At 73.2% G+C, this 57513-nt stretch carries 50 protein-coding genes and 1 pseudogene (2 of these 51 running past the window's edge); 22 read left to right on the top strand and 29 right to left on the bottom strand.

Annotated elements, in window-relative coordinates; translation table 11 throughout:
- From AB0J71_RS31090 to AB0J71_RS31080, 3 genes are all read left to right on the top strand, one after another.
- On the top strand, positions 1-1309 hold the 3' portion of the coding sequence (locus AB0J71_RS31090) for a penicillin-binding transpeptidase domain-containing protein (protein WP_364417296.1). It extends 266 nt beyond the left edge of the window; the window shows 1309 of its 1575 coding nt (coding positions 267-1575); the start codon falls outside the window, past its left edge; it ends in the stop codon at positions 1307-1309.
- A gap of 86 nt (positions 1310-1395) precedes the next feature.
- Positions 1396-2040 (top strand): GntR family transcriptional regulator, encoded by a 645-nt coding sequence (locus AB0J71_RS31085; RefSeq protein ID WP_352328166.1) that lies wholly within the window; start codon positions 1396-1398, stop codon positions 2038-2040.
- Entirely contained in the window at positions 2037-2504 is a 468-nt protein-coding gene (locus AB0J71_RS31080) for an OsmC family protein (protein ID WP_352328165.1), read from the top strand. Before AB0J71_RS31085 ends, AB0J71_RS31080 begins: the two co-directional genes overlap by 4 nt.
- Positions 2505-2528: 24 nt before the next feature.
- Here the strand turns inward: AB0J71_RS31080 and AB0J71_RS31075 are convergent, their stop codons facing one another.
- Positions 2529-2807: a DUF3040 domain-containing protein gene (locus tag AB0J71_RS31075; protein ID WP_352328164.1), complete on the bottom strand. Its 279-nt coding sequence runs from the start codon at positions 2805-2807 to the stop codon at positions 2529-2531.
- Positions 2808-2941: 134 nt separating this feature from the next.
- Here AB0J71_RS31075 and AB0J71_RS31070 point away from each other — a divergent pair, with 134 nt between their 5' ends.
- The 7 genes and pseudogenes from AB0J71_RS31070 (at position 2942) to AB0J71_RS31040 (ending at position 15915) form a co-directional block, all read left to right on the top strand.
- Positions 2942-3985, top strand: coding sequence for an Rv2578c family radical SAM protein (locus AB0J71_RS31070; RefSeq protein WP_352328163.1), 1044 nt, complete (start codon positions 2942-2944; stop codon positions 3983-3985).
- A 167-nt stretch (positions 3986-4152) separates the two neighbouring features.
- Positions 4153-5382: pseudogene (locus AB0J71_RS31065) on the top strand (GTP-binding protein); the annotation flags it as partial.
- A gap of 69 nt (positions 5383-5451) precedes the next feature.
- Entirely contained in the window at positions 5452-6813 is a 1362-nt protein-coding gene (locus tag AB0J71_RS31060; RefSeq protein WP_364417323.1) for a hypothetical protein, read from the top strand.
- Positions 6814-7085: 272 nt separating this feature from the next.
- A complete protein-coding gene (locus tag AB0J71_RS31055; protein WP_352328285.1) occupies positions 7086-10220 on the top strand; it encodes a PDZ domain-containing protein in 3135 nt (1044 codons plus the stop codon).
- 134 nt (positions 10221-10354) lie between these two features.
- On the top strand, positions 10355-11737 hold the full coding sequence (locus AB0J71_RS31050; RefSeq protein ID WP_364417294.1) for a glycosyltransferase family 4 protein: 1383 nt from the start codon (positions 10355-10357) through the stop codon (positions 11735-11737).
- Positions 11738-11945: 208 nt separating this feature from the next.
- Positions 11946-12659: an HNH endonuclease family protein gene (locus AB0J71_RS31045; RefSeq protein WP_352328283.1), complete on the top strand. Its 714-nt coding sequence runs from the start codon at positions 11946-11948 to the stop codon at positions 12657-12659.
- Positions 12660-12738: 79 nt separating this feature from the next.
- The gene (locus tag AB0J71_RS31040) at positions 12739-15915 is read left to right on the top strand and encodes a S8 family serine peptidase (protein ID WP_364417292.1); all 3177 of its coding nucleotides are present in this window, start codon (positions 12739-12741) and stop codon (positions 15913-15915) included.
- Positions 15916-16000: 85 nt separating this feature from the next.
- Here AB0J71_RS31040 and AB0J71_RS31035 read toward each other — a convergent pair whose 3' ends face one another.
- The 3 genes from AB0J71_RS31035 to AB0J71_RS31025 form a co-directional block, all read right to left on the bottom strand.
- Positions 16001-16864, bottom strand: coding sequence for a CU044_5270 family protein (locus tag AB0J71_RS31035; RefSeq protein ID WP_352329024.1), 864 nt, complete (start codon positions 16862-16864; stop codon positions 16001-16003).
- Positions 16861-17421: an RNA polymerase sigma factor gene (locus AB0J71_RS31030; RefSeq protein WP_364417290.1), complete on the bottom strand. Its 561-nt coding sequence runs from the start codon at positions 17419-17421 to the stop codon at positions 16861-16863. Before AB0J71_RS31030 ends, AB0J71_RS31035 begins: the two co-directional genes overlap by 4 nt.
- Before the next feature lie 119 nt (positions 17422-17540).
- Complete coding sequence (locus tag AB0J71_RS31025; protein ID WP_364417288.1) at positions 17541-18371, bottom strand: GDSL-type esterase/lipase family protein; 831 nt, start codon at positions 18369-18371, stop codon at positions 17541-17543.
- Positions 18372-18589: 218 nt separating this feature from the next.
- On the opposite strand from AB0J71_RS31025, the gene AB0J71_RS31020 reads away from it, so the two are divergent.
- The gene (locus AB0J71_RS31020; protein WP_352329030.1) at positions 18590-19825 is read left to right on the top strand and encodes an isochorismate synthase; all 1236 of its coding nucleotides are present in this window, start codon (positions 18590-18592) and stop codon (positions 19823-19825) included.
- Positions 19826-19831: 6 nt separating this feature from the next.
- On the opposite strand, the gene AB0J71_RS31015 is transcribed toward AB0J71_RS31020, so the two are convergent.
- Positions 19832-20452 (bottom strand): YigZ family protein, encoded by a 621-nt coding sequence (locus AB0J71_RS31015; RefSeq protein ID WP_352329031.1) that lies wholly within the window; start codon positions 20450-20452, stop codon positions 19832-19834.
- Between the two features lie 135 nt (positions 20453-20587).
- On the opposite strand from AB0J71_RS31015, the gene AB0J71_RS31010 reads away from it, so the two are divergent.
- From AB0J71_RS31010 to AB0J71_RS31000, 3 genes are all read left to right on the top strand, one after another.
- Positions 20588-22615 (top strand): hydantoinase/oxoprolinase family protein, encoded by a 2028-nt coding sequence (locus AB0J71_RS31010; protein ID WP_364417286.1) that lies wholly within the window; start codon positions 20588-20590, stop codon positions 22613-22615.
- Positions 22612-24252: a hydantoinase B/oxoprolinase family protein gene (locus tag AB0J71_RS31005; RefSeq protein ID WP_364417284.1), complete on the top strand. Its 1641-nt coding sequence runs from the start codon at positions 22612-22614 to the stop codon at positions 24250-24252. The genes AB0J71_RS31010 and AB0J71_RS31005 overlap by 4 nt, the downstream gene beginning before the upstream one ends.
- Before the next feature lie 124 nt (positions 24253-24376).
- Positions 24377-25597, top strand: a complete 1221-nt coding sequence (locus AB0J71_RS31000; protein WP_364417282.1) for a right-handed parallel beta-helix repeat-containing protein — start codon at positions 24377-24379, stop codon at positions 25595-25597.
- 21 nt (positions 25598-25618) lie between these two features.
- Here AB0J71_RS31000 and AB0J71_RS30995 read toward each other — a convergent pair whose 3' ends face one another.
- The 9 genes from AB0J71_RS30995 to AB0J71_RS30955 all read right to left on the bottom strand — a co-directional run bounded on the left by AB0J71_RS30995 (position 25619) and on the right by AB0J71_RS30955 (position 35017).
- Positions 25619-27124, bottom strand: coding sequence for a helix-turn-helix domain-containing protein (locus AB0J71_RS30995; RefSeq protein WP_364417280.1), 1506 nt, complete (start codon positions 27122-27124; stop codon positions 25619-25621).
- Positions 27121-28176, bottom strand: coding sequence for a DUF917 domain-containing protein (locus AB0J71_RS30990; RefSeq protein WP_352329779.1), 1056 nt, complete (start codon positions 28174-28176; stop codon positions 27121-27123). Before AB0J71_RS30990 ends, AB0J71_RS30995 begins: the two co-directional genes overlap by 4 nt.
- Positions 28173-29108 carry a hypothetical protein gene (locus AB0J71_RS30985; RefSeq protein WP_364392849.1) on the bottom strand — a complete coding sequence of 312 codons (936 nt, stop codon included), beginning with the start codon at positions 29106-29108 and terminating at the stop codon, positions 28173-28175. The genes AB0J71_RS30990 and AB0J71_RS30985 overlap by 4 nt, the downstream gene beginning before the upstream one ends.
- Positions 29105-30424, bottom strand: a complete 1320-nt coding sequence (locus AB0J71_RS30980; RefSeq protein WP_364392852.1) for an MFS transporter — start codon at positions 30422-30424, stop codon at positions 29105-29107. Before AB0J71_RS30980 ends, AB0J71_RS30985 begins: the two co-directional genes overlap by 4 nt.
- Before the next feature lie 212 nt (positions 30425-30636).
- Complete coding sequence (locus tag AB0J71_RS30975; RefSeq protein WP_352324761.1) at positions 30637-31053, bottom strand: nuclear transport factor 2 family protein; 417 nt, start codon at positions 31051-31053, stop codon at positions 30637-30639.
- Between the two features lie 88 nt (positions 31054-31141).
- Positions 31142-32101 carry an alpha/beta hydrolase gene (locus AB0J71_RS30970; protein ID WP_352324760.1) on the bottom strand — a complete coding sequence of 320 codons (960 nt, stop codon included), beginning with the start codon at positions 32099-32101 and terminating at the stop codon, positions 31142-31144.
- A gap of 108 nt (positions 32102-32209) precedes the next feature.
- Positions 32210-32965: an ATP-binding cassette domain-containing protein gene (locus AB0J71_RS30965; RefSeq protein ID WP_352324759.1), complete on the bottom strand. Its 756-nt coding sequence runs from the start codon at positions 32963-32965 to the stop codon at positions 32210-32212.
- The gene (locus AB0J71_RS30960; protein ID WP_352324758.1) at positions 32962-34002 is read right to left on the bottom strand and encodes an ABC transporter permease; all 1041 of its coding nucleotides are present in this window, start codon (positions 34000-34002) and stop codon (positions 32962-32964) included. Before AB0J71_RS30960 ends, AB0J71_RS30965 begins: the two co-directional genes overlap by 4 nt.
- A 34-nt stretch (positions 34003-34036) precedes the next feature.
- A complete protein-coding gene (locus AB0J71_RS30955) occupies positions 34037-35017 on the bottom strand; it encodes a sugar ABC transporter substrate-binding protein (RefSeq protein WP_364417278.1) in 981 nt (326 codons plus the stop codon).
- Between the two features lie 130 nt (positions 35018-35147).
- Here AB0J71_RS30955 and AB0J71_RS30950 point away from each other — a divergent pair, with 130 nt between their 5' ends.
- Positions 35148-35786, top strand: coding sequence for a TetR/AcrR family transcriptional regulator (locus AB0J71_RS30950; protein WP_352324756.1), 639 nt, complete (start codon positions 35148-35150; stop codon positions 35784-35786).
- Here the strand turns inward: AB0J71_RS30950 and AB0J71_RS30945 are convergent.
- Together AB0J71_RS30945 and AB0J71_RS30940 are read right to left on the bottom strand one after the other, a co-directional pair.
- Positions 35783-36625 (bottom strand): aldolase/citrate lyase family protein, encoded by an 843-nt coding sequence (locus AB0J71_RS30945; protein ID WP_352324755.1) that lies wholly within the window; start codon positions 36623-36625, stop codon positions 35783-35785. The genes AB0J71_RS30950 and AB0J71_RS30945 overlap by 4 nt on opposite strands.
- Entirely contained in the window at positions 36622-37809 is a 1188-nt protein-coding gene (locus tag AB0J71_RS30940; RefSeq protein WP_352324754.1) for a CoA transferase, read from the bottom strand. The genes AB0J71_RS30945 and AB0J71_RS30940 overlap by 4 nt, the downstream gene beginning before the upstream one ends.
- A gap of 60 nt (positions 37810-37869) precedes the next feature.
- Here AB0J71_RS30940 and AB0J71_RS30935 point away from each other — a divergent pair, with 60 nt between their 5' ends.
- From AB0J71_RS30935 to AB0J71_RS30920, 4 genes are all read left to right on the top strand, one after another.
- Complete coding sequence (locus AB0J71_RS30935; RefSeq protein ID WP_352324753.1) at positions 37870-38523, top strand: GntR family transcriptional regulator; 654 nt, start codon at positions 37870-37872, stop codon at positions 38521-38523.
- Between the two features lie 110 nt (positions 38524-38633).
- Entirely contained in the window at positions 38634-39359 is a 726-nt protein-coding gene (locus AB0J71_RS30930; RefSeq protein ID WP_352324752.1) for a hypothetical protein, read from the top strand.
- Entirely contained in the window at positions 39356-40057 is a 702-nt protein-coding gene (locus tag AB0J71_RS30925; RefSeq protein WP_364417276.1) for an HAD family hydrolase, read from the top strand. Before AB0J71_RS30930 ends, AB0J71_RS30925 begins: the two co-directional genes overlap by 4 nt.
- A gap of 28 nt (positions 40058-40085) precedes the next feature.
- Positions 40086-40826 (top strand): GntR family transcriptional regulator, encoded by a 741-nt coding sequence (locus AB0J71_RS30920; RefSeq protein WP_352324750.1) that lies wholly within the window; start codon positions 40086-40088, stop codon positions 40824-40826.
- Here the strand turns inward: AB0J71_RS30920 and AB0J71_RS30915 are convergent.
- From AB0J71_RS30915 to AB0J71_RS30905, 3 genes are all read right to left on the bottom strand, one after another.
- Positions 40770-41417 (bottom strand): DedA family protein, encoded by a 648-nt coding sequence (locus AB0J71_RS30915; protein WP_352324749.1) that lies wholly within the window; start codon positions 41415-41417, stop codon positions 40770-40772. The genes AB0J71_RS30920 and AB0J71_RS30915 overlap by 57 nt on opposite strands.
- 154 nt (positions 41418-41571) lie before the next feature.
- A complete protein-coding gene (locus AB0J71_RS30910) occupies positions 41572-42075 on the bottom strand; it encodes a MarR family transcriptional regulator (protein WP_352324748.1) in 504 nt (167 codons plus the stop codon).
- An 84-nt stretch (positions 42076-42159) separates the two neighbouring features.
- The gene (locus AB0J71_RS30905; protein ID WP_364417274.1) at positions 42160-43809 is read right to left on the bottom strand and encodes an FUSC family protein; all 1650 of its coding nucleotides are present in this window, start codon (positions 43807-43809) and stop codon (positions 42160-42162) included.
- A 261-nt stretch (positions 43810-44070) separates the two neighbouring features.
- Here AB0J71_RS30905 and AB0J71_RS30900 point away from each other — a divergent pair, with 261 nt between their 5' ends.
- A complete protein-coding gene (locus tag AB0J71_RS30900; RefSeq protein WP_352324746.1) occupies positions 44071-44469 on the top strand; it encodes a DUF3592 domain-containing protein in 399 nt (132 codons plus the stop codon).
- Between the two features lie 25 nt (positions 44470-44494).
- Here AB0J71_RS30900 and AB0J71_RS30895 read toward each other — a convergent pair whose 3' ends face one another.
- Complete coding sequence (locus AB0J71_RS30895) at positions 44495-46579, bottom strand: alpha-galactosidase (protein ID WP_352324745.1); 2085 nt, start codon at positions 46577-46579, stop codon at positions 44495-44497.
- A 279-nt stretch (positions 46580-46858) separates the two neighbouring features.
- Between AB0J71_RS30895 and AB0J71_RS30890 the strand changes: the two genes are divergently transcribed.
- Positions 46859-47191, top strand: coding sequence for an STAS domain-containing protein (locus AB0J71_RS30890; protein WP_352324744.1), 333 nt, complete (start codon positions 46859-46861; stop codon positions 47189-47191).
- 36 nt (positions 47192-47227) lie between these two features.
- Positions 47228-48643: an RNB domain-containing ribonuclease gene (locus AB0J71_RS30885; protein ID WP_364392954.1), complete on the top strand. Its 1416-nt coding sequence runs from the start codon at positions 47228-47230 to the stop codon at positions 48641-48643.
- Positions 48644-48786: 143 nt separating this feature from the next.
- On the opposite strand, the gene AB0J71_RS30880 is transcribed toward AB0J71_RS30885, so the two are convergent.
- The 9 genes from AB0J71_RS30880 to AB0J71_RS30840 all read right to left on the bottom strand — a co-directional run.
- Entirely contained in the window at positions 48787-48957 is a 171-nt protein-coding gene (locus AB0J71_RS30880) for a hypothetical protein (protein ID WP_352331507.1), read from the bottom strand.
- A 221-nt stretch (positions 48958-49178) separates the two neighbouring features.
- A complete protein-coding gene (locus tag AB0J71_RS30875) occupies positions 49179-49757 on the bottom strand; it encodes a helix-turn-helix domain-containing protein (protein WP_352331509.1) in 579 nt (192 codons plus the stop codon).
- A gap of 129 nt (positions 49758-49886) precedes the next feature.
- Complete coding sequence (locus AB0J71_RS30870; RefSeq protein ID WP_364417272.1) at positions 49887-51536, bottom strand: ABC transporter ATP-binding protein; 1650 nt, start codon at positions 51534-51536, stop codon at positions 49887-49889.
- A gap of 578 nt (positions 51537-52114) precedes the next feature.
- On the bottom strand, positions 52115-54841 hold the full coding sequence (locus AB0J71_RS30865; RefSeq protein WP_352328569.1) for a DEAD/DEAH box helicase: 2727 nt from the start codon (positions 54839-54841) through the stop codon (positions 52115-52117).
- A gap of 79 nt (positions 54842-54920) precedes the next feature.
- Positions 54921-55805, bottom strand: coding sequence for a YegS/Rv2252/BmrU family lipid kinase (locus AB0J71_RS30860; RefSeq protein WP_364417270.1), 885 nt, complete (start codon positions 55803-55805; stop codon positions 54921-54923).
- Positions 55806-55821: 16 nt separating this feature from the next.
- Positions 55822-56715: a twin-arginine translocase subunit TatC gene (gene tatC / locus AB0J71_RS30855; protein WP_352328573.1), complete on the bottom strand. Its 894-nt coding sequence runs from the start codon at positions 56713-56715 to the stop codon at positions 55822-55824.
- A gap of 35 nt (positions 56716-56750) precedes the next feature.
- The gene (gene tatA, locus AB0J71_RS30850; protein ID WP_352328575.1) at positions 56751-57101 is read right to left on the bottom strand and encodes a Sec-independent protein translocase subunit TatA; all 351 of its coding nucleotides are present in this window, start codon (positions 57099-57101) and stop codon (positions 56751-56753) included.
- Between the two features lie 13 nt (positions 57102-57114).
- Positions 57115-57333, bottom strand: coding sequence for a hypothetical protein (locus AB0J71_RS30845; protein WP_364417268.1), 219 nt, complete (start codon positions 57331-57333; stop codon positions 57115-57117).
- Positions 57330-57513, bottom strand: the final stretch of a protein-coding gene (locus AB0J71_RS30840; RefSeq protein WP_352328578.1) for a WYL domain-containing protein. 785 nt of this gene lie beyond the right edge of the window; 184 of the gene's 969 nt are visible here — the last part of the coding sequence; the start codon falls outside the window, past its right edge; it ends in the stop codon at positions 57330-57332. The genes AB0J71_RS30845 and AB0J71_RS30840 overlap by 4 nt, the downstream gene beginning before the upstream one ends.

Raw genomic sequence — 57513 nt, 5'->3', positions numbered from 1 at the left:
CGCGACCCTGGCGCTGAAGAACATCGGCTCCTGGTCCTACGACGGGCAGCTCGACCTGGTGGTGGCCGACCGCACGTGGAAGGTCGACTGGCGGCCTGCCACGCTGCACCCGCAGCTGACCGCGGGTGCGGCGTTCGCCCTCAAGACGAGCTGGCCGCAGCGCGCGAAGATCACCGACGCCGACGGCGGCCGCATCGACACCGGCACGTCCGGCGGCTCGGTGCAGCAGCTCGTCGGCTACCTCGACAAGGCCACCAAGAAGGACGTCGCCAAGCTCGGCACCTCCTACAAGGTGGGGCAGGCGATCGGGCGCGGCGGCCTGCAGGAGACGTTCCAGAAGCGGCTGGCCGGCACCCCCACCACGCAGATCCAGCTCGGCGGCAAGACCCTCGGCACCATCGAGGGCACCGACGGCAAGCCCGTCGAGACCTCGCTCGACCCGCGGGCGCAGGCGGCGGCCGTGACCGCGGTCAAAGACGTCACCAAGCCCACCTCCATGGTCGCCATCCGGGCCTCCACGGGCGAGATCCTGGCCGTGGTCAACAACCAGGGCGGCTTCAACCGGGCCCTCGACGGCCGCTACCCGCCCGGCTCCACGTTCAAGGCGGTCACCGCGATCGGCCTGCTGGCGGCCGGCCTGTCGCCCGCCGACAAGGTCACCTGCCCGATGTACGCCACCGTCGGCGGGCTGAAGATCCGCAACTCGGAGAAGGAGGAGTTCGGCTCGCTGTCCTTCCTCGACTCCTTCGCCCACTCCTGCAACACCACCTTCGCGCCGCTGGCCGAACAGCGGCTCGGCGCCGACAAGCTGCTCAAAACGGCAGAAGGCGTCGGCTTCAACCAGCCGCTCAACATCGGCGTGCCGGCCACGAAGGCCAGCTTCCCGCGGGCCCAGTCCGACGCCGAGCTGGCCGCCGAGTCCTTCGGCCAGGGCAGGATCACCGCGAGCCCGCTGTCGATGGCCTCGGTCGCCGCCGCCATCGCCGACGGCACGTGGCGGCCGCCCACGCTGGTGCCCTCGCTCAAGCAGCAGGCCGACGAGCAGCCGCTGCCCAAGGGGGTCAAGGAGCAGCTGCACAGCATGATGGCGGCCGTGGTCTCCAAGGGCACCGCCAGGGGCAGCGGCCTGCCCGCCGGCACCCACGGCAAGACCGGCACGGCCGAGTTCGGCACCGGCGACAAGCTCGACACCCACGCCTGGTTCATGGGGTTCAAGGGCGACGTGGCCTTCGCGGTGGTCGTGGAGGGGGGCGGCACGGGCGGCAAGGTCGCTGCCCCGGTCGCGGCCACCTTCCTCAAGGGCCTCTGACCTCTCCTCAAGGACAGCTCGTGCCTCCTCTCCCAAGGCCGGTCGTGCATTGCATGCAATGTATGCAAAGAGCTAGAGTCGTGTTCGTGCAGAGCGATGTGGCCTGGAGCCGGTTGCGGGAGCTGATCCTCGACGGCACCTACCCGCCAGGGGCGCGGCTGACCGAGACGGAGGTCGCGGCGGGCCTGGAGATGAGCCGCACCCCGGTGCGCGAGGCGCTGCGGGCGCTGACCGCCGACGGGCTGGTGCGCCCGGCCGGGCGGGGGGTGGTCGTCGTGGCCCTGGAGCCGTCCGCGCTGGAGGACGCCTACCAGGTGCGGGCGGCCCTGGAGGCGCTCACGGCCGAGCTGGCGGCCACCCGCCAGGGCGAGGGGCGCATCGCCCCCGCCGACCTGGCCTCGCTGCGGCAGGTCGCCGACGCCACGGCGGCCGCCACCGCGCAGGGCCGGCTCGGCGAGGCCGTCGGGCTCAACCGCCGCTTCCACCGGCGGATCGCCGAACTGGCGGCCAACGCCGTCGCGCTGCACACGCTGGAGCGCGTGTGGGACCAGATCCAGGTGTCCACGTTGCGCTCGCTGGCGCCGCCGTCACGTCCGGCGCACGTCTCCGGCCAGCACGAACAGCTTCTCGCCGCGATCAGCGAGGCCCGGCCGCAGGACGCCGCGGCCATCGCCCGCGCGCACGTCCTCGACACCCGCGCCGTCACTCACAGCAAGGACGAACCCGAATGACCCGCCACCACACGTACACCACCACCGTGACCTGGACCGGCAACCGGGGCACCGGCACCAGCGGCTACCGCGACTACGACCGCGACCACAACCTGTCCGCCGAGGGCCCGCCGGTCATCGCGGGCAGCTCCGACCCGGCCTTCCGCGGCGACCCCGCCCGCTGGAACCCCGAGCAGCTGCTGGTCGGCTCGCTCTCCCAGTGCCACATGTTGTGGTATCTGCACCTGTGCGCCGAGGCGGGCGTCGTGGTCACCTCGTACGCCGACCACGCGGCGGGCACCATGGCCGAGAGCAGGACCGGCGGCCACTTCACCGAGGTCGTGCTGCGCCCCGAGGTGACCGTGGCCGCGCCGGAGATGGCCGAGACCGCCGCCCGCCTGCACGAGGACGCCCACAAGGCGTGCTTCATCGCCGCCTCGGTCAACTTCCCGGTACGCCACGAGCCGACCGTCCGCACGGCCTGAGGCAGGCCGACGATCCGGGAGAGGTCAGCGCGAGGCGGCCAGCGCCACGGCGGTGGCGGCCTCGTGCTGGAGCACCATGATCAGCAGGGTGGCCACCAGCGTCGCGATGAGCACCCAGCTGATCACGATGATGACCGTCGACCGGCGTGGCCGCCTGTGGCCCGGCTGCCCCTTCGCCCGCGCCTCGCTGCGACGGGCCCGCTCGTTGAACGACTCGAGCCGGGCGACGAGCCGCGGATCGTCGTCGACGAGGTGCTGCTCGATCTGGGCCAGCATTCGCTCCTCGTCCTGCGACCAGGCCATAGACGCACCTCCGGAACGCAAGCACTGTGGCGTGTTCCTCCCCAACCATGAAGATCATTAGCCTTGACGTGACCCCCTAATTACCGCCTCTTTTCGGTTTGCGATCACGCTCGAACTTTTGTTCTAATCATGGGATGCGCTGGGACAACCTGCGCCTGACCGGGCCTGGTCAGGCCGATCCAGCCGTGCCGTTGTTCGCCCGCGGCGCGGTCACCCGTACGTTCGACACGCCCGAGTTCAGGGGGATGACCTTCTACGAGGTCCAGGCCCGGTCCGTCATCAACCGGGTGCCGGGGGCGAGCCGGGTGCCGTTCGAGTACACGATCAACCCCTACCGCGGGTGCGGGCATCGCTGCGTCTACTGCTTCGCCCGCAAGACGCACGAATACCTCGATCTCGACGCCGGGGCCGACTTCGACTCGCAGATCGTCGTCAAGGTCAACGCGGCCGAGCTGGCCCGCAAGGAGCTGGCCGCGGCCCGCTGGGGCGGCCACCACGTGGCCATGGGCACCAACGTCGACTGCTACCAGCGCGCAGAGGGCCGCTACCGGCTCATGCGGGGCATCCTGGCCGCGCTGCGCGACGCCGCGAACCCGTTCTCGGTGCTCACCAAGGGCACGCTGATCCTGCGCGACCTCGATCTGCTCACCGAGGCGGCCGAGGTCACCGACGTCAGCACGAGCATGTCGGTCGGCTTCGTCGACGAGACGGTGTGGCGCGGGGCCGAGCCCGGAACGCCCAACCCGCGGCGGCGGCTGGAGGCGTGCGCCACGCTCAACGACAACGGCGTGGCGTGCGGGGTGCTGATGGCGCCGATCCTGCCGTACCTGACCGACTCCCCCGCCCAGCTCGAACGCACCGTCAAGGAGATCGCCGAGGCCGGCGCGACCCACGTCGCCCCGATCGTCCTGCACCTGCGGCCGGGGGCGCGCGAGTGGTGGCTGAGCTGGCTCGGGCGCGAGCACCCGCGACTGGTGCCGCGCTATCTGGAGCTGTACGGCCGCGGCGCCTACGCCCCCGCCTCCTACCAGGACCGCGTCGTCGCCCAGGTCAAGGAGCTGGCCCGGCGCCACGGGGTCGGCAGAGCCACGCCCGCCATGGCCCGCCGCGTGCCGCCCCGCCGGACGCCCGGCGCCGTCCCGGCCGTCGCCGAGCCGGAGCAGCTTCGCCTGTTGTGACCCGTATGACTGGTATGAGCCGGTTTAAATCGGTGGCCCGCCGGCCCGCCCCGCTGGCAGGATGACCGGGCACCAGCCGGACGACGTTCAGGAGCACGAGATGCGGCGCCGCCCAGAGATCTTCCAGCGCCCCATTGGCACGAGAGTTCTCGAGGGCTCCACCACTCATGCACATCCTGAACATCGGCATCCTCGCGCACGTAGACGCGGGCAAGACCAGCCTCACTGAGCGGCTGCTGTTCGAGACCGGGGTCATCGCGCGCCTCGGCAGCGTCGACGACGGCAGCACGCAGACCGACAGCGGCGAGATCGAACGCCGCCGCGGCATCACCATCCGCTCGGCGGTGGCCTCGTTCACCATGGGCGACCTGCGGGTCAACCTGGTGGACACGCCGGGCCACGCCGACTTCGTGGCCGAGGTCGAACGCGCGCTCGGCGTGCTCGACGGCGCCGTCCTGGTGGTGTCGGCCGTGGAAGGCGTGCAGCCGCACACGCGCGTCCTGATGAAGACGCTGCGGCGGTTGCGGCTGCCCACGCTGATCTTCGTGAACAAGATCGACCGGATGGGGGCCCGGGAGGCGGGGGTGCTCGCCGAGGTCCGGCGGTGGTTGTCGCCGCGAGCGGTCGCGCTCAACACGGTGAGCGGCATCGGCGGCCCGTCCGCCACCACCCACCCCTTCACCTTCGCTCCACCTCCCTTCAGCACCACCCCGAGCGCCCCGCCCCCTCACCCCCTCGCCTCCCCTCCCCTCGCCTCCGGGCCCGCTTCCCGCGGCCCGGCTCCCTCCGAGCCCATCACCTCCGTTTCCCCGTCCTCCGGGGCCGCTCCCAGGGACCCGGCCCCCGCAACCCGACCCCTCCCCTTGACTTCCTCGACGTCCGGAGCGGGTTCCGGCGACCCGGCCGTCGCATCCCGCTCCCCCGTCGTCGCTCCCCCGGCCTCTGGGGGTGCTCCCCGCTCAGGGGTGGCGGGCGGCGGCTCGGAGGAGGTGGTGCGGGCCACTGGGCCCGTCGATGCCGATCCCGCCAGTACGGAGCCCGAGACGGCGCATGACGCGAGGCCCGACGTGAGGCCCCACGCGAGTCCCGAGGCAGGGCCTGAGGCGGGGCCCGAGGCGGGGGTCAGCGCGCGGGCCGACCTCAGAGCCGACGCAGTGGCCGGCGCGGGGGCCGACGTGGAGGCAGGAACCGACGCAGGGGACGGCTTGGAGGCGGCTGGGATGGTGGCGGCTGAGCTGTTGGCTGAGGGAGATGACGGGCTGTTGGAGTTGCTCGTCGATGACGTGGTTCCGGTGGCGGGGCGGGTGCGGGAGGCGCTTGCGGCGCAGTGCGCGGCGGGCGAGGCGCATCCGGTGTTGTTCGGGTCGGCGATCACCGGCGAGGGGGTGGCCGAGCTGCTCGGGGCGGTCCGGCTGCTGCCCGCGGTTCCCCAGCCGCCGGCCGGCGCGGGTAGAAGCGCCGGCCGCATGACGGCGGCGGCCGAAGGCGGACCCGTCGAGCTGGCGAAAGCCGGAGGCAGGCCCGTCGAACCGGTGACGCCCAGAGGCGGGCCTGTCGGACCGGCGGCGGCCGGAGGTGGGGCCGTTGGGCTGGCGGGGGCCGCGGAGCTGGACCGTCACGGGGTGCGCGGCATGACGGCCGAGCCCGCGACGACCACGCCAGCAACGGCGACACCCACGACGGCGGCGGCTACACAAACGACGGTGGCTGCAACGACGGCGGTGGGTGTGGTGTTTGTGGTGGAGCGGGGGCGGGGTGGGGAGAAGGTGGCGTATCTGCGGATGTGGAGCGGGGAACTCCGGGCGCGGGAGCGGGTGACGTTGCTGCGGCGGGAGCCGGGTGGGGGCGTCCATGCGTACGAGGGGCGGCCGAGTGGGGTGGTCGTCGTCGGGTCCGGGGCGCGGGTGGCGGTGGCGGGCGACATCGCCACGGTCCGGGGCGTGCCCGGGATCCGGGTCGGCGACCGGCTGGGCGAGCCGGGCCCGGCGGGGCAGGCCCACTTCACGCCGCCCAGCCTGGAGACCGTCGTACGCCCCCGGGTCCCCGGCCAGGAGCCGCGCCTGCACGCCGCGCTGGTCGCGCTGGCCGAGCAGGACCCGCTGATCGGCACCCGTACGCTGCCCGGCGGCCGGACGTCGGTCCTGCTGTACGGCGAGGTCCAGAAGGAGGTCATCGGCGAGACCCTGGCCAGGGACTTCGGCGTGGAGGCGGAGTTCGAGCCGAGCCGTCCGGTGTACTTCGAGCGTCCGGCGGGCACCGGGACGGCCCGGGAGGAGATGCGCCAGGCCGGGGACGCGTTCATGGCGACCGTGGGCCTGCGGGTCGAGCCGGCCGCGCCGGGCTCGGGCGTGCTCTACCGGCTGGAGGTCGATCTGGGCTCGTTGCCGATGGCCTTCCACCGGGCGATCGAGGAGAGCGTGCGGGGCGGCCTGGGGGCGGGCCCGCACGGCTGGCCGGTCACCGACGTGCTGGTCACGCTGACGGCGACGGGTTACGCCTCCCCGGTCACGACCGCCGGCGACTTCCGCGGGCAGGCGCGGGCCGTGCTGGCCGCGGCGCTGCGCAGGGCCGGCACCAGGGTGTACGAGCCGTGTCACCGTTTCGAGGCGGAGGTGCCCGCCGACGCCTTCGCCGCCGTGTCGTCCCGCCTGGCCGGGCTGGGCGCGGTCCTGGACGGCACGAGCAGGCGGGACGGGACGTGGGTGCTCGAAGGGGAGATCCCGGCGGCGGCCGTGCACGAGGCCGAGCGGCGGCTGCCGGGGCTGTCGCGCGGCGAGGGGGTGTGGTGGTCACGTCCGTCCGGAGATCGCCCGATTAGTGTGCGATAGGCGGTATGTCGGTTATCTGGGATAGATGGGTATTAATCCGCCATAGTGTGCCAATCGGGCGCAACCGTTTCAGGGGGAAACGATGGCTGACACGAAGAAGAAACCGGCCACCAAGTCGGGCAAGGCCAAGAAGCAGGCGATCAAGACGAGCCGCCAGGCCAAGGAGACCAAGAAGGAAACCAGAAGGACCGACGAGGGATGACCCCGTGAGGTGAATCGCGCAGCCGGGGGCCGGCGGCCCCCGGCTGTCCGGTGGAAGAGGAGCTGCGCACATGTCGGCCTATCTCCGCTTTCCCACTGTCTTTCAGGACGTGGTGGTCTTCGCCGCCGAGGACGACCTGTGGATGGTCTCGGCCCAGGGCGGCCGCGCGTTCCGCCTGACCGCCGGCGCGGCCGAGGCCGGCTACCCGCGCATCTCCCCGCGCGGCGACCAGATCGCGTTCGTCGGCCGGGAGGAGGGCCCGGAGGAGGTCTACGTGATGCCGGCCGTCGGCGGCGCCGCGCGCCGGGTCACCTTCCACGGCGCCCGCTGCACGGTCACCGGCTGGGACCACGAGGGCCGCATCCTGTACGCCAGCGACCAGTCCCAGCCGTTCGCCGGGCGCAAATGGCTGCACCGCGTGGCGCCGGGCGGGGTGCCGCAGCGGCTGCCGTACGGACCGGCGAACTCGATCGCCCACGGCCCCGACGGGATGATCGTGCTCGGCCGCAACACCGCCGACCCCGCGCGCTGGAAGCGCTACCGCGGCGGCACGGTCGGCGACCTGTGGATCGACACCGACGGCGACGGCGAGTTCAGGCGGCTGATCCGGCTGCCGGGGAACCTGGCCTCGCCGTGCTGGAGCGGCCGGCGGGTCTGCTTCCTGTCCGACCACGAGGGGGTCGGCAACGTCTACTCCTGCCTTCCGGACGGCGGCGACCTGCGCAGGCACACCCACCACGAGGATTACTACGCGCGCAACCTGTCCGGCGACGGCCACCGGCTGGTCTACCACGCCGGCGCCGACCTGTACCTGCTGGAGCCGGACGAGGAGCCGGACGACGGGCCGGACGACGGGCCCAGGCGGCTGGAGGTGCGGCTGGCCAGCTCCAGGACGCAGCGCAACCGCCGGTTCGTCGACGCCGAGGACTACCTCGACAGCGCGACCCTCAGCCCGGACGGCAGCGCGCTGGCGATCACCTCGCGCGGCAAGGCGTACGCGATGGCCGACTGGGAGGGCCCGGTGAGCCAGCACGGCGAGCCGGACGGCGTCCGCTACCGCTTCCTGACCTGGCTGAACGACGGCGTGCGGCTGATCGCCGCGGCCAGCGGCGAGTCCGACGAGGAGACGCTGGTCGTCCTGGAGGGCCACGAGGGCGGCTGCGGCGTCGAGGTGGCCCGGCTGGGCCGGATCAACGAGCTGGTCCCCGACCCCGCGCACGACCGCGTGGCCGTCGTCAACCATCGCCACGAGCTGTACCTGCTGGACCTGGCCACGGGCGCGGCCACCCTGGTGGAACGCAACCCGCACGGGCCGCCCGAGGACCCGGCCTGGTCGCACGACGGGCAGTGGCTGGCCTACGCCGGGCCGCTCAACGCCCAGACGACCGCGATCAAGCTGCACCACCCGGAGACCGGCCGGACGGTGGCCGCCTCCGAGCCGGTGCTCAAGGACTCGATGCCGGCCTTCGACCCCCAGGGCCGCTACCTGTACTTCATCGGCCAGCGGGTCTTCTCGCCCGTCTACGACCAGTTGCAGTTCGACCTGGGCTTCCCGCTGGGCACCCGGCCGTACGCGATCGCGCTGCGGGCCGACGCGCCCGACCCGTTCGTGCCCGGACGGCGTCCGCTCAACGGCAAGGACGAGGAGGAGGACGAGCCGGCGGAGGCCGTCCGGGTGGACCTGGACGGGCTGGCCGCCCGCGTCACCGCCTTCCCGCTGCCGGAGGGCCGCTACGAGGGGGTGGCCGGGCTCAAGGGCAAGGCGCTGCTGCTGACCAGCCCGCTGGAGGGCGAGAACACCCTGCACCTGTACGACTTCGCCAAGGGCAGGAACGAGACGTTCGCCGACGGCGTCACCGCGTTCGAGCTGGGCCGCGACCACAAGACGCTGCTGTACCGGGCCGGCAGCCGGCTGCGCGTGGTCAGGGCCGGCGAGGTGCCCGAGCACGACGACGACCCGCCGGGCCGCGAGAGCGGCTGGATCGACCTGTCGCGCATCAAGGTGTCGGTGGCGCCGGAGTCGGAGTGGCGGCAGATGTTCCGGGAGGCGTGGCGGCTGCAGCGGGAGAACTTCTGGACCGAGGACATGGCCGGCATCGACTGGCCGGGCGTCTACCGGCGTTACGAGCCGCTGGTGGACCGGGTCACCACCCGGGGCGAGTTCTCCGACCTGCTGTGGGAGCTGCACGGCGAGCTGGGCACCAGCCACGCCTACGAGAGCGGCGGGGAGTACCGTCCCGGGCCGGACTACAGCCAGGGCAAGCTGGGCGTCGACTGGGACTACCGGGACGGCGTCTACCACGTGCGCGCGATCGTCACCGGCGACCCGTGGGACCCCGAGGCCACCTCGCCGCTGAACCGCCTGGGGCTGGACGTGCGGCCGGGGGACGCGGTGCTGGCCATCAACGGCGCGCCCATCGGCCGCGCGGCCACCCCGAACGAGCGGCTGGTCAACCAGGCCGGCGAGGAGGTGGAGCTGACCCTGCGACGCGAGGAGCGGGTGTTCACGGTGACCGTGCGCGCGCTGGCCGACGAGCAGCCCGCCCGTTACCGCGACTGGGTGAACCTCAACCGCGCCGAGTGCCACGAGCGGTCCGGCGGGCGCATCGGCTACCTGCACGTCCCCGACATGGGCACCGAGGGGTTCGGCGAGTTCCACCGGGGCTTCCTGGCCGAGTACGACCGGCACGCCCTCATCGTGGACGTGCGCTTCAACGGCGGCGGGCACGTCTCGGCGCTGCTGCTGGAGAAACTGGCCAGGCGGCGGCTCGGCTACGACTACCCGCGGTGGGGGGACCCGGAGCCGTACCCGCCCGAGTCGCCGCGCGGGCCGCTGGTGGCCATCACCAACGAGTGGGCGGGCTCGGACGGCGACATCTTCAGCCACACCTTCAAGCTGCTCAAGCTGGGCCCGCTGGTCGGCAAGCGCACCTGGGGCGGGGTGATCGGCATCTGGCCGCGCCACCGGCTCGCCGACGGGACCGTGACCACGCAGCCGGAGTTCTCCTTCGCCTTCGACGACGTCGGCTGGCAGGTGGAGAACTACGGCACGGATCCCGACATCGAGGTCGACATCACCCCGCAGGACTACGCCAAAGGCATCGACACGCAGCTGGAGCGGGCCATCGACGTCGCCCTGGGCCTGCTTGCCGAGCATTCGCCGCATACGCCGGATCCGTCGCATCGGCCAGGTATGCAACCTTAGGATCCTCTTGGGCGTCTAAAGATCATAGGCGGGGAAAGCGCACAGGGGATGACATGTGCACTCCGCTCGCGCGCGGCCTGACGACCGGCCTCGCGCGTACGCGAATGCAACCGAGCACAAGGGGGATCGTCCAGGTGCGCGCACTGGCACGCAGGGGGAAGTCGGCGATGGTCCGGTTGTACCGGGGGTACAACCGCCGCAAGGCACGCAACGCGCCGCCGCCGTCGACCGACCGCATCAGGATCCTGCTCCTGCATGCCAACGGCATGGGCGGGACGATCAGGACGGTGTTCAACCTGGCCGGTTACCTGGCCGAGAAGCACGACGTCGAGATCGTCAGCATCCTGAAGGAGGCCGAGGAGCCGTTCTTCCCGATCGACCCGCGGGTGCGCTTCCGCTTCCTGGACGACCGGCTCAAGCCGAGCCCCGATCCGCTGCGGGCGATGTTGTCGAAGTTCCCCAGCAAGCTGATCCCGCCGGAGGAGACGGCCTACCACCGCTTCACCCTGTGGACCGACTACAAGCTGGCCCGCTACATCCGCTCGCTCGACAGCGGCGTGCTCATGGCCACCCGTCCCGGGCTCAACCTGGCCATGGCGCAGTTAGCGCAGCCGGGCGTGATCACCATCGGGCAGGAGCACGTGGCCCTGCGCACCCAGGCCGAGCCGATGCAGAAGCTGATCAAGTGGCGGTACCGGCGGATGGACGCCCTGGTCACCCTCACCAAGGCCGACCTGCGCGACTACCGCAGCACGCTGCCGAAGAAGCCGAAGAAGCTGGCGCGCATCCCCAACGCCGTCCCGCCGATGAGCGGCGAGGTGTCCAGGCTGGACGCCAAGGTCGTCGTCGCCGTGGGCCGGATGACCCGGCTCAAGGGCTTCCACCGGCTGATCACCGCGTGGGAGACCGTCGCCGCCGCGCACCCCGACTGGAAGCTGCGCATCTTCGGCGCCGGGCCGCAGCAGGACAACCTGGCGGCGCAGATCGTCGAGGCCGGGCTCGAGGGCAAGGTGGAGCTGCCGGGGCCGACCAGCGACGTGGGGGCCGAGCTGGAGAAGGCGTCGATCTTCGTGCTCAGCTCCCGGCACGAGGGCTTCCCGATGACGATCCTGGAGGCCATGGCCAAGGGGCTGGCCATCGTCAGCTTCAACAGCCCGCACGGCCCCAAGGAGATGATCACCGACGAGGTGGACGGGCTGCTGGTCAAGCCGCGCACCAACGCCAACCTGGCGGCCGCGATCATGCGGGTCATCGAGGACGAGCCGCTGCGCCGGTCGCTGGCGGCGGCCGCGCTGGAGACGGCGCGCACGTACGACGTGAACGCGGTGGGCGAGAAGTGGGACGAGCTGCTGGCCGAACTGGTGGCCCGCCGCAACGGCACGTACGTCCGCCCGCTCCGCCCCGTCCCGGAAGCCGCCCCCGAAGCCGCCCCCGAAGCCACCCCGGAAGCCGCCACCGGACCCGGCGAGGCCGCCACGCCCGCCGAGGCCACCGAGCCGGCCGGCCCCCGGGCCTGACGGAACGGGCGTCACGTCGCCGAGCCGGACTTCCACCGGCTCGGCGAAGACGCGCGCCGGGGATCCCGAGCGGCCGTCATTGCCGCTTCACCGGTGCGGCGTGAACCGCCTGGTGTGGGTGATCAGTGACGGAAGCCTTCCTGTGTCAAATCCGGCGATGGCGGGAATTCTCTAGACAACTTCGCCCGCGGGAACCACGGAGGGCCGCTTGAGCACGAAGGTCGCCGTCGCGATCCTCGCCGGAGCCGTCATCGTCGTTTCCTTCGCCGGCAGCGCCAAGAGCCCCGCCGCCACCGCCGCCAGCCCCCTCAGCAACGCCAGCGGGACGTTGCCCGGCCTCGCCCCGATCCTGTCCGACGGCGACAAGGCCAGGGCGCGCGGCCTCATCGGCCGCTTACGCGTCAAGGGCCGCGGCCCCAACACCGGCTACGCCCGCAGCCGGTACGGCGAGAACTGGGCCGACACCGCCACCGGCGTCCCCTACGCCCGCAACGGCTGCCGCACCCGCGACGACCTGCTCGCCCGCGACGGCACCGGCGTCGAGTACCGGCCCGGGTCGAGCTGCGAGGTCGTCGCCATGGAGCTGACCGACCCCTACACCGGCCGGCTCATCTCCTGGCACAAGTCCGAGGCCGACGAGGTGCAGGTGGACCACGTGGTGCCGCTCAACTACGGGTGGCGCATGGGCGCGCCGCGCTGGCCGATGGCGAAACGCCTGGACTTCGCCAACGACCCGCTCAACCTGTTACCCGTCGACGGCCGCGCCAACGAGGAGAAGGACGCCTCCGGCCCGGCCGGCTGGCTGCCTCCCCAGCGCCGCGTCCGCTGCGCGTACGTCACCCGGTTCGCCCAGGTCGCGCTCAAGTACGACCTGCCCGTGACCAGGGCCGACAAGAACGCCATGCTCGCGCAGTGCCGCTAGCCCCGGGGCTCAGGGAAGAAGAATCCACCCTTCTGTGAACAAGAGGAGAAACGCTCGATTTCTCTTCTTGTGAGGATCAATGACGTTAGGCAAGGGACTGCTGGCAGCGGTCCTGGCAGGCACGCTGAGTGTGGGCGCGACCACGGGAACCCGCCCGGCCGACGCGGGCCAGGCAGCCCCCGGACAGCCGCGCCCCGGCACGACCGGGGGCGTGACGCTGCTGACCGGCGACCGTGTCGTGGTCACGGGCAGGAGCTTCCGGGTGGAGCCGGGTGCGGGCCGGGAGGTGTACTTCTCCTCCGGATACCGCGACGGGCATCTGTACGTCGTCCCGTCCGACGCCGGGCCCCTGGTCGCCCGGGGAGTGCTGGACGAGCGGCTGTTCGACGTCACCCAATTGCTCGCCTGGCGTTACGGCGACGCGGACACGCCCGACATCCCGCTGCTCACACAGTCGCCGGCGGGAACGGCCCCCGCGCTGCAGGGCTCCGCGACGACCCGGCGGCTGACCAGCCTGGGCATGACGGCGCAGCGGGTGGCCAAGAAGAGCGCCGGCGAGACGTGGCGGAGCCTGGTCGGCGGGGCGTCCACGCTGGCCGCGGGCAAGGGCAGGATCTGGCTGGACGGCCGGCGTTCGTACACCCTGGACCGCAGCACCCGGCAGATCGGCGCGACCGAGGCGTGGCAGCGGGGTCTCACCGGACAGGGCGTCACGGTCGCCGTGCTCGACAGCGGGTACGACCCCACGCATCCCGACCTGAAGGACGTGGTGACCCAGTCGCGAAACTTCTCCGACGAGCCCGACATCACTGACCGTCTCGGGCACGGCACGCACGTCACCTCGATCATCGCCGGCGCCGGCGAGAAGTACCGCGGCGTGGCGCCGGGAGCCCGCATCGCCTTCGGCAAGCTGGGCACGCAGATCAGCGACTCCGCGATCCTGGCCGGCATGGAGTGGGCCGCCACGGAGGTCAAGGCCAGAATCGTCAACATGAGTTTCGGCAGCCCCGACGAACCCGGCCTCGACCCCGTCGAACAGGCGGTGAACACCCTGTCGCAGAAGACGGGCGCCCTGTTCGTGGTGGCCGCGGGCAACGACGGCGGCGAGGGCACCGTGAACAGCCCCGGCAGCGCGGACGCCGCGCTGACCGTCGGCGCGGTGGACCGCTCCGACCAGTTGGCCGACTTCTCCAGCAGGGGCCCGCGCAGCGGCGACCACGCGGTCAAGCCGGACGTCACCGCCCCCGGCGTGGACATCGTGGCCGCCGCCGCGGCGGACACCGCCGACGGAACCCACGTGGCGATGAGCGGCACGTCGATGGCCGCCCCGCACGTGGCGGGAGCGGCGGCCATCCTCGCCCAGCGCCACCCCGGCTGGAGCGGGCAGCAGCTCAAGGCGGCGCTCGTCGGCAGCGCCCGGCCGACCGCCGGCGCCACGCCGTACCAGCAGGGCACCGGGCGGGTGGACGTGCCGCGCTCGCTGGACCAGGAGGTGATCGCCGCTCCCACCGGCGTGTGGGCCGCGTTCCCGTACGGGCAGCCGGGCGAGCGGCGGGCCACCGGGAAGATCACTTACACCAACGCCGGGACCGCGCCCGTCACCCTGGATCTCGCGACCGACTCGGACGTGCTCACGCTGTCGCCACAGCGGCTGGAGGTGCCCGCGGGCGGGCAGGCGTCGGCCACGGTGACGATCGACGCCGAGGGCGAGAGCCCCGGCGACCATCCGGGAATCGTCACCGCCACGGCCGGTGACACGGTGGTCCGCACCCCGGCCGGGGCGTACGTGGAGCCGGAGTCCTATGACGTCACGGTGGCCGTCCTGGGCAGGGACGGGGCCGCCGCCGAGGACGTGCAGGGCGTCGTCTACGACCAGGCGACCGGCGCGCAGCGCACCCTCGTCCTCCACGGCGGCACGGCCAGGATCAGGCTGCCGAAGGGACGTTGGAACCTCTACACCGAGATCGTCGGGAGGGCGGAGCACAGCCTGACGCTCGCACACCGGCCGTTCGAGGTCGGCGACGCCGACGTGTCGCTGACGGTCGACGGCCGCGAGGCGAAGCGGTTCACGTTCACGGTCGACGACCCCACTGCCGTCCCCGATCCCGCGTTCGCGCTCACCATGGTCAACGGCCCCTGGAACGCCACGATGGCCGCGTTCAACTTCCGCGGCGGCTTCCACGTCCTCCCGATGCGGCAACCGGGGTTCGCCTACCTGGCCCAGACCGTCTGGACCAAGAAGGACACGACGCCCAGCCCGTACCGCTACGACCTCGTGGACCGCCGTACGGACGGCTTCCCCGACGCGCCCGGGTACGCCGCGCGGACCCGGGACATGGTCAAGGCGAGCGAGACCTACCGCTCGGCCGTCCCGGGCGCCACCGGCACGCTGACCTCCGGGCCGGTGCCGCCCGGCGGCGCCCTTTCGGCGGGGCTGACCACCTGGGACATCCCGCTGCCGAGCGGCCTGACGCGGTACCTCACGCCGGGGTTGGCGTGGAACGACGAGTTCAGGGCGGGCGGCCTGACCGAGCTCGGCACCGGCCCGGTGCGCGACAGGAAGTTCACCCAGCTCTGGAACGCCGCGGTGACCGGCCCCTCGTTCGCCGCCACCGGCGGCAGCCGCACCGGCGACAGGCTCGACTTCCCCATCGACGGCATGTACACCAGCGGCGTCCCCGGCCGTACCGGCATGGACGAGACCGCGACCGGCACCCTCACCCTGACCGGGAACGGAAAGGAGATCGCCAGGACCGGCATCTCCGGCTGCACCCCCTACCCGGGCGCGAGGTGCGTGCTCACCGCCAGGCTGCCGGAGGCGGACACCGCCTACACGCTGACCGCCTCCTCCCGGCGGCCGGAGGCGGGGCTGTCCACGGGCGTCGACGCCGTCTGGACGTTCCGCTCCGCCCGTACGGCCAAGGCCCGGCCCCTGCCGCTGATGGCCGTGCGCTACGCACCGCAGGGCCTCGATGACGGCAACCGCGCCGAGCCGGGCTCGCGGACCACCGTGCCGATCCGGGTCGAGCGGGCTCCCGGCGCCCGAGCGGCGGCCGTCTCCTCGATCACGCTGGAGGCCTCCGCCGACGACGGGCGGACGTGGCGGCCGGTGCGCGTCCTGGCGACCGGATCGGGCTGGACGGCACGGCTGGACAACCCCACCACTCCGGGGTACGTCTCGCTGCGCGCCACCGTCACCGACCATGCGGGCGACGGCGTCACCCAGACCGTGACCCGCGCCTACGCCGTCGGCTGACGGCCGAGCCGCCGGTCAAGCGGGCGGACCGGGCACGGGCCGGGGCGTCCCCCCGGCCCGTGCCCGGTCGCGGGCAGACCTGCGATTACCGAGGGAGCCGGTCGGTCCACTCGGTGTCCACGGAGAAGAAGCCGGCGTTGAACGCCACGCTGCCGTCGTCGAGGATGACGAGGTCGGCGCGGACCACCCGGGCCTTGTCGGGATCGACGACCAGTTCGAGGTCGTCCTCACCGCCGTCGGGGTCGGGAAAGCGCAGATGCCGGCCGCCTTCGACCGCGCCCACGTCCACCAGCCCCGGTGTCGCGGCGAGCGCGCGGAACGCGGCCGAGCGCACCGCCGTGGGCGTCGGCAGGTCGGTGATCAGCGCGAGCAGGGTGAGGGTGGGATCGCCGCGGATCTCGGACGCGGACATGTTCGCCTCTTCGCCCTTGCGCGCGACGATCCACGCCTTCAGCGCCTCCGGGTCCGTCGGCAGCCCTTCGAGCTCCTCGAAGCTCACCTCGGCGCCCTTGAGGCTGAGCGTCCGCCCGGCCGGCGCCGGTACGACGGCGTCCGGGGGGCCGTCCGCCATGCCCCTGGTCCAGCGCCTGCCGTCGCGCCTGGTCCAGCTCTCCATCGGCGCACTGCCCGTCTCGAACCCCTTGTGCGTGACGTGCCAGTACGTCCCGGAGCCTTGAGGCGTGCGTTCCGCGGTGACGGCGGCCATGAGCAGGACCTCCTTGCCCGTGACCGACGCGCCGTCACTCGCGGGCGCCCCCGCGGTGAACACGACCGCCGCGGCGGATCCGGCGGCGGCGGCCAGGGCGGCTCCCGCGACGAACCAGCCCATGCGCCGGCGCGCCCGGCCCGACCGCGCCCGTCGCCTGAGACGCTCCCGGCCGCGCGCCACCGCCCCGGCGGACGGCTCCGGCTCGCCCAGCAGAGTGGCGATCTCGTCCAGGTCGTTCATGGGTGGGTCTCCTTGTCGGTGATGGCCTGGATCTTGGCGCGGGCCCGGCTGAGCCGCGACCCCACCGTGCCGAGGGAAATGCCGAGCGCCTGGGCGATCTCGTTGTAGCTGAGCTGGCCCAGCGCCAGGAGCAGCAGCACGTCACGCTCGCCGCCGTTCAGCGAGGCGAGCGCCATGGCCAGGTACGGCTGCGCGGTCGCGGCGGTGACGACCCGGTTCTCGTGCCCTTCCACGACCGGCACGGGGCCGAGCCGGGCCAGCACCAGGTACCGGCGGGCCTCCTTGTGACGATGCCGGGCCACCAGGTTCGTGGCGATGCCGAGCAGCCAGGGCCGCAGAGCACCTCTTTCCACCTCGAAGCGGTCACGCCGGTCGAACGCCAGCAGAAACGTCTCGGCGGCGATGTCCTCGGCCACCTGGGCGCCCAGGCGTCCGGCCACGTACCGGTAGACGTCATGGAAATACCGGTCGTACACGGCGGTGAACAGCTCAGGGTTCCGCCGGTAGCCGGCGACGAGGGCGGCGTCGGTCACCTGCTCGCCCACGTCGGCGGTCATGTGCCGGTCTCCGTCATGAGTGTGCCTTCCGGTGGGTGATCATTACTTTCACCCATCCTTCGCGGCGTACGCGGCTTTTCTTCCCGCGTGCCGGAAGGCGGCCACTCAGCAGGGGCGACCTAGCGCGGGTCCTCCCAGACGAAGCCGTGCTCGAACGTCTGCTCGGCCAGCGCCTTCTGCCCGGCGAGGTTGGGGTGGAAGAAGTCCCACTTGCTGACGTGGTCGAGCGTGAACGGGAAGGAGAAGATCGCGCCCTCGTCGGTGTCGCAGGAGGGCCCCATCGCCGCGCAGGCCAGCGCCGCCTCCCTGTTGTAGGCCATCACCCGCGCCCGCACCCGGGCCCGCCGCTCGACGTCGGCCTTCTTCACCGAGGCCGGGCCGGCCAGCATCGTCTGGCAGATCCTCCCGACGGTCCAGAACGTACGGGCCAGCGGGTTGCCCTTGCCGACCTGCCACAACCGCCGCAGATCGGGGACGCTGGCGATGAACACCCTGGCCTGCGGCATGCCGGCACGCAGGGCCGACAGCGCGGCGTCCATGCGCCGGCGGTAGAGCGCGACCGTCGTCATCTCCCGCTCGGTGCGCTTGCACGCGTCTTGGGCGCCTATGAGGATCGTCACATAATCGGCCTTCGCCGCGATCGCCTGGTTGACCTGACCGAGCAGGTCGGCGCTCGTGGAACCGGGCACCGCGAAGTTCTCCCGATGGAGCGTTCCAGCCAGGCCCCGCAGCCGGAGGTAGTGGCTGTCCACCTGCGCGTTGTCGCCGGCCGCCCAGGAGCGGGCCGCGCAGGAGACGTACCAGCCGCAGGCGTTGAAGCCCGTGGAGATCGAGTCGCCCAGCGCCGCCATCGTCTCAGGGACGGGCTGAGCTGCGACGACGGCCTGCGCGGGGCCCGAGACGGCCAGGACGAGGAGGGCGGTGACGACGGGGGACAGACGACCGATCATGGCCCCAAAGGTAGGGAGTCGATCATGGCCGCACCATGACCTTCAGGGGAGGTCTGCCATTTCGGGACCGTCTTCCTATCGCCGCTTGACAGTGCGTCCGCGACCTGGGCGCCCTCAATAAACGTCAAGATCCGGTTATTTCCTGGCTCGTGGGCAGTAACACCGCATTAACGGGGGTCCGAGTCGAACGTGTTCAGTTCCCGCATAGAGTGTCTTGAGTGAGTGTCGCGCTCGGAACAACCCGCCCGCTACCGGTTCGCACCACCCCTGTCGGCGACCCCGGTGACCTGCTGGCATCCCTCCCGAAGACGGCGCCCTACGCCTGGATCAGGAACGGCGAGGGCCTGGTGGGATGGGGCCAGGCCGCCCGCGTCGCCGTGCCGCCGGGCCCCGGCCGCTTCGCCTGGGCCCGCGAGTGGCTGCGCACCGTCCTCGGCGACGCACCCGCCGACGACGCCGGGCGCGCCCCCGGCTCCGGCTCCGGCCCCGTCGCCTTCGGCAGCTTCACCTTCGACGAGGACGCCCCCGGGTCCGTGCTCGTCGTCCCCCGCGCCGTGCTCGCCCGCCGCGGCGGCCGCGCCTGGCTCACCACCGTCGGCGAGGCCCCGCTGGAGACCTTCAGCCCCATCCGCGAGCCCGGCCGCATCAGCTACGGCGACGGCAGCCTCACCGCCCCCCAATGGGAGCACGTCGTCGCCCGAGCCGCCCGCCGCATCCGCGACGGCGAGCTGGAGAAGGTCGTGCTCGCCCGCGACCTGCTCGCCACCGCCGAGCACCCCATCGACGTGCGCCTGCTGCTGACCCGGCTGGCCCGGCGCTACCCCGAGTGCTACACCTTCTCCGTCGCCGGCCTCGTCGGCGCCACCCCCGAACTGCTCATCCGCCGCACCGGCCAGGAGATCGAGTCCCTCGTCCTGGCCGGCACCACCGCCCGCGGCACCGGCCCGGCCGACGACGTCGCCCGCGGCGCCGCGCTGTTCGCCTCCCAGAAGGACCGCCACGAGCACGAGTGCGCCATCGCCTCCGTGCGCCAGACCCTCGCCCCCCTCTGCTCCTCCCTGCACACCCCCGACGAGCCCGAACTCCTCGTGCTCCCCAACGTCCAGCACCTGGCCAGCCACGTCACCGGGCGGCTGGCCGACGGCGCGTCCGTGCTCGACGTGGTGGCCGCCATGCACCCCACCGCCGCCGTCGGCGGCACCCCGACCGACACCGCCATCAAGGTCATTCGCGAGCTGGAGGGCATGGACCGCGCCGGCTACGCGGGCCCCGTCGGCTGGATCGACGCCCACGGCGACGGCGAATGGGGCATCGCCCTGCGCTCGGGGCTGATCGAGGGCAACCGCGCCCGGCTGTTCGCCGGCGGCGGCATCATGGGCAACTCCGACCCGGCCGCCGAGCTGGCCGAGGCCCAGGCCAAGTTCCGCGTCATGCAGTACGCCCTGGAGGGCTGAGCGGCCTCAGCCGGGCACGTGCACGCCCTCGCCCACCTCGACGCGGGCCCGGCCGGCCGTCAGCGCGGCCACCCACTCGCCGAACGCCGCCACCTCGTCCTCCCCCACCGCCACCGAGAACGTCACCCCGGCCGCGTAGGTCACCTCGCGCAGCGCGTAGCGGGAGGCGCGCAGGTCGTTCTCCACCCGGCCGGCCTGGTCGTGGGCCACCGAGACGCTCACCAGCCTGGCCGGGACCATCCGCACCGGCTGCACCAGGTCGAGCGTCTCGGTCACCGCTCCCCCGTAGGCGCGCACCAGCCCGCCCGCGCCCAGCAGGACGCCGCCGAAATAGCGCGTGACCACCGCGACCACGTCGTTGAACCCCCGGCCGACCAACGCCTGGACCATCGGCGTGCCCGCCGTGCCGCCGGGCTCGCCGTCGTCGTCGCCCTTCTGCAGCCGCCCGCCGATCACGTACGCGGTGCAGTTGTGGGTGGCGCCGGCGTGCTCGCGGCGGCGGGCGGCGATGAAGGCGGCGGCCTCCTCGACGGTACGGGCGGGGGCCAGCGCGCAGACGAACCGGGAGCGGCGCACCTCGGTCTCGTGCTCGACGCCGGTCGCGAGGGTGAGGTACGACTGGGACACGCCCGCCAGGCTACCGCCTTTACGTTGTAGATTTCTGAGCGGGTGCACCGGGTTGAGCGCGATGCACGGGAGGCGGCCCTTCCCTGTGCAGGACGCCCATGATCGCGGCGCCGTCCCGCGCGTACGGTGCGGCGCATGACCTATCGCGTCGCCATGGACATCGGCGGCACCTTCACCGACGTCGTCTGCTACGACGAGCGCACGGGGGCCGTCACCGCCTCGAAGGCGCCCACCACGCCGGGGGACCTGGCCGAGGGCGTGTTCGCCGCGCTCGGCCGGGTCGTGGACGACCCCGCGGACATCTCCTTCTTCGTGCACGGCACCACGCAGGGACTGAACGCCCTGCTGGAGCGCAAGGGCGCGCGGGTGCTGCTGCTGGCGAGCCGGGGCGCCGGGGACGTCTACCGGATCGCCCGCGGCAACCGCGACCGCATGTTCGACCTGCGCTACCGCAAGCCGTCGCCGCTCGTGCCGCGTCAGGACGTCATGGAGGCCGGCGGCCGTCTCGACCACCGGGGCCGCGAGCTGGAGCCCCTCGACGAGGAGGCGGTGCGGCGGGCCGCGCGGCGCGCCCGCGAGGAGGGCTTCGACGCCGTCGCCGTGTGCCTGCTGTTCTCCTTCGCCGACCCCGCGCACGAGCTGCGCGCGGGCGAGATCCTGCGGGCCGAGCTGGGCGAGGACGTGCTCGTCGTGCTCTCGCACGAGGTCGCGCGGGAGTGGCGCGAGTACGAGCGCACCTCCTCGGCCGTGCTGGAGGCCTACACCGGGCCGGTCGTGCGCAGGTACCTGGCCAGGATCGAGCGGCGCTTCGCCGAGCGCGGCCTGTCGGTGCCGGTGCACGTGATGCAGTCGTCGGGCGGGCTGGTCAACGCCTCGTACGCGATGCGGCGGCCGTTGCAGACCCTGCTGTCGGGGCCGGTCGGCGGCACGATGGGCGGCGTCGCCGCGGCCCGCATGCTGGGCCGGGAGAACGCGATCTGCGTGGACATGGGCGGCACCTCCTTCGACGTCTCGCTCGTGGTGAACGGACGGCCCGACGTCAGCGCCGAGGCCCGCATCGAGGGCTACCCGGTGCTCATGCCCATCGTGAACCTGCACACCATCGGCGCGGGCGGCGGCTCGATCGCCTACGCCGAGGCGGGCGCGCTGCGCGTCGGCCCGGAGTCGGCCGGGGCCGTGCCGGGCCCGGCCTGCTACGGCCGGGGCGGCACCCGGCCCACCGTGACCGACGCGAACGTGGTGCTCGGCCGGGTGGACCCGGCCTGGTTCGCGGGCGGGCTGATGACGCTGGACGAGGAGGCGGCGGGCGCGGCCGTGGTCACGCTGGCGCGGGAGCTGGACCTGGACCCGCTGCGGCTGGCCGAGGGCGTGTGCGACGTGGCCAACGCCAAGATGGCCCAGGCGATCCGCACGCTGACGGTCGAGCACGGGGTGGAGCCGCGGGAGTTCGCGCTGGTCGCCTTCGGCGGCGCGGGCGCGATGCACGCCGTCTTCATCGCCCGCGAGCTGGGCATCTCCGAGGTGGTCGTGCCGCGCTTCCCGGGGGCGTTCTCGGCCTGGGGGATGCTGGAGGCGGACGTGCGGCGGGACCTGACGCACCCGTACTTCCGGCCGCAGGACACGCTCGACGGCGACGACCTGGCCGCGAACCTGGCGAGACTGGAGCGGGAGGCGCTGGAGGCGCTGGCCGGGCAGGGCGTCCCGGAGGAGCGGCGCCGGGTCGAGCACGCCGTGGACATGCGCTACGAGGGCCAGGACTACACGCTCACCGTCCCGCTGCGCGACGCCGCCGAGCCGGGCGAGCCGGGCTTCCTCGCCGCGGTCGCGGCCCGCTACGCCGAGGCCCACACCAGCCGGTACGGCCACGCCACCCCCGAGGCGCCGGTCGAGTTCGTCATGCTGCGCAGCACCGGGTTCGGCTCCTTCCCGCGCGCCGCCGCCGGGGCCGCCGAGCCGCGCGAGGAGACGTCCGGGAACGTCCGGGACGTGATCTTCGACGGGGTGGTGCACCGCACGCCCGTGTTGCGGCGGGCGGGCCTGTCCGGCTCGTTCGCCGGGCCCGCGATCGTGGTCGAGGAGACCGCGACCACGGTCATCCCGCCGGGCTGCCTGGCGGCCGTCGACGACAACGGTTTCCTCATCGTGAAGGTGGACGTCCAATGATCGACCCGATGATCGACGCGGTCACCACCGAGATCATCCGGTGTGCTCTGCTGCAGGCGGCCGAGGACATGAACACCACGCTGATCCGCAGCTCGTACACGCCGGTGATCTACGAGGCCAAGGACTGCGCGGTGGCGCTGCTCGACCGCGACCACAACGTGCTGGGGCAGTCGTCCGGCCTGCCGATCTTCCTGGGCAACCTGGAGGTGTGCACCCGCGAGACCGAGCGCATGTACGGCCGCGAGGTGTGGCAGGAGGGCGACGTGTGGGTGCTGAACGACTCCTACGTCGGCGGCACCCACCTCAACGACGTCACCGTCTACGGCCCGATCTTCGCCGGCGGCGAGCTGGCCGGGTTCGCCGCCTCCCGCGCCCACTGGCTGGACGTCGGCTCCAAGGACCCGGGCGGCTCGATGGACTCCACCTCGATCTTCCAGGAGGGCCTGCGGCTGGGCCCGGTGAAGGTGTACGCGGGCGGGCGGCCGTGCCGCGACCTGCACGAGGTGATCGCCCGCAACGTGCGCTTCCCGCACGCCACCCTCGGCGACATGCGGGCCCAGGTGAGCTGCGCGATGACCGGGCAGCGGCGGCTGCAGGAGATCGTCTCGCGCTGGGGCCTGGAGACGGTCATGGCCGCCCGGGACGAGATCTTCGCCCAGACCGAGCGCATGGAACGCCAGGCCATCGCCGCGATCCCCGACGGCGTGTACGAGGCGTCCGGCTTCCTCGACAACGACGGCGTCGACCTGGCCACGCCGCTGCCGGTGAACGTGCGCGTCACGGTGTCGGGCGAGTCGATGCACGTGGACCTGACCGACTGCGCCGACCAGGCCCGCGGGCCGGTCAACTGCGGCGCGGCGCAGGCCGTGGCGGCAGTGCGGGTGGGGTACAAGCTGCTGGTGTCGGGGGACGTGCCGCTCAACGGCGGCTCCTTCCGCCCGCTGAGCGTCGAGACCCGGCCGGGCTCGATGCTGGCCGCGCGGTCGCCGGCCGCCTGCCAGTACTACTACTCCCACCTCGGGCTGCTCATCGACCTGGTGGTCAAGGCGCTGGCCCCGGCGCTGCCGGGCAAGGCGGCGGCGGCCTCGTACGGGGACTCGATGATCGTGCAGTTCACCGGGACCGACCCGCGTACCGGGAAGTTGTACGTCTCCCAGGAGGCCACCGTCGGCGGCTGGGGGGCGTGGGAGGGCGGCGACGGCGAGTCGTGCCTGATCAACAACGTCAACGGCTCGCTGCGGGACATGCCGATCGAGGTGCTGGAGACGCTGTTCCCGGTCCGGGTGCGCCGGTACGAGGTGCGCCCGGACACCGGCGGCGCCGGTCAGTGGCGCGGCGGCAACGGCGTGGTGCGGGAGTACGAGTTCTGCGGCGACACCTCGTTGTCGTTGTGGTTCGAGCGCTCGGTCACGCCGGCGTGGGGGCTGGCCGGCGGCGCGGCGGGCACTCCCCCGCGGGTGACGCTCAACCCGGGCACGGCGGGCGAGCGCCGGATGCTCAAGGTCAACGCCCTGCCGGTGTCGGCCGGTGACGTGCTGCGCTGCGAGTCCGGCGGAGGCGGCGGCTACGGCCCGGCCGACCGCCGCTCCCCGCAGGCGCGCGCGGCCGACCTGGCCGAGGGCATGATCACGAACTGATCCGCATCCGACCGAAAATCGCACGGATTGTTCTCCGGTCTGTGAAGATGATCGACAACGCGGGGGCACGCGAAGCCTGGGGAGGCTGTGTCCCCGTCATGACCATCTTCACGAGGGGACTCTCATGACTGCGTTACGAACGCGCCTTCTCGCGGGCTCGGCCGCGCTCGCCGCGGGCCTGGCCGCGGTCGCCGTGCTGACGCCGGCCGCGCCCGCCTCGGCCGCCCGGGTGGAGGCCGCCTGCTCCGACGCCCCCAGCGACGCCGCGGCGATCCAGGCCGCCATCGACTCCTCCAAGGACGGCGACGAGATCGTCATCAAGGGGCCGTGCCTGATCAACACCACGATCAGCCTGGCCGACCGGCGCACCTACCGGGGCGACGCCAAGGCCGGCACGGTGCTCAAGCAGGCCGACGGCGCCAACCTGCCCGCGGTGCTGGCCTCCAAGGGCTGGCTGGAGGACACCGAGTTCAGCGGCGAGAGCGTGCGCGTCGAGCGGCTGACCATCGACGGCAACCGCGACCACAACACCGGCACGGTCGGCCTGCTGCTGCGCTCGTGGAACACCCGGGTCTACGACGTGGACATCTACGGCACGCCGTCCGACGGCATCCGCATCAGCAACCCGTCCAGGAACGGCACGACGCTGCGCAACACGATGGTCAACAGCGTCATCAGCGACGTCTACATCGAGGGCGCCGCCGAGGCCGGGATCCGCGTCGTCGACCCCGGCAACTCCGTCACCGACTGGACGCTGCAGCGCTCCTGGATCGGCTTCAGCGGCACCCACGCCATCCAGAGCGACAACGCGGCCGGCTGGACGATGAGCGGCCTGCACCTGTACGCGACCCCGAAGAACGCCATCGACGCCCACCGCTGCTTCGGCACCTCGATCCAGGACAACTACATCGAGGACTTCGGCGCCGAGAGCACGACGGGCCAGACGTACTACGGCATCCGCTGCGACCTGCAGGGCGACGCCGCCACCACGATCACCGGCAACCGCGTGCACAAGTTCCTGCCGCCCCCGAACGCGCTGGCCGAGCTGCGCAAGGCCCGCCAGAGCGGTGCGGCGCCGCCCGAGCGCAAGATCGCCGCGACCGGCCCGCTCCCCGACGGCGTGGACTTCGTCTACCTGGCGCTGGACGCGGTCAACTACGGCGCGGGCCACGCCGCGATCACCGGCAACACCGTCGTCGGCCACGGCACCAAGCGCGAGACCGGCATCCTGCTGGCCAAGGGCGAGGGCGAGTCGATGTCGGTGGCCTCCTCGGGCAACCTCCTCGACGGCGTCGGGAAGCGGCGCAAGGTCGGCGCGGGCGTCCACCTGAGCAGGGGTTACTGATCCGGCGACGCCGCCCCCGGCTCAGCGCAGCAGCACGTGGCAGGCCAGCTGCAGCGCCAGGCGGGTGGCGGCGTCGTCCAGGTCGAACCCGGCGGCCTTGATGCGGTCCAGGCGGGTGGTGACCGTGTTGCGGTGCACGCCCAGGCGTTCGGCGGCCTTGAGCGCGCCGCCCTCGTCCAGCACGGCGGCCAGCGTCACCAGCAGCGTGCCGTCCTTGTCGACGGCCAGCAGCGGCTGGAGCACGACGGTCGCCGGCGCGCGCAGCACCCCCGCCGGGAGCGCGCCGAGCAGCTCGGCCGGTCCCATCCGGTCGGCGCGGGCCACCGTGCCCGCCCCGGCCACGAACGCCGCCGCCTCGGCGCCGAGCAGCGACTCCTCCACCGCCTCCAGCCCCTCCACCGCCGCGCCCACCCCGGCCGTGCACGGCCAGGGCATGCCGTGCACGCAGCGCCGCAGGTGCTCGGCGAGGTCGCCGGGCGGCTCCGGCGACCACCCGGCCCAGCCCTCGCCGCGCCGCAGCACCGGCACCTGGCCCAGCGCCGCGGTGACCAGCGCCTGCACCAGCGGCCCGTCGTCGGCCAGCGCCCCCATCGGGCGGACGTGGTAGGCGGTCAGCGTGCCGCGCACCCCCCACCCCAGCGCCACCGCCTCCGCCGGGGCTCCCTCCAGCCAGATGCCGCCGTCGCCGGCCGGTTCGTGGGCCGGCCGGCCGGCCGCGAGCAGCCGCCGGGCCAGCGCCGACTGCAGCGCGAAGTCGCGCGAGGCGCGCAGGCGCTCCTGGGCCGCCCACGCCGCCAGCGGGGCCACCGCCAGGCCCAGCACGGTCCGCACCACCGCGGGCCAGCCGGGCGAGCGGGACGTGCCGGCGGCCACCAGCGTCCCGAGCGCCGGGCCCTCCTGTCCGGGCACCTCGACCTCGGCCGCCCACCGGGACCCCGGCGGCCGGGCCGGCTCGTGCTCGCCCGGCGCGCGGGCGGCGCTCTGGCGGCCGGCGACGTGCAGGCCGTACCGGTCGAGGAAGGCCACCGACGTGCCGGGCAGCTCGGCGTTGAGCACCCCGAGCACCCGCCGCGCCGAGGGGCCGGCGTCGGCCAGCCGGGTCGCGCAGCGGGCGACGAGCTGGGTGCGGGCCGCCTCCGGCCTGGAGGCCGCCGAGGCGACCCGGACGGCGACGATCAGCGGGTCCTCGTCCACGAAGATCAGGGTGACGCCGAGCCGTTCGGCCAGCACCTCGCCCGACCCCGCGCTCAGGCCGCCCGACGGCGCGATCACGCAGGCCGCCGCCTGCTCCCAGGCCCGGCGCATGGCCATCTCGACCGCCCAGCCGCCGCCGGCCGCCGCGCCGATCAGCACGACCGCCGTGTGCGGCGTCACCGCGCCGAACACCGACAGGTCGTCCACGATGCGGACCTGGTGCACGGGGTTGTCGCCGCTGCCGTACATCCGGGCCCCGGCCAGCGGGCCCGCGTTGACCAGCTCCGCCACCGTGACGGGCGCCTCCCAGCCGGGCTCGCGCAGGCCGCTCACGGCGACTCCGCCCGCTGCTCGAACGGGATCCCGAACGCCCGCAGCCCGCCCAGCGCGAGCCCCGCGTCCGTGTGCCAGACCGGCGCGGCCTTGACCACCATGATCTCCACCTCCATGCCGGGCGCCGCCTTGTCGACGTCCACGACCAGGCCGTCGGCCGACGAGATCATGCAGATCTGGTCCGGCGCCATCGCCACCGGCGCCCCGTCGGCCAGGGCGAGCACGATCTCGTTGTGCGCCTCCAGCCGGACGAGCCTGCGCAGGCCGCCCGTCTCCTGCACCACGATGCTGGAGGGCAGCGAGGGCATGGCCACGTCGGCGCCGTGCCCCGTGCTGCCCTCGACGGCCAGGATGCGGCCCGCGCACAGCGTGCGCACCCCGTACGGGGCCGCCGCCGAGCGCGGTGCGCCGGTCACCCCGGCCGCCAGCAGCAGGCTGACCGTGCCCGGCACCAGCACCCGTGCCAGGTCCCGGGCCGCCATCGGGTAGCAGGCGGCCACCGCCCACCCGCCCACCGCCAGCACGACGGGACGCAGCAGCTCCTCCACCCGGCCGCCCGCGGTCTCCAGCAGCACCAGCTCCCCCGACGCCCCGGCCAGCGCCATCGGGGACGCGCTCAGCCCGCCCAGCGTGTACGTCGTCTGCTCCACCAGCGGGAACACCCGGCCCGTCCCGTCGCCGTCGACCAGCGGCACGCCCAGGGCCGCCGCGGCGACCAGCGGGATCAGCGCGTTCTCGGCCGCCAGGTTGAGCGCCGCCACGGCGCCGGCCCGCTCCCCCAGCCGCCGCTCCAGCGCCCGCACCGCCCGTACGGGCTCGTCGCCCGCGGGCAGCTGCTCGCCCAGCGCGGTCGTGGACCCGACCAGGCTGACCACCATGCACAACGTCCCCGGGTCCAGCTCGTGCGCGGCGGCCAGCTCGACGCCGTCGCCGAGCACCGACTCCGCCCAGGCGAGGGTGAGACCGTAGGACGACTCGCCCGCGCCCGTGGCGAACAGCCGTGACCCCGCCGAGAAGCGGCGCAGCTCATCGGGGCCGACGAGCCGGGTCACGGCGTCGCGCCTTCGGCCGTGACGCGCACCCGGTAGAAGCCGTCGGGCAGGTAGGACAGCGGGTTGACGGTGGTCTCGGCGATCCGGGCGAAGCCGGGCGCGGCGCCGGCGCTGACCACCCGGGTCAGGGCCTCGTCCCTGGCGTCCTGCAGCGCCCGGTCCAGCTCGGCCCGGCCGCGGGCCTGCACGATGCGCTCCACCTGGGCCTCGGGACGGGCGAGCGCCGCCCCGTAGGCCGCGGCCAGCAGGTCCTCGCCCGCCGGCTCGATCACCTGGAACGGCGCCGGGACGTCCGCCGTGGCCAGGGCGGCCCGGCCGCGGCGCAGGCTGGTCGTCCCGCCGCGGTCGCAGGCCCGCGGGTACCTGCGGAAGTAGTGCGCCGACACCAGGCCGCTGCCGGTGCGGGCGAAGAACACCGGCACCCCGGGCAGCTCCCGCGCCACCCGGTCGGCGATCCGGCCCGCCTCGGGGCCGAGCGCCGCGTTCCGGATCGCGTGCGCCTCACGTTCCCGCAGGCCGGGGCGGCCGAACTCGTACGACAGCGTGATCCTGGCCGCGGGCACCTCGGCGGCGATGATCGCGGCCACCGCCAGCTCGTGGTCGGCCAGCATCGGCGAGCCGGTCGCCGTCACCGCGAAGTCGAGCAGGCCGCAGCCGGCGGCGAAGGCGCGCACCGCGCCGGTGTCCAGCGGAGCCAGCGGGCGGCCGGTCAGGCTGTGCCCGCCGCGCACGATCGTGGCCACCCCCGGGTCGGCCACCGGCCGCAGCACCGGCGGGCACGGTCCGCCGACGCGGATCGCGGCCACCGGCGCGCGCGGCATCCCGTCGAGGTCGACCGCCACGCAGGCGCGTACGGCCTGCGACGGCGGCGCGCCGTCGCCGACGGCCACCACCGCCGGCGACGGCCCGTCCAGCGCGACGCCGAGGATCACTCCAGCTCGCGCCCTTCGGTCTCGGGCAGCGGCATGGCCAGCAGCGCCGTGGCCACCATGAACGCGTTGATCACCAGCATCGTCGCGGTGAAGCCGGTGGCGTGGGCCAGCAGCGCGCCCACGGCCGACGGCGCGACCGTGGTGGCCACGAGCTGGGAGGCCGTGGCCCAGGAGTAGCCGGTGCCGCGCAGGGCGGTCGGGTAGAACTCGCCGTTCCAGGTGTTCCAGACGCCCCACGCGCCCAGGCTGAAGAACGACAGGACGAAGTTGCCCAGGTACAGGCCGGTCAGGCTGCTCGCGGTGGCGAACCACAGGCCGCCCAGCACCGCGGCGACCACGTAGAACAGGAAGACCTTCTTGCGGCCGAACCGGCCGGTCAGCAGGGACGCGCTCACGTACCCGGGGATCATCATCAGCGCGCTGAGCGCGGCGAAGCCGAGCGAGGCCGACAGCGACAGGCCCTTGGCCTGCAGCAGCGTCGGCAGCCAGGTCTGCAGCCCCCAGTAGCCCCAGTTGAAGACGAAGTTGAGCAGCAGCATGAGCACGGTGATCCGGGCCAGCCGGCCGCGGAACAGGTCCATGGGGTTGCCCGCGCGCTCGCTCGCCACAGTCCCGGCGACTGTGAACGTGGCCTCGGCGTCGGGGCTGCCCAGGAGACGGAGCACGGCCCGCGCCTCCTCCTGCCGCCCGCGAGCGGCCAGCCAGTACGGCGACTCGGGCACCCACGCCCTGATCGCGAACGCCCACAGCCCGGCCGCCGCGCTGGCGATGACCACGACGTGCCAGCCGAGCCCGCCGAGCGTCACCGAGGCGGCGATGGCCGCCAGCATGCCGATGGGCCAGCCGATCGACAGGTAGACCGCGGCCCGGCCCCGGTGCCTGGTCGGCAGCAGTTCCAGGAAGAGCGGGAAGGTGATCGTGTAGACCCCGGCCAGCGCGAGCCCGGAGCAGACGCGGAGCGCGACCAGGGTCTCCATGTTCGGCGCGAACGCCGAGGCGAGCGCGATCACGCCGTAGGCCAGCAGCGACCAGAACGCGGTCGGCCGGCGTCCGACGCGGTCGGCGAGCGGCCCCCAGACCAGCACGCCGGGGATCATGCCGAAGGCCACCGCCGACAGCACGACGCCGATCCCGGCCTCGTCGATGCCGAACGCCGGCCCGAGGTCGCCGGAGACGTAGACCAGGGCCAGCTGCTCCCAGGACTCGATGACGAAGGCGATGAACAGGGCGAGCGCGATGAGCACGTGCCGGCGGGAGAACGGCATCCGGTCGAACGCCGCCCCGATGGGGAGCGTCGGTGCGTCGGTGGCGGTCATGCAAGCTCCTCGGAGGGGGGCGCGAAGTATTGCCGCACCATAGGGCCGTCCCCCTTCCGCCTCGGTGTGCGCGACGCCCGGCCGGGGCCGGCCCGGCTGTGCGCGGCGCACTGCCGGGGTCGCTTGCCGGAATCATGCCGCTGTCGCTGCCGGGGCACTGCCGCTGTCACCGCCGGTGCCGTCGCGCGGCGTGCCCGCGTCCGGTCACGTCGTCAGGGCGTGTCCGCGCGCACGTCGTCGGTGTGCGGCCTGGTGCACGAGCTGAGCGTGTTCTCGTGCACGTGCACGATCTTCCACTCGCCGTCCACCAGCCGCAGCACGCTCGTCGTCCGGACGAGTTCGGGGTCGCCCTGCTCGAAATCCACCTGCAGCAGGTACCTGGCCAGGGCGGTGTCGCCCCACACGTCCACGATCTCGTCGATGGGCCGGACGGAGGTCTCCGCCGGGCCGTCCGACGGCCGCGCGTCGCGCACTCTGTCGAGCTGCCGCCTGCTGGTGATCAGGCCGGGCTCGGCGGAGTCCCAGATCGTGGCCTCCGGGTGGAGGAGCCGGTCGATGCCCTGCCTGTCGCCTCGCGCGTAGGCGTCGTACATGCCGGTAATAACGGCCCAGACAGCGTCGCGTGCCACGCTTCCGTACTCCTTTGGCTTGGTGGAGAAATATCGTTCTTTCTCACCGTATGGGCAGCGTGGAACGCAGGCGTCTTTACGTTGTAGATCAGGGGTTCAGCCACTCGCGCAGTTTGCCGACCGCCAGGCTCATGGCGGCCTTGTTGGCGTTGGTGTCGCGCAGCAGGTCCACCATGGCGAAGTCGTGCACCATCCCCGCCAGCTCGACCGCCGTGACGTCGTTGCCCGCCTCCCGCAGCCGGGCCGCGTACGCCTCGCCCTCGTCCCGCAGGACGTCGGCCTGGCCGTTCAGCACCAGGGCCGGCGGCAGGCCGCGCAGCTCCTGGTCGCTCGCGCGCAGCGGCGAGGCGTGGCTCTCCGCGCGCTGCGCCGGATCTGTCGTGTACTGGTCCCAGAACCACTTCATACCGTCCCGGTTGAGGTAGTAGCCCGTGGCGAACTGCTTGTAGGACTCGGTGTCGAAGTTCGCGTCCGTGACGGGGTAGAACAACACCTGGCCGAGCAGCCGCACGTCACCGCGCTCCTTGGCCATGAGCGTGAGCACGATCGACATGTTGCCGCCCACCGAGTCCCCGGCCACGGCCATGCGGGAGGGGTCCAGGCCCTTCTCCGCGCCGTGCTCGGCCACCCACTGGGCGGCGGCGTAGTTCTGCTCGATCTGCGTGGGGTACTTCGCCTCGGGCGCGCGGTCGTACTCGGGGAAGACGACGGCGGCGCCGGTGCGCACGGCCAGCTCGCGCACGAGCCGGTCGTGCGTGTGCGCCGAGCCGAACACCCAGCCCGCGCCGTGGATGTAGAAGATGACCGGCAGCGTGCCCGTGGCCCCCTTGGGCTTGACGATGCGCACCGGGACGATGCCCGTCGGGCCGCCCTGCACCTGGATCCACTCCTCGTCGATCTCCGGCTTGGGCACGCCCGGGTCGGACTGCAGCTTCTCCAGGACCTCGCGGCCCTGCTCGGGCGGCAGCTCGTAGATGAAGGGGCGCTTGGCGTTGGCGTCGGCGAACTCCTGCGCCGCCTTCTCCAGCACGATCTGCTTGCTGATCATCGTCGTCACGGTGGCCGTCCCCGGTCGTCAGTGTGGTCCACCCCGGTTCCTGCCTTGGCCTGCCTCGATCCGATCGCCCGGTTGCGTCAAATTCCCATCAAGCGGCGCTCATTCGCGCCGGAGCTCGTGGTCCAGCTCCGCCAGCTCCGCGCCGCCGGCCATCAGCGCGGTCAGCTCGTCCTTGCCGATGTCGGACTTGGCGTACTCCCCCATGCCGGTCCCGCGGTTGAGCAGCAGGAACCGGTCGCCGACCGGGTAGGCGTGGTGCGGGTTGTGGGTGATGAACACCACGCCGAGCCCCCGGTCGCGGGCGCGGGCGATGTAGCGCAGCACCACGCCCGCCTGCTTGACGCCCAGCGCCGAGGTGGGCTCGTCCAGGATGAGGACGCGCGCGCCGAAGTGCACGGCCCTGGCGATGGCGACCGACTGCCGCTCGCCGCCGGACAGCGTGCCGACGGGCTGGTCGACGTCCCGGATGTCGATGCCCATGGCGCGCAGCTCCTCCGCCGCCGTCCGCCGGGCCCCGGCCACGTCGAAGGCGATCCCCTTGCGGGGTTCGGAGCCGAGGAAGAAGTTCCGCCAGACCGACATGAGCGGGATCATCGCCAGGTCCTGGTAGACGGTGGCGATGCCGCGGTCGAGCGCCTCGCGCGGGCTGGAGAAGCGCACCTCGGCGCCGTCCACCAGGTAGGTCCCCGTGTCGTGCTGGTGCACCCCGGCCAGGATCTTGATGAGGGTGGACTTCCCGGCGCCGTTGTCGCCGAGCACGCAGGTGACCGAGCCCGCCTCCACGCCCATCGACACCCCGCGCAGGGCCAGCACCGAGCCGAACGTCTTGCCGATGTCGCGGGTCTGCAGAATCAATGCCGCACCTCCTCGGCGTAGCGCCGGACCATCCGGTTGGCCAGCGTGGCGAGCAGCAGCATGGCCCCGAGGAAGAACTTGAACCAGTCGGCGTCCCAGCCCAGGAACACGATGCCCTTGTCGGCCATGCCGAAGATCACCGCGCCGATGGAGGCGCCGACGGCGGAGCCGTACCCGCCGGTCAGCAGGCAGCCGCCGATGACGGCCGCGATGATGTAGATGAACTCCTGCCCGATGCCGATGTTGGCCTGGACGGAGGTGTAGCGCAGCGCCAGGATCGAGCCGACCAGCCAGGCGGCCACCGCCGTGGTCATGAACAACGCGATCTTCGTCCGGGCCGCCGGCACCCCGACCGCCCGCGCGGCCTGCTCGTCGCCGCCCACGGCGAAGATCCAGTTGCCCGGCCTGGAGCGCATGAGCACCCACGTGGCCAGCGCGGTGATCGCGATCCACCACAGGATCGCCACCCGGAACGACGTGCCGCCGATCTGGATCGTGCCCGCGAGCAGCGCGCTGGCGCCGTCGAACCCGGCCGCCCGGCGCAGCCCGCCGACCTGGACGGTCCCGGTGATGGCCTTGGTGACGCCGAGGTTGACGCCCTGCAGCATGAGGAACGTGCCCAGCGTGACGATGAAGCTGGGCAGCTTCGTCCGGGTCACCACCAGGCCGTTGGCGAACCCCACGGCGAGCGCCACGACCAGCCCGGCCAGCATCGCCGGCCACACCCCGAACCCGTAACGGGTGGCCAGCGTGACCAGGATCAGCCCGCTGGTCCCGGTCAGCACGCCCGCCGACAGGTCGAACTCGCCGCCGATCATGAGCAGCGCCACCGCGACCGCCATGATCCCGAGCGTGGCGGCCGGGTCGAGCCAGTTGGCGATCCCGGCCGGCGAGCGGAACACCTCCGACTGCGCGGCGAAGAACGCGAACACCACGACCAGCCCCACCACGGCGCCGAGCTCCGGCCGGACGATCAGGCGGCGGGCCAGGCCGACCCGGGCGACCCGCTCGTCGGCCCGCGCGGGGGCGGCCGTCATCGGCGCCCCTCCCCGCCTTCATGCCGGCGGCCGCTCATCGGGTGCCCGCCTCGGCCAGCTTGGCCACCTGCTCGGCGTTGTCCTTGGTGACGAACCCGGGCCCGGTGTTGACCGGCAGCCCGCCGCCGACGGTGTTGAGGTTGTCCTTGTACAGCTTCAGGAACGTGATCGGCAGGTAGCCCTGCAGGTACTGCTGCTGGTCGACGGCGAACAGGATCTCGCCGTCCTTGATCGCGGCGACCACGTCGCCCGACAGGTCGAAGGTGGCGAGTCTCGCCTGCGAGCCCGAGTCCTTGATCGCGTCCCTGGCCGCGACGGCGACCGCCGGGTTGAGCGCGAGCACGCCGTTGACCTGCTTGTCCGACTGCAGCTTGGCGGTGACCTTGGAGGTCACGTCGGCCAGGTTGGCGACGTCCACCTGCAGGCGCTCGACCGTGCCGCCCAGGGTCTGCTCGGCGCCCTTGCAGCGCTGGTCGAGGCCGACGTTGCCGGCCTCGTGCACGACGCACAGCAGCTTGGTGACGCCCGCGGCCTTGAGCTGCTCGCCCGCGCCGCGGCCGGCCACGTCCTCGGACTGGCCGACGTGGGTGAGGGCGCCGAACGCCTTGGAGGAGTCGGCCCCGGAGTTGATGGTGACGACCGGGATCTTCGCCGCGACGGCCTTGCCGACGGCCTCCTTGAGCGCGTCGGGGTTGGCCATGGAGACGACGAGGCCGTCCACCTTCTCCGCGACGGCCTGGTCGATGAGCTGCGACTGCTTGGCGGGGTCGCCGTCGCCCTGGTAGGTGACCTTGACGCCGTACTGCTTGCCGGCGGCCTCGGCGCCGTTCTTGACGACGTCCCAGAAGGCGTCCCCGGCGCCGCCGTGGGTGATGACGGCGAAGCCGCCGCCGCCGCCCGCCGGGGCGGCGGCCGAGCCTGGGGCGGCGCTCTGCGCGCCCTGCTCGCCGGAGGAGGAACAGCTGGTCAGGGCGAGTACGCCGGCCAGCGCCAGCACGATCGGGGTACGTCTCATCGAATACCTCCAAGACCAACGGGCTAGCCTGGTTCTACCGCAATGTGATCTCTTTGTATAGACATACGGACCAGCGCCTCGATCACTCTCGGAAGTAGAACGGAATCTTTCGTTCCCGTATGCTGGAGGCATGACCAGCGCACCCATGAGCGGCCGCAAGGCGCAGGCGGCCCGCAACGACGAGTTGATCCTCCAGGCGGCCAGGGCGGTCTTCACCGCCGATCCGGGCGCGCCCATCGCGGCCGTGGCCGAGAAGGCGGGCGTCGGGATCAGCGCGCTCTACCGCCGGTACCCCAGCAAGGAGGCGTTGCTGCAGAAGTTGTGCGGCGACGGGCTGAAGCTCTACGCCGCCGTGGCCCAGCGGGCGATGGACGACGAGGGCGACCCCTGGGAGGCGTTCGCCTCCTACCTGCGCGGCATCGTGGACGCCGACACCAACTCCCTGACGATCAAGCTGGCCGGCACCTTCCAGCCGACGGAGGAGCTCTACCACGACGCCGTCCACGCCGGAGACCTGGCCACCCGGCTGCACCGCCGGGCGGTCGAGGCGGGCGTGCTGCGGGCCGACGTCACGGTGGCCGACATCGCGCTGCTGTTCGAGCAGATCGCCTCGATCAAGCTGGGCGACGAGGAGCGCACCTCCCAGCTCCGCCACCGCTACCTGACGCTGATGATGGACTCGCTGCGGGTGCCGCCCGCCCACCGCGACCTGCCCGGCCCGGCCCCGGCGGACGAGGAGCTGCAGGTCCGCTGGTACCCCTCCCGTTAACCGGGTCCGGGCCGGTCGGCGGGGGCGAGCCGGCGGGCCAGGTCCAGCACGCGGCGGGCCCTGGCCAGGACCGGGGCGTCCACGAAGCGGCCGTCGGGCAGGGCGACCGCCCCCGCGCCGGCGCCCGTGCCCGCCCGCTCGGCCGCCTCGACGATCTCGGCGGCCCTGGCCGTCTCCTCCTCGGTGGGGCGGAAGGCCCGCCGGATGGCCGGGAGCTGTGCGGGGTGGATGGCGGTCCTGCCGAACAGGCCGAGCGCGCGGCCGGCCCGGCAGGAGGCGAGGAGCCCGTCCTCGTCCTTGATGTCGGGGTAGACCGACATGGGCACCGGCGGCAGGCCCGCCGCCGCGGCGGCCAGGACGACCTGCAGCCTGAGCTGGTTCATGGCGGTCTCGTCGGTGAGGGACAGCTCGGCGGCCAGGTCCTGCTCGCCCAGCGCCACGCCCGCCACCCGCGGGTGCGCGGCCACGGCGCGGGCCTCGACGATCCCGGCCGCCGACTCCAGCAGCGCGTACAGGGGGGCCGTGCCGGGCAGGGCGTCCAGCGCGGCGGCCGACTCGACCTTGGGCAGCCGTACGGCGTCGGCCAGCTCGCCCACGGCCGCCAGGTCCGCCAGGCCGCGCGCGGTCGTCACGTCGTTCACCCGGACGTGGATCGCCGGCCCGGCCTGCCTGGGCCCGCGCAGGTAGGCGACGGCGTGGGCGCGGGCGGCGTCCTTGGCGGCGGGCGCGACCGCGTCCTCCAGGTCGACGATGACGACGTCGGCGCCCGAGGCGGCGGCCTTGGCGAAGCGCTCAGGGCGGTCGCCGGGCACGTACAGCCAGGTGACGGGGGCGTTCACGCGATCACCCCGGCCGCGCGCAGGGCCGCGACGGTCTCGGCCGGGTAGTCCAGCTCGCCGAGCACCTCGTCGGTGTCGTGGCCGAGCGGGCGGCCCGGCCAGCGGATCTCGCCGGGCGTCTCCGACAGGCGGAACAGCACGTTCTGCAGGGTGACCGTGCCGAGCTCCTCGTCCGGCAGCTCGACGAACGTGCCGAGCGCGGCGTACTGCGGGTCGGTCGCCAGGTCGGTGACGTCGTAGATGGGGGCGACGGCGGCCTGGGCCTCCTCGAAGCGGGCGATCACCTCGTCGGCGTCGCGGGCGGCGATCCAGGTGGCGACCGCCTCGTCCAGCTCGTCCACGTGCTGGACGCGGCCGTGACCGCTGGCGAACCACGGCTGCTCGACCAGGTCGGGCCGCCCGACCAGCGTGACGACCCGCTCGGCGATCGGCTGGGCGCTGGTGGAGATCGCCACCCAGCGGCCGTCGCGGGTGCGGTAGGTGTTGCGCGGGGCGTTGCTGCTGGACCGGTTGCCGGTGCGCCGCGGCACCACCCCGAGCGCCTTGTACGCGGTCATCTGCGGCCCGAGCAGGCCCAGGATCGGCTCGATGATGGCCAGGTCGATCACCTGGCCGCGGCCGGTCGCCGCGCGGGCGTGCAGCGCCACCATGATCGCGTACGACATGGCCAGACCGGCGATGCCGTCGGCCAGGGCCAGCGGCGGCAGGGTCGGGGGGCCGTCCGGCTCGCCGGTCATGGCTGCGAACCCGCTCATGGCCTCGGCCAGCGTGCCGAACCCCGGCCGCCCGGCCATCGGACCGATCTGCCCGAACCCGGTCATCCGGGCCACGATCAGCCGCGGGTTGGCCTTGAGCAGGTCCTCGGGCGCGAGGTTCCAGCGTTCCAGGGTGCCGGGACGGAAGTTCTCGATCAGCACGTCGGAGCGCTCGGCCAGGCGCCGCAGGATCTCCTGGCCCTCGGCGCGGGACAGGTCGACGGCGGCGGTGCGCTTGTTGCGGGACAACGACTTCCACCACAGGCCGACGCCGTCCACCGAGGCGCCGTGGCCGCGCGAGGGGTCGCCGCGGCGCGGGTGCTCGATCTTGATCACGTCGGCGCCGAAGTCGCCGAGCATCATCGCGGCGGAGGGACCGGCGAACAGCGTCGCCGCGTCGATGACCCGCAGGTCGGCGAGACTTGTCATAGTTTGTAAGTTATAAGAAATAAGTAATAGCCGCGACCGGCCGTGCGAGAGACTGGGGACATGACAGCCAGCGAGCCCACGCCGCCCATGAGCAAGGCCGACTACGTCTACAGCGTGCTGCTGGACGAGATCCGCGGCGGCCGCATCCCGGGCGGCACCGCCCTGCGCGCCGGGGCCGTCGCCCGGCGGCTCGGCGTCTCGGTCACCCCCGTGCGCGAGGCGCTGCGGCGGCTGGAGAAGGACCGGCTGATCAGCTACGAGGCCCACCACGGCGCGACCGTCATCGACCTCGGCGACGACGCCCTGGCCGAGTACTACGGGCTGCGCGCGGTCGTCGAGGGCCTGGGCGCGCGGCTGGCCGCCGCCCGGATCACCGCCGGCGACCTGGCCGGGCTGCGCGACCTGCACCGCGAGATGGCCGCCGACGCCGAGCAGGGCAGGCACGACCGGCTGGCCGAGCAGAGCAGCCGCTTCCACCTGCGCATCGTCGACATCGGCGGCCCGGCCTTCCTCGGCGCCCACGCCAGGTCGGTGCGCAACGGCGTCCCGGTGCCCGCCGAGGCGTCGCTGTGGCTCGACCCGGAGCAGGTCGGGCGGCAGCTCCAGGCGCACGAGCGGCTGCTGGCCGCCCTGGAGGCGGGCGACGCCGACGCCGCGGAACGCGTCATGATCGACCACATCCGGCAGGCGGGCGAGTACCGCAAGCACCACTGATGACAAACATCATCGTTCACCACCGGTTCATTGATTCAGCGTGACGGGTGTTGCACGATGAGTCACTCTGATGGTCTTGCCGCGACCCCGACGCCGAAGGAGCCGACACTGTGGCGGACGTGTGGACGCTCAATCCCGACTACCGCACCCCCCGGGTCCCCACAGACCAGGCCACCGAACCCGGCCCCTGGCGCCACCCCGACGGCCAGGTGATGAACGGCGCCTACGAACGCAGGCGTCCCAGGCGGCGCACCGAGGTCGTCACCGTCTGGTACGGCTACGCGCTGAGCCGCTGCCTGGGCCCGCGCATGCCGCGTTTCAGCAGCCCGCTGGTCTCGGCCTGGAACCCGGTGCTGGCCCAGGGCCTGAGCTGCGACCCGGGGTCGCCGACGCCGTACCGCGACGAGCACTGGTGCGACCGCTGGATCGCCGAGGCCCTGCTGTACGGGCGCAAGCCGTACGGCACCTTCACCCTGCCCGCCGAGGAGGCGCTGCGCTGGTTCGCCAGGAGCGGCGGCACCGGCCTGGTCTACCGGGCGCGCGCCGAAGGCGCGGCCGTCCGGGTCGTGGCCGGCACCACCGAGCCCTACGAGCGGCTCTTCGACCTCGACTCCCTGATCGCCGACTACCACGAGGCCCTGCCCCCCGCGCGGGCCGCGGCCGAGGTGGCGGCGCTGGAAGCGCATCGCGGCCTGTCCCCCGCCCTGGCCTACGTGCTGGGCGAGGACGCCGAGGCGCGCTTCGCCGCCGCGCCGCGCTCGGTGCGCGGCCTCACCCTGGGCTACCCGCCGCGCGAGACGGCCGCCCGCGTCGCCGCCGATATGCTCGCCGGGTGAGCGGCGGAATCAAGGGCATCCTGTTCGACCTCGACGGCACTCTGCTCGACCATCGCGGCGCGGCCGACGCCGCGATCACCACGTGGGCGTCGGAGCTGGCCCCCGGCCATCCCCGCCTGCCCGAGGTCGCCGCGCTGTGGGCGGCGCTGGAGATCCCCCACCTGGCCGCCTGGCAGGCCGGCGAGTGCTCCTGGCAGGAGCAGCGCCGCCGCCGGGTGCGCGCCCTGTGCCGGGAGCTGTCCGTCGAGGCGCCCGCCGACCTGGAGGCCGCCTTCGCGAGCTACGCCGACCACTACCGGCGCGGCTGGGCCGCCTACCCCGACGTGGCCCCGGCGCTGGCCGAGCTGCGCGGCTACCCGCTGGGCGTGCTGACCAACGGGTCGCAGGGCGTGCAGGAGGCGAAGATCCGGGCGCTCGGCCTCGACGTGGGCCCGGTGCTGACCGGCGAGTGCCTGGGCGGGCACTTCAAGCCGTCCGCCGCCTGCTACGCCGCCGCCGCGCGGGCCCTCGGGCTGCCGCCCGGGCAGGTGCTGCTGGTGGGCGACGACCTCGACAACGACGTACGCGGCCCGGCGGCGGCCGGCATGCCCTCGGTGTGGATCGACCGGCTGGGAGTCGAGGCGGCGCCGGCCGGGTTCCCCCGCCTCACCTCGCTCGCCGGGCTGCCCGCACTGCTCGCCACACGCTATTTGTCTTGACATTCTGACCTCGGTTAGGCTGATCAGCATGACCCCGAACCTGGCCATCGACCTGGACCGATCCAGCCCCGTGCCGCTCTACTTCCAGGTGGCCGAGCAGATCGCCGAGGCGATCCGGCGCGGCGACCTGGCGCCCGGCTCCCGGCTGGACAACGAGATCCTGCTCGCCGACAAACTCGGCCTGTCCAGGCCGACGATCCGCCAGGCGATCCAATACCTCGTGGACAAGGGCCTGCTGGTGCGCAAGCGCGGCGTCGGCACCCAGGTGGTGCACGGCCAGGTCAAGCGCTCGGTCGAGCTGACCAGCCTCTACGACGACCTGCGCCGCTCGGGCCAGGAGCCGGCCACGCAGGTGCTCGCGCTGGAGCCGCGCCCGGTCGAGGAGGACAAGGCGGCCATCCTCGGCGTCCAGCCCGGCACCGAGATCCTCTACCTCGAACGCCTGCGCTTCGCCGCCGGCGAGCCGCTCGCCGTGCTGCACAACTGGCTGCCGCTGGGCCTGGCCCCGCTCTCGGCCGCCGACCTGGAGGGCCGCGGCCTGTACGAGCTGCTGCGCGGCGCGGGTGTGCGCATGCGGGTGGCCAACCAGCGCATCGGGGCCCGCGCCGCCGGCCAGGTCGAGGCCAAGCTGCTCGACGAGCGCCGCGGCGCGCCGCTGCTCACCATGATCAGGACGACGTACGACGACCAGGGCCGGGCCGTCGAGCACGGCTCACACGTCTATCGGGCCTCTCACTACTCCCTCGAGGTCACCCTCATCGAGCGCTGAGGCCGCGCGGCGCTTGAGGTAGAGCGTGGTGCCGATGCCGAACAGCACGGCCACCCCGAGCCCGACCCACGAGAAGCCCTTCAGCCACTTCTCGGCCACCATGCCGAGGTAGTAGATCACCGCGGTGGTGCCACCCGCCCACACGATGCCGCCCAGCACGTTCGCCACGGCGAACCGCCAGTACGGCATGCGCAGCGCCCCCGCCAGCGGCCCGGCCAGGATGCGCAGCAGCGCGATGAAGCGGCCGACGAACACGGCCCAGACGCCGTACCGGTGGAAGTAGTTCTCGGCCTTGGCGACGTGACGGGGGCCGAAATGGCGGGGGAAGCGGCGGCCCAGCCGTTCGAACAGCCGGCGGCCGCCCTTGCGCCCGATGGCGTAGCCGGCGGAGTCGCCCACGATCGCCCCCGCACTCGCGCAGACGCCGACGGCGACCGGGCTGACCACGCCCTTGGCGGACAGAATGGCGGCGCTGACCAGCACGATCTCGCCGGGCAGCGGGATGCCGAGGCTTTCCAGGCCGATCACGAGCGCGACCATCGCGCACAACCAGGCGGCGGGGATCGCTTGCAGCCATTCGTCGATATGCACGCGGCCACCCTAACCCCGCTCCCCGCCTCCTCCATCCCTCCGCCACCCGAACCTCACGCCCGCGCCGCAGCCCGAGCCGCACGCCCGGACCGCACGCCCGGACCGCTTTGCCGGGCCGCGCTTCCCGGGGCCGGCGTGCGGAGGCGGCGGGGGCTCAGCCGAGCAGGCCGCCGAGGCGGCCCTCCAGGACGAGCAGCAGTTCGGCCAGCAGGTCGGCGAGCTGGCGTTCGCGGTCGCGGGGAAGCCCTTCCAGCAGCTCGGTCTCGTAGTCGAGCTGCTCGGGCAGCAGGCGCAGGATCAGCTCCCTGCCGCGGCCGGTCAGCGAGAGGTGGGCGACGCGCCGGTCCCGCTCGTCCACCCGCCGGGCGACCAGGCCGATCTCCTCCAGCCGCCGGACCCGCTTGGTCACCGCGGCTCCCGAGGCGAACGTCTCGCGGGCGAGCCTGCCCGGCGTCAGCTCGCCGCCGACCCTGAGCAGGGCGCACAGCAGGTCGTACTCGGGACGGCTGACCCCGGCACGCCCGAGCGGGGCGTCGGCGGCCTGCTGCAGGAGCGCGGCGCAGCGGTTGAGCCTGCCGATGACGGCGATCGGGTCGAGGTCGGCGTCGGGAAGGACCTGCCGCCACTGCCGCAACGCCTTCGCGACGGCGTCCTCCACGTGCTCGTTCCTCTCATCGTGCCGATCTTCCGGTGGCTCCGATCGTACGCGCCGGCGGCGCCGCCCCGGCCCCGGGCGGGGCGATCAGGCGTACAGGGTGGCGAGTCTGCGGTGGCCGGCGCGCTCGGCGGCGGCGATGCGCTCGTGGGGCAGCGCCGCGGGCCACCACTCGCCCGCGGCGACGTCGGCCGCTTCGCGGACCTCCACCAGCGCCGCGCGGAGCCGGTCACGCTCCCCCGGTTCCGGCGTCCCGGCCAGCATCCGTTCCAGACGTACGAGCCCCGCCCGTACGCGCCGGGCCGCCCGCCGGTCCGGCACCAGCACGCAGGCCAGCAGCCCCGCCGCGGCGCCGAGACACGTGTCCAGCCAGCGATCGGCCACGAGCTCGGCCACCGGCCGCGTCCCGGCGAACTCCCCCATGAGGATGGCCATCGGCGTGACGAAGACGCTTCCCAGCCAGTAGTTGCGCGTGATGGCCGCCTCCGTCGCGAACTGCAACGCCAGGACGGCCACGACGAGCGCCGCCGCGCCCAGCCGGGTCACGGGGGCGACCAGGGTGAACAGCCCGACGCCCAGCAGGTTGCCGACGACGCGCTGGATCGCGCGGCTCCAGGACAGGGTGGTGTTGGCCGCGAACACGGCCGCCGCCGTCACCACCGCCCAGTACGGCCTGCCCACCCCCAGCGCCATCGACCCCCACCCGGCCACCGCGGCCCCGGCGAACACCGTCCCGACGACCCGCCACCGCCTCGCCACCTCCGCCACCACCCGCGCGACGCCGGAACCTTCCGCCGACTCCCCCGCGACGCCCGCCAGTTCGGCCCGCTCGCCCGCGGCGGGCACGACCTCGCGCGGGGACGGCAGCGGACGACCTTTACGCAGATCCCGCGCCCATCCGCCAAGCTCTCCCGCGACGACCCGCCGCACGCCCCCCGAAGCGCCCGGACCGGTCTGCCCGGCCATCCCGGCGATCCCGGCCATCCCGGCGGCGGCCGACTCGGCGCGGACCAGCAGCCGGGCCAGCGCGTCGCGGCGCCGGGCGGGGACGCCGGAGCGCAGCAGCGTCTGCCAGGCGGCGTTGACCGCCGCCGCAGCGGCATGGCGCGCCCGGTGGTCCGCGGCAGCCTCGCGCCCCTCGCGCCCCTCGCGCCCCTCGCGGAGGGCGCAGGGGCCGGGGGCCGTGCGCAGGAGGTGGGCGGTGGATTCGAGGGCGCGGGCGACGGCGACACGTTCGGGGCCGTCGGGGCGGAGGAGGCCCGGGGCCATGCCGACCGTCCAGGCGAGGAGCCCGCCGAGCAGCCCGAGGCCGACGTGGGCGGGCACGTCGCCCAGTTCCTGCGGTACGAACACCGCGCCGGCCGCGACGAACGTGAGCACGACGTTCCCCGGCGGCCCGATCCGGGTGGCGTCGCAGACCGCCTTGTGCAGCCCGGCCAGCAGGGCGGCCACCGCCACCCGGACGGCGACCGAGCCGGTGAGGGCCGAGGCGGCCAGCGCGACCGCCGTGCCGGCCGTCATGCCCAGCACCACCCAGGCCAGCGCCCTGGCACGGGCCGCGTACGGCAAGCCGTGACCGTACAGGGCGCACATCGAGCCGGCGGCGGCGTAGGGCACGAGGTCGAGCCGTCCGGCCCACAGGAGGGCCAGCAGCGGGACGGCGAGGGCGACGACGGCGCTCAGGGCGGGTTTGTGCCAGATGTCGCCGACGGGCCCCAGACGCAGCGCCGCACACACGGGCAGCCGCGCACGCCACCCCGCCGACGCCACAGGGGATGGCGGGAGGCGGGACGACCGGGATCGGGCTCGGGGTCTGCGGGCGCTGGTCATCCCCAAAAGGTTACCAGGTGTTTTACCCGTGAAATAAACCAGGTCGGCGACGGGATCTTGCAACCGGCGATCAAGCGGCGGTCAAGCCGTCCCGGCTAGAAACTCCTTCGAGAACAGACGGGACGAGCCGCCCGGACGCCGGGCGGAGGACAGAACTGGGGAAGCACAGTGACCACGGGAATCTTGCTGGCTGTGGCGATCACCGCCGGGACGACGCTGATCACGGCCGCGGTCGGCGTGCCGTTCCTGATCATGGCGAGGAACGGCCGGCGGCTCCTGGCGACCGGGATTCCCGCGCAGGCCGTGGTGGAGTCGATGGCCGACACCCACATGTCCGTCAACGACCAGCCCGTCGTCAGCTTCGGGCTGGTGGTGCAGCCGCACGAGGGCCCCGCCTACCGGGTCGCCCACCGCCAGACGCTGCCGCGCATCCCCATGGGCCTGGTGGTCCCGGGCGCGGTGCTGCCCGTGAAGGTGGACCCGGCCCGCCCGGACCGGGTGCGCATCGACTGGGCGGCCTGGCGCCCCTCCCCCGCCGACGCCCCCTGGCGCCCGGCCGCCCACTGACCGCCGGGGCACGGCGAGCGCTCGGCTAGCCGTGCCGCCCCACCCGTTCGACCTCGAAGACCAGCGCCGAGGCCGGGCGCAGCGCGGGCCCCGGCAACCCGAGCTCGGCCAGCGCCGCCCCCGGCAGCCGCGCCGGCGCGAACACCCACTGCGGCAACCCCGCGCCCTCCGGCAGCGGCCCCGCGGCGCGCACCTCGTACAGCGCGGCCGGGTCGAGCCCCGGCAGCCGCAACGGATCGGGGCTGACGGTGACGCGGCTGGTGAGCTGGACGCAGGCGAACACGGCCCGTTCGGGCAGCACGACCCCGTGCAGCAGCGTCGAGGGGTCGGGATGGTCGGCCCGCACGACCCGGCCCGCGTGCAGCACCGGCCGCAGCCGCTTGTGCAGCGCGATCCAGACGCCCAGCTCCGCCAGCTCCTGCGGGCTCGCCGAGGTCAGGTCCCACTCCACGCCCATGTGGCCGAACATCGCGGTCGCCGCCCGGAAGGCGAGCGGCAGCGCGCGGCCGGTGATGTGGTCGCGGGGCGCGCCGACGTGGCAGCCCATGCGGTCCGGCGGCACCAGCAGCCCGGTCCAGCGCTGGATGGCCTGCCGGTCGAGGGCGTCGTTGCTGTCGGAGGCCCACACGCGGTCGGTGCGGGCCAGGACGCCGTAGTCGATGCGCGCGCCGCCCGACGAGCACGACTCGATCTCCAGCCGGGGGTGGCGGCGGCGCAGCTCGTCGATCAGCCGGTAGACCGCGGCCGTCTGCGCGTGCACGCCGGGCGTCCCGTCGTGGACGGGCTCGGCCAGGTCTCGGTTGTGGTCCCACTTGATGTAGTCCAGCGCGTACTCGCGGGTCAGCGTGTCCAGGCGGTCGAGGAGGTAGTCGTAGACCTCGGGCCGGGCCAGGTCGAGCACCTGCTGGTTGCGCCAGAGCGCGGGCGGACGGGCGGCGCGGGCGAGGATCCAGTCGGGGTGGGCGCGGGCCAGGTCGGAGTCGGGGTTGACCATCTCGGGCTCGAACCACAGGCCGAACTGCAGGCCCAGCCCGCGTACGTGCTCGGCCAGCGGGTGCAGGCCGCCGGGCCACACGTCCTCGTCGACGTACCAGTCGCCGAGCCCGGCGCGGTCGTGGCGGCGATGACGGAACCAGCCGTCGTCGAGCACGAACCGTTCGACGCCGGCGGCGGCCGCCTTGTCGGCCAGCTCGCGCAGCCGGTCGAGGCCGTGGTCGAAGTAGGTGGCCTCCCAGTTGTTCAGGGTGACCGGGCGCACCGGGAGGGGACGGGCGGCCCGCAGATGGTCGTGCAGGCGGCCGGCGGCCTCGTCCAGGCCGCTGCCGGACCAGGTGAAGTAGACCCACGGGGTGCTGTAGGCGCCGTCCTGGGCGAGGGTGATCTCGCCGGGTTCGAGCAGTTCGCCGGCAGCCAGCACGGCCTGGCCCTCGACGAGCCGTTCGGCGTAGTGGACGTGGCCGCCGCTCCAGCCGGCGTGCACGGCCCACACCTCGCCGGACCGGAAACCGAATCCGGGCGTGCCGGCGACGAGCAGGCCGGTCGCGTCGTGCCCGGTACGGCCGCGCCGGCTCTCCCGCGACCACACCCCCTGCCCGAACTCCCTGCGCTGCGGCACCTTCTCCAGCGCCCACCGTCCGGTGAAGTCCAGCAGCTCCCCGGCCCTGGCGGGCAGCGGCAGCGCACACGTCAACCCCTGCAGCCGGTACGGCGAGGCGGCGGTGTTGGTCACCGTGTGCCGCATCATGACGACGCCGGAGGCGTCCATCACCAGCTCGCTGAGCAGCCGCAACCCCGCCTCGGCGTCCACGGCGGCGACGGTCACGCGGCCGCCCGCGCCCGGCTCGGCCGCCGTCTCGACGCTCTCGGCGCTCCAGCGCACCGGCCAGTGCTCACCGGCCCGGTCACCGGACAGGCCCGGCCGGCCGAACCAGGACTCGTCCTGGCCGGGCAGCAGCGCCAGCGCGGGGGTCAGCGAGAGCAGTGCGGGCGCCAGGTCGGCGCCGGTGACCGCGCCGAGGTCGGCGCCGTAGTGCCGCACCCGCGGCAGCCCGGCGCCGGAGTCGTCGAGCACCAGGGCCGAGCCGGCGGCGGAAAGGATGACGGGGGGCACGTCACGCTCCTCGAAGTCGGTGGATCACGTGGAACGAGACGTTACCGGGCAGTACACCCCCGCCCGCAACGCCCGCAAGACCCGTGGGGCCGGTCGCGGCGGGCTCCTCGCACGGAGGGGGCCTGCTCCGCGAGCCCGGACAGGAGGGCATGTACACTCCTCTTCGGAAACAGACCGTAGCGCTGCGTGACGATCGTCGCATCCGGCGCCTTCGGCCAGGGGCGGGTCCCCGTAGTCAGCACCACTTTCCTCCGCCCGGACCAACAGCGGGGAGCCGACATGGATTCTCTTCACCTGACCACCAGCCGCCACGACACGACCGTGACCGTCTCCCTGAGCGGCGAGCTCGACATCGCCACCACCGAGGCCGTCCGCGGCCACCTGCTCGGCGTGCTGGAGGAGGCCGGGCGCGCGCGGCGGCCGGACATGTCGGTGGTGATCGAGGTGGGCGGCCTGTCCTTCATCGACGCGGCCGGGCTCGGCATCCTGGTCTCGCTGCACAACCAGGCCGCCCGCGGGCACACCAGCCTGCGGCTGGCCAACGTCCCGCCCAACATGAAGCGGCTGCTGCGCATCACCGGCCTCGACGCCCATTTGACGCCCCAGTCGTGACGTTACGCCCGCCTTGAGTAGGTTGTGGGCGTGTCGATGATTCAGGTTCCTGGCCCGATCCCCGCCAGGCTGGAGGACGGGTTCGACCGCGTCCTGCGCGAGCAGCGGCTGCCCGCCGGCTTCCCCCAGGACGTGCTCGACGAGGCCGACTGGGTGGCGCAGGTGCCCAGGCTTGACGCCAAAGACCTGACCGACGTGCCGTTCGTGACCGTCGACCCGCCGGGCTCGATGGACCTCGACCAGGCCCTGCACCTGGAACGGCTGCGCGACGGCTACCGCGTCTGGTACGCCATCGCCGACGTCGGGGCCTTCGTCCGGCCGGGCGGGCAGATCGACGCCGAGGCCCGTACCAGGGGTGAGACGGTGTACCTGCCGGTGGGCAGGGTGCCGCTGCATCCCAAGGTGCTCTCGGAGGGCGCGGCGAGCCTGCTGCCGGGCGCGATCCGTCCGGCCGCGGTCTGGCGCGTCGACCTCGACGCCGAGGGCCGGATCGTCGGCGCCGACGTGCAGCGCGCCCGGGTGCGCAGCCGCGAGCGGCTCGACTACGCCTACGTGCAGGCGGCCGTGGACACCGGCACCGCCGACGGCACCCTGAGCCTGCTGGCCGAGATCGGCGCGCTGCGGCTGGGGCTGGAGCGGGCGCGCGGCGGCGTCACCCTGCCCACGCCCGAGCAGGAGGTCGTCCGGGACGCCGACGGCGGCTACCGGCTGGAGTTCCGCGTGCCACTGCCCGCCGAGGCGTGGAACGCCCAGATCTCGCTGCTGACCGGCATGGCCGCCGCCTCGATGATGCTGGACGCCGAGGTCGGCATCCTGCGCGTGCTGCCCGCGCCGCAGCCGGACGACCTGGCCAAGGTGCGCAGGGTCGCGCAGGCGCTCGGCGTGCCGTGGCCCGAGGGCGCCGGTTACGGGGAGGTCGTGCACGACCTCGACCCGAAGAATCCGCAGCAGGCGGCGTTCCTGCAGGAGTCGAAGGTGCTGCTGCGCGGCGCCGGGTACGCGGCCTTCGACGGCGCGCCGCCCAAGCTGGCCGAGCACGCGGCGGTGGCCGCGCCGTACGCGCACGTCACGGCGCCGCTGCGGCGCCTGGTGGACCGGTACGCGACCGAGGTGTGCCTGGCCGTCGCGGCGGGCGAGCCGGTGCCCTCCGAGATACGGGCCGCGCTGCCGCTGCTGCCCGACATCATGTCGGCGACCGGCCGCCGCGCCGGAGCGGTCGACCGGGCCTGCGTGGACCTGGTGGAGGCGTTCCTGCTGCGCGAGCGGATCGGCCAGTCGTTCGAGGCGATGGTGATCGACGTGGACGAGCGCCGCGGCGGCGGTCAGGTGCAGCTCGTCGAACCGGCCGTGATCGCCCGCTGCGACGGCGTCCTGCCGCTGGGCGAGCGGGTCACCGTCCGCCTGACGCAGGCCGACCCGGCCACCCGCGAGGTCCGCTTCACGCTGGCCTGAAGCCCGCCGCGACCCTGGCCTGAAGCCCGCCGCGAGGCCGCCCTTCGCGGGCACGGCGAGTCGCCGCGCCCCGGGCGACCGCGGGCACGGCGAGGGCCGCGCGCCGGACGTTCTCGCGCGCGGCCCCGGGGGCGGACCTGCCCTCACCGCTTGAGCGGCGACCATCCCGCGCCGACCCCCAGCAGGTGGAGGGCGACGCACAGCAGCCCGGCCGTGGTGAGCGTGCCCGCGGTGAGCACGTTGCCGACGGCGGTGCCGGCGATGTCGAAGATCAGGGCGAGCAGGAAGAACAGGGCGGCGATGAGAGCGAACACGGGTTACCTCCCGAGCTGACCGGACCCCGGCCTGATGGGCCTGAAGGGGATCCCTTTCCTACGTGTTGGGGATGTCCGCCGGATTCGGCGGAGAAACTGCCCCGAGGGTGACGATGTGTAGCCATATGACGACACCCCCTTGACCGGCCGGTCAGTCGACCCAGCCCGTCCCGCCACACGTCGTGGCCGTCAGCTACGCCCCGCCGCACCTCACGGCGGCGTCAGTGGGCGCCGGCGCGCATGCCGTCGCACATCACGGCGGCCGGCCGTCCGGCCGCGCCCCTGCCCCGCGCGTGGCGTTCGGCGGCCACCGCGCCGCGCAGCAGGTCGCGGACGTCGTCGGCGGACAGGTCGCGGCGCACGGCCCCGGCGCGCTGCGCGCGGGCCAGCAGCCGCCCGATCGCGTCGGCGAGGTCGGCCTCCAGCCCTGGGCCGGGCCGCGGCGCCGGCTCCGCGCCGCCGTCCAGCAGGTCGCACAGCGCCTGGTGGGCCGCGGCCTGCTCGGCGACCCGGCAGAACCAGCCGAAGAAGGCCCGCCCGGCGTCCTCGGCGGTGGCCAGCGCGCGGGCGTCGGCCACGAAACGTTCGGCCCGGCCCAGCAGCACGGCCTCCAGCAGCGCCTCCTCGGTGGGGAAGTGCCGGTGAACGGTGCCGACCCCGAACCCGGCGCGGCGGGCGATCTCGTCGAGGGAGATGGTCAGCCCGTCGGCGGTCAGCGCCTCCTGCGCGATCTGCAGGACCCGCTCGCGGTTGCGGCGGGCGTCGGCGCGTAACGGCCGGGCGGAGCTGTGGTCGCCCATGGGGAACCTGCCTTCGGCAAGCGGAGGGAGGGCTCCGATTCTACCGGGCGGTAGCCCGGCGTGGCGCGGCCGCCCGCCCTGGCCGGAGCCAGGTGGGGCGGCCGCAGGCGGACCTGTGGCACCCGCCGCTCAGGGCGGCGCCGCCAGCGGCGGCCGGAGGCCGAACGAGCCGACGCGCTTGAGCCTGATGCGCTCCTCGCGGGGCACCGGCTCCAGCTCCACGGTTCGCGCGCCCTCCGGCACGTGACGCAGGTCGTGGGTGATGAGGATGGTCGTGCGCCCGGCCATCAGCCGCCGCAGCGGCTTCATGACCTGGGCGACGGTGGCGTCGTCCAGCCCGGTCATCGGCTCGTCGAGCACCAGGACGGGCGCGTCGCGCAGGATGGCCCTGGCGATCCCGATCCGCTGCCGCTGGCCGCCGGACAGCAGCCGGCCCCGCTGCCCGACCGGGGTGTCGTACCCCTGGGGCAGCAGCTTGACGAAGTCGTGCACGCCCGCCGCCTCGGCCGCCCTGATCACCTCGCCGAGCGAGGCGTCCGGGCGGCCGTAGGCGATGTTGTCGCGTACGGACCCCGAGAACAGCAGCGTCTCCTGGTGCAGGATCGCCACGTTGGCACGCAGCGACTCCCGCGTCAGGCCCCTGATGTCGCGGCCGTCGAGCAGGATGCGGCCGCGTTCCGGGTCGTAGAAGCGCAGCAGCAGCTTGGCCAGCGTCGACTTGCCGCTCCCGCTGGGCCCGGTGCAGACGACGAGCTCGCCGGGCCCGGCGGTGAACGACACATCGCGCACGGCGGGCCGGGTGCGTCCCGGATAGGTGAAGCCGACGCCGTCGAACTCCACCCGTCCCTCGGCCCGGCCGGGCAGCGCCACCGCCCCCTCGGGGTCGGTGACGAGGGGCCGGACGCGCAGGACCTCGATCACCCGGTCCGATCCCGCCGCCGCCTCCGACACCGTCAGCGCGAGCTCCCCCAGGCTCTGCACGGCCGGGTAGAGCATCGCCAGGTAGGCGGCGAAGGCGAGCAGGCCGCCCAGGGTGAGCCGTCCGGAGACGATCTCCCAGGCGCCGAACCCGATGATGACGATCAGGCAGACCGTCTCGATGACCTGGACGACGGGCTGGTAGAGCCCCGACAGCCAGGCCTGGGACAGGTTGGCGCGCAGCCAGCGGCGGCCCTCGCCGTGCAGGCGCCCGGACTCGGCCGCCTGCCGGTTGTAGGCCTGGACGAGCGCCTGGTTGGCCAGGCCCTCCTCCAGCACGCTGTTCATGGCGCCGTTGCTGAGCCGCTCGCGCGCCGCCGCCGTCCTGAACCTGGCCGCGAACAGCTTCGAGACGACCAGGAACGCCGGGATCAGCGCCATCGTGACGAGGGCGAGGTCCCACCGGATGAGGAAGGCGGCGCCGGCGAAGAACACCACGCTGGCCGCGGTGGTGAACAGTTTGACCAGGCCGGAGCCGACCAGTTCCTCGATGGCCTGGATGTCGTCGGTCAGCCGGGCCATGAGGTCGCCGAGCCGCCGGTTCTCCGAGAAGTCCGGCGACAGGGTCTGGATGTGCGCGAACACGCGGTCGCGCAGGGCGAGCAGGAAACGTTCCGCGCCGTAGGCCGTGGCGTACGTCCCGACGAAGGACGTCAGCCCGGCGAGGGCGGCGAGGCCGAGCCAGGTGAAGGCGGGCGCCCAGAAGGCGTCCAGATCGCGTGTGGCGAGCACGTCGTCCGTGATGTGCCCGAACAGGCGGATCGCGGCGACCTCGCAGAGTGCTGCGAGGACGGCGAACACCACGCCACACGCGAAGAACCGGCGCAGACCTTTGGTGTCCGGCCAGAACTCGCGAAAGGTTCGACGGATGGAAACGGCGGGAGCGAGTTCACGGCCGGAGAGCGTAAGGGAGAGCCGGCGGCTGGGCCGCCGGCTCTCACGGGGTTGCTCTACCACCCCCAGCCCCACCACCTGCGGTAGTTGCAGCAGCGACGGCGGTACCACCGACGACGGCGGCAGCGCCAGGACTCCTGGAAGCCGGGCTGGGTCAGCTGGTTGTTAGCCATCTCTTCCTCCCCCGTATGGCTGTTCCATTCGACAAATGGGACGATACCCACGAATTCGCCGCAAATCACCCGAACTTCGGCCGTTAAAGGGAGAATTGACCGGCGAATCCCGGCCACAAAGGCAGTTCTGCCGGCCACTTAAATGCGCCGTAAATCGCCAAATGCGCTTATGGCGGTCACGAAACGCTCAAAGATGCTCCTCAGAACTGGTTCTCACCTCATCGGAAAACCCGAAGGGCGGGCGGATCCGGCCGGATCCGCCCGCCCTTCGCGCGCATTCCCGCGGCTCAGGCGAGCCCTCAAGGCGAGCCCTCAGGTGAGCGACGAGTACGCCACGACGCCGCGCCGCATGGCGTCCATCGCCTTGCCCGCGGTCTGCTTGATCTTGCTGCCCTCGGGGGCCGCGTTCCCGAGCTGGCCGAGCAGGTCCATCAGCTGCTTGATCCAGCGCACGAAGTCGCCGGCCGCCAGCTCGTTGCCGGCCACGCCCTCCAGCAGCACCGCGTCGAGGCTGTGGCCCTTGGCCCAGCGGAACGCCGCCCAGGCGAACCCCAGATCGGGCTCGCGGATGGTGGACAGCCCGTGGTCGGACTCGATGCCCTCCAGCTCGCCCCACAGCCGGATCATGGACGACAGCGCGTCCTGGGCCCGCCCGGCCGGGATCTTGGGACGGCGCGCGTCGTCGGACTGCCGCGACTCGAACACCAGCGCCGACACGCACGCGGCCAGCTCGGCCGGTTCGAGCTCCTCCCACAGGCCGCCGCGCAGGCACTCGGCGGTCAGCAGGTCGAGCTCGGTGTAGAGGCGGCCCAGGCGGCGGCCCTCGTCGGTGACGGCCTCGCCGTCGAGGTAGCCCAGCTGCTCCAGCACCGAGCAGATGCGGTCGAAGGTGCGGGAGATGACGTGGGAGCGGCCCTCGACGCGGCGGCGCAGCCCCTCGGTCTCGCGCTGCAGCTTGTAGTAGCGCTCGGCCCAGCGGGCGTGGTCCTCCCGCTCGTCGCAGCCGTGGCAGGGGTGCTGGCGGATGCGCCGGCGCAGCTCGATGACCTCGTCGTCGTCGATCGAGTGGTCGCGCGCCCTGGCCGGCTTGCCGAGGTCGCGGTCGCCGATCTTGGCCAGCAGGGTGGAGACGAGGTTGGCGCGTTCCTTCGGCGAGCGGCCGTTGAAGTTCTTCGGGATGCGCAGCTTCTCCAGCGGCTCGACCGGCACCGGGAAGTCGGCCGGGTCGAGCTTCTTGACCTGCTTGCCGATCGTCAGCACCAGCGGGCTCGGGCCGTGCCCGCGCGGGTTGCGCCCCGGGTCGAGCACGATCGCCAGGCCCGCCCGGCGCCCGCCCGGCACCCGGATCACGTCGCCGGGCTGCAGCGCCTCCAGCGAGCGCACCGCCGCCGCGCGCCGGGCCGCGCCGCGCTGCTTGGACAGCTCGGCCTCGCGGTCGGACAGACGCCGGCGCAGCGCGGCGTATTCGGGGAAGTCGCCCAGGTGGCACGTCATGGCCTCCTGGTAACCCTCCAGGGCCTCCTCGTGCTTGCGCAGCTGCTTGGCCAGGCCCACGACCGCCCGGTCGGCCTGGAACTGCGCGAAGGACTCCTCCAGCAGCGTGCGGGCGCGCTCGCGGCCGAACTGGCCCACCAGGTTGACGGCCATGTTGTAGGACGGCTGGAAGCTGGAGCGCAGCGGGTAGGTGCGGGTGCCGGCCAGCCCGGCCACCGACAGCGGGTCCATGCCCGGCTGCCACAGCACCACCGCGTGCCCCTCGACGTCGATGCCGCGCCGCCCGGCCCGCCCGGTGAGCTGGGTGTACTCGCCCGGGGTGAGGTCGGCGTGGGTCTCGCCGTTCCACTTGTCGAGCTTCTCGATCACCACGCTGCGCGCGGGCATGTTGATGCCGAGCGCCAGCGTCTCGGTGGCGAAGACGGCCTTGACCAGGCCGCGGGTGAACAGCTCCTCGACGACCTCCTTGAAGGCCGGCAGCATGCCCGCGTGGTGGGCGGCCAGGCCGCGCTCCAGGCAGTCGCGCCACTCCAGGTAGCCCAGCACGGCCAGGTCTTCGTCGGGCAGGTGGGCGGTGCGCTCGTCGACGAGCTGCCTGATCTCGTGGCGCTCGCGGTCGGTGGTCAGCCGGATGCCGGCGTAGAGGCACTGCTGCACGGCCGCCTGGCAGCCGGCCCGCGAGAAGATGAAGGTGATCGCCGGGAGCAGCCCCTCGGAGTCGAGCTTCTCGATCACCTGGACGCGGTCGGGCGGACGCGAGCGGTGGACCTTGCCGTAGCCGCCGCGCCCGCGCCGCCCGGCCATCAGCCGCTCGGCGTCGCGAGTGACCCGCATCAGCGCGGGGTTGATGCGCGGCGTCAGGTCGTCGGTCATGAACATGTCGTAGACGCGGTTGCCGACCATCATGTGCTGCCACAGCGGCACCGGCCGGTGCTCGTCGACGATGACCGTGGTGTCGCCGCGCACCTCGCCCAGCCACTCGCCGAACTCCTCGGCGTTGCTGACCGTGGCCGACAGCGCCACCAGGCGCACCGACTCCGGCAGGTGGATGATGACCTCTTCCCACACCGCGCCGCGGAAGCGGTCGGCGAGGTAGTGGACCTCGTCCATGACGGCGAAGCCCAGCCCGGCCAGCGTGGCCGAGCCGGCGTAGAGCATGTTGCGCAGCACCTCGGTGGTCATGACCACGATCGGGGCCTCGCCGTTGACGCTGTTGTCGCCCGTCAGCAGGCCGACCTTGGCCGTGCCGTAGCGCTTGACCAGGTCGTTGTACTTCTGGTTGGACAGCGCCTTGATGGGGGTGGTGTAGAAGCACTTGCGGCCCTGCTCCAGGGCCAGGTGCACGGCGAACTCGCCGACGACCGTCTTGCCCGACCCGGTGGGCGCGGCCACCAGGACGCCGTCGCCCGCCTCCAGGGCCCGGCAGGCGTCGAGCTGAAAGTCGTCGAGCTCGAAGTCGTAGAGACCGCGGAACGATCTCAGCGCCCCTCCGTCGTCTCCGTGCTTCTGACGGAAGGCCGCGTAGCGTTCCGCTGGCGTTGTCATACCCGTCAGCCTACCGAAATCGCCATTCCGGTCCGTCCTGGCGGACTCGGCCCGCGGCGAACAGCCCTCACGTCGCGGCTCAGGTGAGCACGCGGAGCGCGCCGGGCTGGATCTCGCAGCTGACCGGCACCGGCCCCACGCGCTCGCCGTCGGCGTAGGCCACCACGTCGGCCGCCTCCAGCGTGACCCGGCGGGCCCGCCGCACCGACACCGCCGGGTGCCCCACGTGGGTGCCCCGGTAGACGCCCGGGAAGACGCGCAGGAACTCTCCCTTGGACACCGCGCCGACCATCATCACGTCGAGCAGGCCGTCGTCGGGCGAGGCGTCGGGGCACACGCGCATGCCGGCCCCGTAGGAGCGGGTGTTGGCCACGGCGACCATCATGGCCTCCTGCTCGACCACCTCGCCGTCGTCGAGCGTGACCCGGAACGGGATGGGCCGGAAGGCGCGCAGCTCCTCGGCCACCGCCACCAGGTAGCGGCCCTTGCCCGGCGGCCAGGTGCGCCGGTTGGCGCGTTCGTTGACGCGCGAGTCGAAGCCGCAGCACAGCACCCCGGCGAACAGCTCCTCCGACTCCCCCGCCCGCACGCGGGCCGCGTCGACCGGCCGGGCCCGCATCCGCAGCACGGTCCTGGCCGCGGCCAGCGGGTCGCGCGCCAGCCCCAGGGCGGCGGCGAAGTCGTTGCCGGTGCCGGCCGGGATGATGCCCAGCGGCACGTCGGTGCCCGCCACGGCCTGGACGGCCAGGTGCACCAGCCCGTCGCCGCCGAAGGCGACCAGCGCGTCGGGGCGCTCGGCGACGGCGGTGCAGGCACGTTCGAGGGCGTCGGCGGCGTCGGCGCCGACGATCACCGACAGCTCGGCGCCGCCGGCCCGCAACCGGCGGGCGACGGGTTCGAGCAGTCGCAGGGTGCGCCCGCCGCGTGCGGCGGGGTTGACGAGCAGGGCGATTTGGGGGGCCACGCCCGGAACCTATCGCCTATCGGGCGCCGTCGGAATCCTCGGTGTCGGACGCGGCGTCGGACGCGATGTCGGACGGAGCGTCGGCCAGCGGCGAGGCCTCGTCGTCGGACAGGTGCGAGAAGTCCTCGCCCGCGGGCCTGCGGCGCTCCCGCACGTACATGAAGAGCTCGGCGAGGAAGTACAGGATGATCATCGGCGCGGCCAGCGCCATCATGGTGAGCGGGTCGCCACCGGGGGTGATGACCGCCCCGAACACGAACATCGCGAAGATCACCGTACGCCGGTGCTTCTTGACGGCCGCGTGGGACAGGACGCCGATGACGTTGAGGAAGACCAGCAGCAACGGCAGCTCGAACGACACGCCGAAGATCAACAACATGATCAGGACGTAGTCGAGGTACTCGTCGATCGAGATCGTCGCGACGGTGTCCTCGAGCGAGAAGCTCAGCAGGATGCCGAGGCTGGTGTCCATGATGACGTAGGCCAGGCCCGCGCCGAACACGAACAGCGGGACGGCCAGGCCGAGGAACGCGATGGAGTAGCGCTTCTCGTTGCGGTAGAGGGCCGGGGTGACGAAGGCCCAGATCTGGTAGAGCCAGACCGGTGAGGCCACCACGACGCCCACCATCGCCGAGACCTTCAGGGTGATGAAGAAGGACTGGAAGATGCCGTTGTAGACCAGGCTGCAGTGACCGTTGAGCTGGCGCGACTGCACCGTCTCGCAGTAGGGCGCGCGCAGCGCCTCCCACACCGGGTCGAACAACATCCAGCCGACGACGATGCCCACGACCACCGCGAGAACCGAGATGAGCAGCCTGTTGCGCAACTCGCGCAGGTGCTCCATGAGCGGCATCCGGCCCTCGGGGTCGGGGGCCGATCCGGACTCTCTCGACCGTTTGAGCAGCGCCATTCGCACGTCCAGGGGTGAAGGAGGAGGAAGGGGGGTCAGCCTTGCTTGTCGGCCTGGGCGGCGCTGGCGCGCAGGCGGGCGGCCTGCTCCTCGAGCTGGCGGGCCTGCTCCTCGGCCGAGAGCGCCGGGGCGGCGGCGGGGGCCGGGGCGGGAGCGGGGGTGATCGGCTGCGGTGCGGGCTGCTGGGCCGGAGCCGGAGCCTGCTGCGCCTGGACCGTGGTGTGGGGCGTGTCGTCGTCGTCATCGCGGAGCTTGGCGGTCTCCGACTTGAAGATGCGCAGCGACCTGCCGACGCCCCTGGCCACGTCGGGCAGCTTCTTGGCACCGAACAGCAGGACGAGCACGCCTGCGATGATCAGGAGCTCGGGAACTCCAAGGTTCGACATGAAACGTCCTTTATCAGCGAGTGCCGGTCTTCAGCCCCGATGGTACGCCCCCAGGGGCCGTGGTCTCATCCTTCCGGGGCGTCAATCTGACCTGCCCCCGCTCCAGATGCGCCTTCGCCGCGGCGACCTCCTTCGTCAGGGTGCGTGCCGCGGCGGCGGCCCTGGCGCCCGCGACGCCGAGCACGGCCAGCCCGGCCAGGACCAGCCCGGCGGCCAAGAAGATCCACGTCATGGGTGCTGAGCGTACAGGGCCAGGGCCCGCTCGGCCTCCTCGCGCACGGTCTCGGCCATCGCGGGCGGGAAGACGACCCGGCCGGTGTCGCCGAGCCGCAGCGCCAGCTTGACGATCCAGTCCTCGTCACGCGCCCGCAACGAGATCTTCAGCCGTCCTTCACCGAGCTCGGTGACCTCC

The organism is Nonomuraea sp. NPDC049637 (assembly GCF_040675235.1).
Lineage (GTDB): Bacteria > Actinomycetota > Actinomycetes > Streptosporangiales > Streptosporangiaceae > Nonomuraea.
Note: the sequence above shows the minus strand (reverse complement) of the source record. Positions and strands in the feature narration are given on the sequence as shown.

Bases quoted from the DNA above. Each gene is read 5' to 3' on its own strand.
- AB0J71_RS31080 (WP_352328165.1), top strand. From the start codon at position 2,037: ATGACCCGCCACCACACGTACACCACCACCGTGACCTGGACCGGCAAC.
- AB0J71_RS31075 (WP_352328164.1), bottom strand. From the start codon at position 2,807: ATGGCCTGGTCGCAGGACGAGGAGCGAATGCTGGCCCAGATCGAGCAG.
- AB0J71_RS31070 (WP_352328163.1), top strand. From the start codon at position 2,942: ATGCGCTGGGACAACCTGCGCCTGACCGGGCCTGGTCAGGCCGATCCA.
- AB0J71_RS31060 (WP_364417323.1), top strand. From the start codon at position 5,452: ATGACGGCGGCGGCCGAAGGCGGACCCGTCGAGCTGGCGAAAGCCGGA.
- AB0J71_RS31055 (WP_352328285.1), top strand. From the start codon at position 7,086: ATGTCGGCCTATCTCCGCTTTCCCACTGTCTTTCAGGACGTGGTGGTC.
- AB0J71_RS31040 (WP_364417292.1), top strand. From the start codon at position 12,739: ATGACGTTAGGCAAGGGACTGCTGGCAGCGGTCCTGGCAGGCACGCTG.
- AB0J71_RS31035 (WP_352329024.1), bottom strand. From the start codon at position 16,864: ATGAACGACCTGGACGAGATCGCCACTCTGCTGGGCGAGCCGGAGCCG.
- AB0J71_RS31030 (WP_364417290.1), bottom strand. From the start codon at position 17,421: ATGACCGCCGACGTGGGCGAGCAGGTGACCGACGCCGCCCTCGTCGCC.
- AB0J71_RS31025 (WP_364417288.1), bottom strand. From the start codon at position 18,371: ATGATCGGTCGTCTGTCCCCCGTCGTCACCGCCCTCCTCGTCCTGGCC.
- AB0J71_RS31010 (WP_364417286.1), top strand. From the start codon at position 20,588: ATGACCTATCGCGTCGCCATGGACATCGGCGGCACCTTCACCGACGTC.
- AB0J71_RS31005 (WP_364417284.1), top strand. From the start codon at position 22,612: ATGATCGACCCGATGATCGACGCGGTCACCACCGAGATCATCCGGTGT.
- AB0J71_RS31000 (WP_364417282.1), top strand. From the start codon at position 24,377: ATGACTGCGTTACGAACGCGCCTTCTCGCGGGCTCGGCCGCGCTCGCC.
- AB0J71_RS30980 (WP_364392852.1), bottom strand. From the start codon at position 30,424: ATGACCGCCACCGACGCACCGACGCTCCCCATCGGGGCGGCGTTCGAC.
- AB0J71_RS30970 (WP_352324760.1), bottom strand. From the start codon at position 32,101: ATGATCAGCAAGCAGATCGTGCTGGAGAAGGCGGCGCAGGAGTTCGCC.
- AB0J71_RS30960 (WP_352324758.1), bottom strand. From the start codon at position 34,002: ATGACGGCCGCCCCCGCGCGGGCCGACGAGCGGGTCGCCCGGGTCGGC.
- AB0J71_RS30955 (WP_364417278.1), bottom strand. From the start codon at position 35,017: ATGAGACGTACCCCGATCGTGCTGGCGCTGGCCGGCGTACTCGCCCTG.
- AB0J71_RS30950 (WP_352324756.1), top strand. From the start codon at position 35,148: ATGACCAGCGCACCCATGAGCGGCCGCAAGGCGCAGGCGGCCCGCAAC.
- AB0J71_RS30940 (WP_352324754.1), bottom strand. From the start codon at position 37,809: ATGACAAGTCTCGCCGACCTGCGGGTCATCGACGCGGCGACGCTGTTC.
- AB0J71_RS30935 (WP_352324753.1), top strand. From the start codon at position 37,870: ATGACAGCCAGCGAGCCCACGCCGCCCATGAGCAAGGCCGACTACGTC.
- AB0J71_RS30920 (WP_352324750.1), top strand. From the start codon at position 40,086: ATGACCCCGAACCTGGCCATCGACCTGGACCGATCCAGCCCCGTGCCG.
- AB0J71_RS30890 (WP_352324744.1), top strand. From the start codon at position 46,859: ATGGATTCTCTTCACCTGACCACCAGCCGCCACGACACGACCGTGACC.
- AB0J71_RS30885 (WP_364392954.1), top strand. From the start codon at position 47,228: ATGATTCAGGTTCCTGGCCCGATCCCCGCCAGGCTGGAGGACGGGTTC.
- AB0J71_RS30875 (WP_352331509.1), bottom strand. From the start codon at position 49,757: ATGGGCGACCACAGCTCCGCCCGGCCGTTACGCGCCGACGCCCGCCGC.
- AB0J71_RS30865 (WP_352328569.1), bottom strand. From the start codon at position 54,841: ATGACAACGCCAGCGGAACGCTACGCGGCCTTCCGTCAGAAGCACGGA.
- tatC (WP_352328573.1), bottom strand. From the start codon at position 56,715: ATGGCGCTGCTCAAACGGTCGAGAGAGTCCGGATCGGCCCCCGACCCC.
- tatA (WP_352328575.1), bottom strand. From the start codon at position 57,101: ATGTCGAACCTTGGAGTTCCCGAGCTCCTGATCATCGCAGGCGTGCTC.
- AB0J71_RS30845 (WP_364417268.1), bottom strand. From the start codon at position 57,333: ATGACGTGGATCTTCTTGGCCGCCGGGCTGGTCCTGGCCGGGCTGGCC.